The organism is Candidatus Amarolinea dominans (assembly GCF_016704685.1).
In the GTDB taxonomy this organism is placed as follows: Bacteria; Chloroflexota; Anaerolineae; order SSC4; family Amarolineaceae; genus Amarolinea; species Amarolinea dominans.
Window position 1 is genome coordinate 115,343 of sequence record NZ_JADIZS010000001.1, and the last position, 57,671, is coordinate 173,013.

Sequence of the window (57,671 nt, forward strand, 5' to 3'; positions counted from 1 at the left end):
GAGCAGGCAGGTCAGCGCTTCGTCACGAGTCCGGGCCGTGCGCAGGGCCGCGGAGACGGTGTGCAGGGTTTCGAGTTCAACCAGGCGCTGGCGCAGGCGGGGGGGGGGGGGCTTGCTCCGGCGCAGCGCATCTTCCGCCTGCTTGCGCTGAAACTCGACGCCCAACTGCGCGGCCACGGCCGCGATGAGCGCGACCATCTTGTCGTCTTGCGCCTGCGCTTGCGTCAGGAAAAAAGAAATCACGGCCTGCACGGTGTCGTGTGTGAGAATGGGAATGCCCACGGCCGTTTTGATGCCCACGGCGCGGGCCAGGGGCGCGCGTGGAAAATTGGCGTCCAGGGTGACATCGGGAATCCAGACCGGCTTCCTGGACGCCATGACCCGGCCAGGAAGGCCGACGCCGGGGCCGAATTCATAATGCTTGCTCATGCCGCGGAAGCCGAAAACATCCTCCGTGCGACAGTAGTAGGGTGCGCCCAGCACGAGATGCTCACCGTCCGCTGCCGGCACCCATACTTCGCCAAAGTTCCAACCGGCGGTCTCACAAATCAGGCTGAGGGCCAGGGTCAGCGCGGCATCGAAGCTCTCAGCATCGGAGATGACCCGCGTCAGCGCCAGCAGCAGATGGCTTTCCCTTTCGGCCCACCGACATGCGGTCACGTTCTCGTGTGCAATGACCAGGTTGCCGCCGGCGGCAAACCTGGTGACACGGGCATGGAACCAGTGCTGTCCGGTTGGGCTGTGGGAGGGGTACTCCAGTTCGAAATCCTCACTGACGCCGCCCAGCACCGCGCGGATTCCCAGGGCCATGGCCTGCGCACTCGCCTGCTCCGGGCCGCGGACCTGGTCACACAAGGTCAGGTAGTTGACGCCGATCCCATACGCGGGGCGACTTTCAGAGAAAGCGCCGGGCGGCGCGGGCGGGTTGGCATCGCCAAACGCGCGCCATGAGCGGTTGACGGTAACGATCTCGCCGGCGCGGTCGAGGACGGCGATGTGGGCCGGGAGGGCATCCAGCGTGGCCGTGGCGAACTGCTCGCTGGCCTGCAGTTGGCTTTGCAGGCGGCTGCGTTCCGAATTATCCGAAGAAACACCGATGATCCCGATCAACTGGCCGTCGTCATCCAGGATGGGGGTGTCGGTGACCAGGGCGGGAAAGCTGCGGCCGCTGCGGTGGCGCACCGAAAATTCGCCGCTCCAGGTCTGGCCGACGCGCAAGCTGGACATGATCTCCTGCGCCTGCTCGACGCTCTGCTCAGTGGGGGTGATGTCGAGGATGTTGCGCCCCAGGACTTCGGCGGATTCCCAGCCGTAGAGCTGCTCGGCCGCCCGATTCCAGTAGGTGATGGCGCCATGCAGGTCAGTGGCGATCACGGCCTGGCCAATCGAATTCAGTAGGCGCGTCTGTAATTGCAGGCCAGGCTCAGAGGCTGGCAGGGCATTCGTCGCGCCGGGGGTAACGCCTTGTGGGTTTACTTGTGCGGTATTCACCAGGTTGCCTTTCTTCACTGGCGCTGTTGCGCTATTGAGCGGCCGGCAGCAACGGCGCTGCCAGTCCTATGATGTCAGCCGAGAATAGGGGATCTACAAGAAACCGTCAGCACGCGAGGAGCGCGAAGTCCAGGCCCCATTATAGTGGTTTCACGCCAACCAGGCAAAGGATCGGTCACGAAGTCTTGGTGCAGAACGCGGAGCAAGGTAAAAAAGGTAAAAGAAGCGTGCCGGTCGTCGGGTGGACCGGCACGCTGAGTAACGCAAGCCGCTGGCTTGCGTCGTCGGCGCTGCAATCCGGAGGATTGCGTTACAGGGGGCGCTGCTTGCGCCGCCACGCGTAGGCAGCCGCCAGGGCCGCGCCGGCCGCGAGCGGCAGCGCCACGAGCGGGAGGCCTACCGGCATGGGCGCCGGCGACTGAGTCCCATCCAGGCTGCTGAGCGTGAGCGCGGTGGGGGCCTGCACGTCGAGCGTGAGCGGCACGATCACCAAGTTGGTCCCATTGCCGGGGCCGGGATCGGGATCGTTGCTGGAGACGCACAGGTTGCCGGTGTAGGTGCCGACGGCCAGACCCGTCGAGTCGAATGTGACCTGCACAGGGGTTGACGCGCCGGCGACCGTGGTGCCGTTGGACGGGGTCTCGCTGACCCACGGGATGTCGCTGGGCGCATCACAGAGCGGTGGGACGGGAGCAGCCAGGCTCACGTCATCGTAGAAGACCGTGGTCGCGTTGTTGGCGAACAGATCTACAGCGCCGATATTCAGCACACCGCCGACGCTCACTTCGTCCGTCCAGGTGCCGGTGTAGAGGAGCTGGTTATTGTAGTAGAAAGACTGCGTATTGACATCGAGGTTGATCTCGTCGCGCAGTTCAACCCACTGTCCCTTGATCAGCGGCAGCGTGCCGCCGGTGGCGCCTTCGTTCACAACCAGGTTGGTTCCTGCATCGAACTGGACCTGAACCGACCAATTGTTGGTGCCGACGTCCACGTACGTATTGAGCAGAATGAAGTAGGACTGGCCCGTATAGTCGGTGGGCACGTACTGCCAGGCGGTGTAAACCCATGACCCGCTGCTATAGCCGCTGTACTCATGCACCAGATCAGAGGCGCCGAGAATATCAACCGAGTTGGGTGCGCTGCGCGCCTGGATGCTGCTGGTGCGCGCGCCGGCGGCCGGGTCGTTGGCCCAACCCTTCCAACCGCCCTGGCCATGCATTTGGCTGCCAGTCGCGTAGCTGTCGAAGTTGTCGCTCCAATCCACAAGCTCAGGTGAGCCGTTGGCATCCTCAAAGACGGTCCACGTCAAGTCGCTGCTGCCGGCGCTGCTGGTGTTGCCGATAGTCAGTACCTGCTGTGTCTGAGTGTTGGTAGCCTGGGTGCTGGCCAGGCTGAGCGGAGAAACGTTGATATTGGCCGGGCCTCCCGAACTCAACACCACATTGTCGCTGGAGTCGAGCGGGTAGTTGCCCGAGGGCAATCCTGCCGCATGATCCTTGCCATCTGGGCTTTTGGCCGTGACACTGCCCACGGCTGCGAACAGCAGCACGAACAGCACCAGGATACGGACGATGTTCTGACGTTGCATGATCGAAACTCCTTTTCCACTGATCAGAGGGCGCGCACTGCGCACGCTGCGCATACTACGCCCTCTATTTGTCGCTATCCGAAAGAATGACATGCGAATGCGCAAAGTGGGTGTCTGCCTCCTTTCTGGTCAACCCGGAGAAGAAAGTCCATTCGTCGGCCAGGTTCTTGGGTGAGAGAAAACAACTTTCGTCCCAGGTGAACCGGCCACGGAACCTGAGGTGCGGGTATTCTACTGCATGACCTGTTCCGCGTCAAGCAACACAGTTAAAAAATTCTCATTCCTGAACGGCGCAGAATCGGTTTGTGTGGTATACTCGGGGCCAGGAGGCGCCTATGCGTTTTTTCACCACCGAAGGCCCCGTCAACTGCGAGAAGCACTACTGCCTGCCGCCGCTGGCACGGTTCGACCTGGCGGAACTGCTGGCGCTCGTCGGCCAGGAAAAATACTTCCTGCTCCACGCCCCGCGCCAGACGGGCAAGACCTCCTGTCTGCTGGCGCTGGCGAAGCATCTCAACCAGATCGGCCAGTACCATGCCGTGTACGCCAATATCGAAGGGGCACAGGCGCACCGCGAGGATGTGGATAAGGGCATCGCGACCGTCGTCACCGATATTGCAGCCTGGGCGTATGATCTCGTCGGCGATGCGGCAGCAGTGACGCTGGCGGAAGAAACGCTTGCCACGATAACGCCGGCTTCGGCCTTGGGCGTCTTTCTGTCGCGCTGGTGCCAGCAATTGGATAAGCCCCTCGTCCTCATGCTGGATGAGGTGGATGCGTTGGTGGGCGACACGCTGATCTCGCTGTTACGCCAACTGCGCGCCGGCTATCCCAAGCGCCCCCACCAGTTCCCCCACAGCCTGATCCTCTGCGGCGTGCGCGACATCCAGGATTATCGGATCCACTCGGAGGCGCAGAAGACGATCATCACTGGCGGCAGCGCGTTCAACATCAAAGCCAAGTCGTTGCGCCTGGACGATTTCGGCCCGCGCGAGGTGAACACGCTGCTGTTGGAGCATACGGACGAGACTGGCCAGTCCTTCACGCCGGAGGCGCTTGATCTGGTCTGGAGCCTGACCAGCGGCCAGCCGTGGCTGGTCAATGCGCTGGCCTACACCGCCTGCTTCGAGTTGCGCGCCGGCCGCGACCGCACCCAGCCGATCACGGCCGAAATGATCCAGCAGGCCAAAGAGGAGCTGATCCTGGCACGCGTGACGCACCTGGATCAACTGGCCGACAAGCTGCAAGAGCCGCGCGTGCGCCGCGTGGTGGAAACGATCCTGGCCGGCGAACAGACCGCCGAAATCATGCCGCCGGACGACATTACCTACGTGCGCGACCTGGGGCTGATCAAGACCGAGGGCCAACTCACGATCGCCAACCGCATCTACCAGGAAGTCATCCCGCGCGAGTTGACCTTCAGCACGCAACTCACAATTTCGGAACAACCGGCCTGGTACATCGCCGCCGATGGCCGCCTGGACCTGCCAAAGCTGCTGGCCGCATTCCAGCAGTTCTTCCGCGAGAACTCCGAGGTGTGGTTGGAACGCTTCGACTACAAAGAGGCCGGGCCGCAACTGCTCATGCAGGCATTTTTGCAGCGGATCGTCAATGGCGGCGGCCGGGTGGAGCGCGAATATGGTCTGGGACGTCGGCGCACCGATCTGCTCGTGCTTTGGCGCTACCCCGGCGGCGTGCAGCGCGGGGTGATCGAGTTGAAGATCCTGCGCGACTCGGTGGAGAAGACGCTGGCGGCCGGCCTGGCGCAGACCTGGGAGTATGCCGACCGTTGCGCGGCCGACGAGACGCACCTGATCATCTTCGACCGGCGCCCCGACAGACCGTGGGCTGAAAAAATTTGGCGGCGCGGCGAAAGCCATCACGGCCGGCCGATCATGGTGTGGGGAATGTAGCCCCCAACCGGCTGGTGTGGCGCAAACTATAAGGAGGCGTGGTGATGTTAAAGTTTCCCTACGGTATCAGTGATTTCTATACCATCAGAACGGAAGGCTATGTGTACATAGACCGTACCGACCGGATTGCGCTGGTGGAAGAGGCCGGGAAACAACTGGTCTTCCTGCGGCCGCGGCGGTTCGGCAAGAGCCTGTGGCTTTCGACGCTGGAGAACTACTACGATGTGGCGAAGGCCGGCGAGTTTGCGCGGCTGTTCGGCGACCTGGCGATTGGACGCAACCCGACTCCGCGCCACAACAGCTACTTCATCCTGCGCTGGGACTTCTCGCTGGTCAGCGCGCAGGGCGGCGTCGCGGAGATCGGGCAGGCGCTGCACAACCACATCAACACGGCCATTAAGAACTTCGGCTTGCGCTACCAGGCGTGGCTGAATGCGCCGCTTGATCCGCATCCTACCGACGGAATTGCCTCATTTCAAGTCTTGCTGGGGCTGGTGCGCCAAACGCCCTATCCTCTGTATCTGCTGATTGACGAATACGACAACTTCGCCAACGAGGTACTGATGAGCCGCGCCCCTCCTGAGTCCCCCCCTGTAGGGAGGGATATCGGCGGCGGCGGCGCCGACCGCTACAAGGCATTGCTCTACGGCGAAGGGCTGCTCAAGACGGTGTTCAAGGCGGTGAAAGGGGCCGGCAGCGGCCTGGGATTGGATCGCGCCTTCACCACCGGCGTCGCGCCAATTGTGCTCAGCGACTTGAGCAGCGGTTATAACGTGGCGCGGGATGTTTCGTTCAAGATCGGTCTGGAACTGCTGTGCGGGTTCACGGAAGCGGAGATGCAGGGATTGCTGGCGCAGGTCGCGGGGAGTGCGAACTGGCGCCGGCGCACCGCGGCGCAGGACACCATGCGCACCTTCTACAACGGCTATGCGTTTGGCGAGGAGCCGGCGGAACTGGTCTACAATCCCACGCTGGCGTTGTACTTCCTGCAACACCTGGCGGAGACCTGCAGCCCGCCACGCGAGTTACTCGACAGCAATCTGGCGATGGATCGCGGGAAGATTGCGTACATTGCGGGCTTGCCGCACGGCGCGCCGGTGCTGGCCGCGATCCTGAATCCCGACACGCCGCCGACCATCCCACGGCTGGCGCAGCGGTTCGGCGTGGAGGATGTGCTGACCCAGGTGAAAGACGAGACGTTCATGGTCTCGCTGCTCTACTACTTCGGCGTGCTGACACTGGAGCGGATCACCGAGGAAGGCAAACTGGCCTTCCGTATCCCGAATCTGGTGGCGCGCAAGCTGTACGTGGAGCAACTGCGTGACCGCCTGCTGCCGGAGTTCGGCGAGCGGGCCGCGATGCGCGCGGCCGTCGAAGCGGTCTACTATCACGGCGATCTGCAACCGTTGTGCGACTTCATCGAGACGCGCTACTTTCGGGTGCTCGACAACCGCGACTACCGCTGGGCGAATGAGTTGACGGTGAAGATGGCGTTTCTAACGCTGCTGTTCGACGACCTGTTCTATATCACCGACTCGGAGCCGGCGCTGGAACGCAGTTATGCCGATATGACACTGATCGTGCGGCCAGACATGCGCAAGTACACGCTGCAAGATGCGCTGCTGGAGTTCAAGTACATCCCGCTGAGCGACCTGGGCCTGACCGGCGAGGCGGTCAAAGCGACGTCCCGTGAGGAGCTGGCGTCGCGGCCCCTGGTCGCGGCGGCGCTGGCCGAGGCGACGCGCAAGGCGACGGACTACCGCGCCACGCTCCAGGCCGTCTATGGCGCCAAGCTGCGTCTGCACACCTTCGCCATCGTATCGCTCGGCTTCGACCGGCTGGTGTGGCGCAAACTATAAGGAGGCGCGGCGATGTTGAAATTTCCCTACGGCATCAGTGATTTCTATAAAGTGCGGACTGGCGAGTATGTCTACGTGGATCGCACCGACCGGATTGCGCTGGTGGAAGAGGCCGGCGACCAGTTGATCTTCCTGCGGCCGCGGCGGTTCGGCAAGAGCCTGTGGCTCTCCACGCTGGAGAACTACTACGATGTGGCGAAGGCCGGCGAGTTCGTGCAGTTGTTCGGCGACCTGGCGATTGGGCGCAACCCGACCCCGCGCCACAACAGCTACTTCATCCTGCGCTGGGATTTCTCGCTCATCAGCGCGCAGGGCGGCATCGCGGAGATCGGGCAGGCGCTGCACAACCACATCAACATGACCATTAAGAACTTCGGCTTGCGCTACCAGGCGTGGCTGAATGCGCCGCTTGAGCCGCATCCCACCGACGGAATTGCCTCCTTTCAAGCTTTGCTGGGTTTGGTGCGCCAAACGCCCTATCGCCTCTACCTGTTGATTGACGAGTACGACAACTTCGCCAACGAGGTGTTGATGAGTCACGCGGTGGAAGGCGCCGACCGCTACAAGGCGCTGCTCTACGGCGAGGGGCTGCTCAAGACGGTGTTCAAGGCGGTGAAAGGCGCCGGCAGCGGCATGGGGCTGGATCGCGCCTTCACCACCGGCGTCGCGCCGATTGTGCTCAGCGACTTGAGCAGCGGCTATAATGTCGCCGAAGACCTCTCGCTACTCCCGGATTACTATGACCTGTGCGGCTTCCACGAGGCAGAAGTCGCGGCGCTCCTGGAACAAGTGGGCCAGACGTGTGACCTGTCTCCGGCTCGAATCACGGAAGCATTGGCGCTGCTGCGCACGTTCTACAACGGTTATCGCTTTGGCATGCGGGCGACCGCTTTGATCTACAATCCCACGCTGACACTCTACTTCCTCAAGGCATTGCAGCGGGAATGTGAAGCGCCGCGCGAGTTACTCGACAGCAACCTGGCGATGGATCGCGGGAAGATTGCGTACATTGCGGCCTTGCCGCACGGCGCGCCGGTGCTGGCCGCGATCCTGAATCCCGACACGCCGCCGACCATTGCGCGGCTGGCGCAGCGGTTCGGCGTGGAAGATGTGCTGACGCAGGTGAAAGACGAGACGTTCATGGTCTCGCTGCTCTACTACTTCGGCGTGCTGACGCTGGAGCGGATCACCGAGGAAGGCAAACTGGTCTTCCGCATCCCGAATCTGGTGGCGCGCAAGCTGTACGTGGAGCAACTGCGGGACCGCCTGCTGCCGGAGTTCGGCGAGCGGGCCGCGATGCGGGCGGCGGTCGAAGCGGTCTACTATCACGGCGATCTGCAACCGTTGTGCGACTTCATCGAAACGCGCTACTTTCGGGTGCTCGACAACCGCGACTACCGCTGGGCGAATGAGTTGACGGTGAAGATGGCGTTTCTGACGCTGCTGTTCGACGACCTGTTCTATATCACCGATTCGGAGCCGGCGCTGGAACGCAGTTATGCCGATATGACGGCGCTTTCTCCGAAAGTCGCCACGCTGATCGTGCGGCCGGATATGCGCAAGTACACGCTGCAGGACGCGCTGCTGGAGTTCAAGTACATCCCGCTGAGCGATCTGGGCCTGACCGGCGAGGCGGTCAAAGCGACGTCCCGCGAGGAGTTGGCGTCGCGGCCCCTGGTCGCGGCGGCGCTGGCCGAGGCGACGCGCAAGGCCGCGGACTATCGTGCCACGCTCCAGGCCGTCTATGGCGCCAAGCTGCGCCTGCACACCTTCGCCATCGTGGCGCTCGGCTTCGACCGGCTGGTGTGGCGCAAACTATAAGGAGGCGCGGCAATGTTAAAGTTTCCCTACGGTATCAGTGATTTCTATACCATCAGAACGGAAGGCTATGTGTACATAGACCGTACCGACCGGATTGCGCTGGTGGAAGAGGCCGGGAAACACTTGGTCTTCCTGCGGCCGCGGCGGTTCGGCAAGAGCCTGTGGCTTTCGACGCTGGAGAACTACTACGATGTGGCGAAGGCCGGCGAGTTTGCGCAGTTGTTCGGCGACCTGGCGATTGGCCGCAACCCGACCCCGCGCCACAACAGCTACTTCATCCTGCGCTGGGATTTCTCGCTCATCAGCGCGCAGGGCGGCATCGCGGAGATCGGGCAGGCGGTGCATGCTCACATCAACGCGCGTATTCAGGGGTTCGCGGAGACCTATCGTGAGCAGTTGGCTTACCCGATCACCGTTCACCCCACCAATGCTATCGCTTCCTTTGAGTCGTTGCTGACCGCGGTGCGCGCGACGGACTATCGCCTCTATCTGCTGATTGACGAATACGACAACTTCGCCAACGAGGTACTGATGAGCCGCGCCCCCCCTGAGTCCCCCCCTGTAGGAAGGGATATCGGAGGAGGCAGCGCCGACCGCTACAAGGCATTGCTCTACGGCGAAGGGCTGCTCAAGACGGTGTTCAAGGCGGTGAAAGGGGCCGGCAGCGGCATGGGATTGGATCGCGCCTTCACCACTGGCGTCGCGCCAATTGTGCTCAGCGACTTGAGCAGCGGTTATAATGTCGCCGAGGACCTCTCGCTACTCCCTGATTTCTATGACTTGTGCGGCTTCCACGAGGCGGAGGTTGCGGCGCTCCTGGCACAAGTGGGCCAGACGTGCGACCTGTCTCCGGCGCAAACCACGGAAGCATTGACGCTGCTGCGCACGTTCTACAACGGTTATCGCTTTGGCATGCGCGCGACCGCTTTGATCTACAATCCCACGCTGACACTCTACTTCCTCAAGACATTGCAGCGTGAATGTGAAGCGCCACGCGAGTTACTCGACAGCAACCTGGCGATGGATCGCGGGAAGATTGCGTACATTGCGGGCTTGCCGCACGGCGCGCCGGTGCTGGCCGCGATCCTGAATCCCGACACGCCGCCGACCATCCCACGGCTGGCGCAGCGGTTCGGCGTGGAGGATGTGCTGACCCAGGTGAAAGACGAGACGTTCATGGTCTCGCTGCTCTACTACTTCGGCGTGCTGACACTGGAGCGGATCACCGAGGAAGGCAAACTGGCCTTCCGCATCCCGAATCTGGTGGCGCGCAAACTGTACGTGGAGCAACTGCGCGACCGCCTGCTGCCGGAGTTCGGCGAGCGGGCCGCGGTGCGCGAGGCCGTCGAAGCGGTCTACTATCACGGCGACCTGCAACCGTTGTGCGACTTCATCGAGACGCGCTACTTTCGGGTGCTCGACAACCGCGACTACCGCTGGGCGAATGAGTTGACGGTGAAGATGGCGTTTCTGACGCTGCTCTTCGACGACCTGTTCTACATCACCGACTCGGAGCCGGCGCTGGAACGCAGCTATGCCGATATGACCCTGATCGTGCGGCCGGATATGCGCAAGTACACGCTGCAGGACGCGCTGCTGGAGTTCAAGTACATCCCGCTGAGCGATCTGGGCCTGACCGGCGAGGCGGTCAAAGCGACGTCCCGCGAGGAGTTGGCGTCGCGGCCCCTGGTCGCGGCGGCGCTGGCCGAGGCGACGCGCAAGGCCGCGGACTACCGCGCCACGCTCCAGGCCGTCTATGGCGCCAAGCTGCGCCTGCACACCTTCGCCATCGTGGCGCTCGGCTTCGACCGGCTGGTATGGCGCAAACTATAAGGAGGCGCGGCAATGTTAAAGTTTCCCTACGGTATCAGTGATTTCTATACCATCAGAACGGAAGGCTATGTGTACATAGACCGTACCGACCGGATTGCGCTGGTGGAAGAGGCCGGGAAACAACTGGTCTTCCTGCGGCCGCGGCGGTTCGGCAAGAGCCTGTGGCTTTCTACGCTGGAGAACTACTACGATGTGGCGAAGGCCGGCGAGTTCGCGCAGTTGTTCGGCGACCTGGCGATTGGGCGCAACCCGACCCCGGGCCACAACAGCTACTTCATCCTGCGATGGGACTTCTCACTGGTCAGCGCGCAGGGCGGCATCGCTGAGATCGGGCAGGCGGTGCATGCTCACATCAACGCGCGTATTCAGGGGTTCGCGGAGACCTATCGTGAGCAGTTGGCTTACCCGATCACCGTTCACCCCACCAATGCTATCGCTTCCTTTGAGTCGTTGCTGACGGCGGTGCGCGCGACGGACTATCGCCTCTATCTGCTGATTGACGAATACGACAACTTCGCCAACGAGGTACTGATGAGTCGCCCCCCCCCTGAGTCCCCCCCTGTAGGGAGGGATATCGGAGGAGGCGGCGCCGACCGCTACAAGGCATTGCTCTACGGCGAGGGGCTGCTCAAGACGGTGTTCAAGGCGGTGAAAGGGGCCGGCAGCGGCATGGGATTGGATCGCGCCTTCACCACTGGCGTCGCGCCAATTGTGCTCAGCGACTTGAGCAGCGGTTATAACGTGGCGCGGGATGTTTCGTTCAAGATCGGTCTGGAACTGCTGTGCGGGTTCACGGAAGCGGAGATGCAGGGATTGCTGGCGCAGGTCGCGGAGGAGTGCGAACTGGCGCCGGAGGCGCGCACCGCGGCGCAGGACACCATGCGCACCTTCTACAACGGCTATGCGTTTGGCGAGGAGCCGGCGGAACTGGTCTACAATCCCACGCTGGCGTTGTACTTCCTGCAACACCTGGCGGAGACCTGCAGCCCGCCACGCGAGTTACTCGACAGCAACCTGGCGATGGATCGCGGGAAGATCGCGTACATTGCGGGCTTGCCGCACGGCGCGCCGGTGCTGGCCGCGATCCTGAATCCCGACACGCCGCCGACCATCCCACGGCTGGCGCAGCGGTTCGGCGTGGAGGATGTGCTGACCCAGGTGAAGGACGAGACGTTCATGGTCTCGCTGCTCTACTACTTCGGCGTGCTGACACTGGAGCGGATCACCGAGGAAGGCAAACTGGCCTTCCGCATCCCGAATCTGGTGGCGCGCAAACTGTACGTGGAGCAACTGCGCGACCGCCTGCTGCCGGAGTTCGGCGAGCGGGCCGCGGTGCGCGAGGCCGTCGAAGCGGTCTACTATCACGGCGATCTGCAACCGTTGTGCGACTTCATCGAAACGCGCTACTTTCGGGTGCTCGACAACCGCGACTACCGCTGGGCGAATGAGTTGACGGTGAAGATGGCGTTTCTGACGCTGCTGTTCGACGACCTGTTCTATATCACCGATTCGGAGCCGGCGCTGGAACGCAGTTATGCCGATATGACGCTGATCGTGCGGCCGGATATGCGCAAGTACACGCTGCAAGATGCGCTGCTGGAGTTCAAGTACATCCCGCTGAGCGATCTGGGCCTGACCGGTGAGGCGGTCAAAGCGACGTCCCGCGAGGAGTTGGCGTCGCGGCCCCTGGTCGCGGCGGCGCTGGCCGAGGCGACGCGCAAGGCGACGGACTACCGCGCCACGCTCCAGACCGTCTATGGCGCCAAGCTGCGCCTGCACACCTTCGCCATCGTGGCGCTCGGCTTCGACCGGCTGGTGTGGGTGAAATTGTAATCGTGTTCGTATTCGAGAAAAACTTGGGAGGCAACATGGCACAACGCTACACAATCCAGGCAGTGATTTATCCAGGCGATGAATCGGGGTACGTGGCCGAGTGTCTCAACCTGGCTGTGGTCACTCAGGGCCAGACGCTCGATGAAACGGTGCAGAATCTGCGCGAGGCAATTCACCTTCACTTAAAGGGTGAGGATCTGGCAGAGTTAGGACTGGTCGCGCATCCTCCGCTATTGGTTACCATGGAGATGGAGCCGGTATATGCCTAAACTGCGCCGCCTCTCAGGATCCGCGGTCATTCAGATACTGGAAGGCTTTGGTTTCATCGTACACGCGCAGGAAGGCAGTCACGTCAAGTTGCGGCGCATTGGCCCGTATGGCCAGAAACAGATATTGACGATTCCGCGTCATCGGGAACTCGATACCGGTACCTTGCGAGCCATTTTCCGACAGGCAAGCCAATACATACCGGATGAGGAACTGAGACCTCATTTCTATACTGAGTAATTATGACCGACCAACCGGCCCTCGTTGCCCCCTTCATCGCGCGCTGGCGTGCCTCCGGCGCGGCCGAGCGCGCCAACTGCCAGCCTTTCCTCTCCGAGCTGTGCGACGTGCTGGAGGTGGACCGCCCCAATCCAACCACGCCCGACGAGGCTGCCAACGCCTATGTCTTCGAGAAATCGGTGCCGCTGCCCCACGGCGCGACCGGTCGCATTGACCTCTATCGCCGCGGTTGCTTCGTGCTGGAGGCCAAGCAGGGTCGCGATGGCGACGCGGGTACGCCCGCGCTCTCGCTGGCCGGACAGGCGGCGGGCCGGGCGCGCAAACGCGGCACGGCGCTGCGCGGGGCCGCATCCTGGGACACCGCGATGGAACGGGCGCGGCAGCAGGCGCAGTCGTATGCGCGCAATCTGCCCCCCGCCGAGGTCGCGGACGGCGGCCGGCCCCCCTTCCTGATCGTCGCCGACGTGGGCGACAGCCTGGACCTCTACAGCGAATTCACCCGCAGCGGCGGCAACTACGTCCCCTTCCCCGACCCCGCCCATTACCGCATCAGTTTGACCGATTTGGCCGACCCGGACGTGCGCACGCTCCTGCGCCAGCTCTGGCTCGACCCCATGAGTCTGGACCCCAGCCGGCGCAGCGCACGGGTGACGCGCGACATCGCCGACCGCCTGGCGCGGCTGGCGCGGGCGCTGGAGGGACAGCACGATCCCCAGACCGTGGCCCATTTCCTGATGCGCTGTCTCTTCACCATGTTCGCCGAGGATGTGGGGCTGCTGCCGCCCGGTAGTTTTACGCAACTGCTGGCCGATGCCCGCCACAACGTGGCGCACTTTCCGGCCTTCGTGCAAGAGCTGTGGCGCACGATGGCGGCCGGCGGGTTCTCGCTGGCGTTGCGCGTGCCCATCAAGCACTTCGATGGCGGGCTGTTCGCGGACGCGAGCGCGCTGCCGCTGAGCGCGGATCAACTGCAACTGCTGATCGAGGCCGCGCAGGCCGATTGGCGCGACGTGGAGCCGGCCATCTTCGGCACGCTGCTGGAACGGGCGCTGGACCCGGCCGAGCGGCACAAGCTGGGCGCGCACTTCACCCCGCGCGCCTATGTCGAACGCCTGGTGCTGCCGACACTGGTCGAGCCGCTGCGCGGCGAATGGGAAGCGGTGCAAGCCGCGGCCGCGCGCCTGGCCGACGAGGGCGAGATCAAGGGAGCGCTGGCCGAGGTCGAGGCCTTCCAGCGCCGCCTGGCGAGCGTCCGGGTCTTGGATCCCGCGTGCGGGACGGGCAATTTCCTCTACGTCAGCCTGGAACACCTGGTGCGGCTGCAGGCCGAAGTGCTGGAGGTGCGCGGGCAGTTGGGCGGCAGCCAGATGCTGCTCGACGTGGAAAGCGTCACTGTCTCCCCGCGCCAATTCCTGGGCCTGGAAATCTCCCCGCGCGCCGCGGCCATCGCCGAACTGGTGCTGTGGATCGGCTATTTGCAGTGGCGGCTGCGCACCGAGGGAGACCTGGGACACATCGCCGAGCCGATCATCCGCAGCTTCCACAACATCGAGTGCCGCGACGCGGTGCTGGCCTGGGACGCGGTCGAACCGCTGCTGGACGCCGCGGGCCGCCCCGTCACCCGCTGGGACGGCCGCACGACCAGGCGGCACCCCGTCACCGGCGAGCAAGTGCCCGACGAGACCGCGCGCGTGCCGGCCTGGCGCTACCTCAACCCACGGCCGGCCGCATGGCCGCAAGCCGATTTCGTCGTAGGAAATCCGCCGTTCATCGGCACGGGCCGGATGCGCGAGGCGTTGGGCGACGGCTACGCCGAAACGATCCGCCGCGTCTACCCCAACGTGCCCGACTCGGCGGATTACGTGATGTTCTGGTGGGACAAGGCCGCCGAACTGGTGCGCCGCGGCCAATTGCGCCGTTTTGGCTTCATCACTACGAACAGCCTGCGCCAGACCTTCAACCGCCGCGTCTCCAAAATCACCTGGTAGGGGCACCCCTTGCGGGCGCCCAGGGCGGGCAGGCGCAAGGTGGGCAGGCGCAAGACCTGCCCCTACACATCGCGTTTGCCATCCCCGATCATCCGTGGGTGGATTCGGCAGACGGCGCGGCGGTCAGGATTTCGATGACGGTGGCTGCGCCAGGGAATCAGCAGGGGCTTGCCGCGTTGTCAGGGAGGCGGCCACAGATCATGACGAAGATCAACGTGGCTTTCTCGCCCGCGTTCGGAGTGATTCTGCCGACCTGACGGTAGGTGCAGATGTCACTTCGGCAACGCCGTTGGGGGCAAACTCGGAACTCAGCAATCGTGGCGTCAGCCTGTTCGGAGTGGGTTTCATTGTGACGCCGCAGGAAGCGAAGCAACTTGGTCTCGGTGTAGTTACTGGTCTGGAAAAGCACATTCGGCTCTACCGAAACGGCCGCGACTTGACAGCGACATCCAGGAATGTGATGGTCATTGATCTCTACGGCTTGACCGTAGAAGATGTGAGGCGGCGCTTTCCAGAAGTTTACCAGTGGGTGTACGAACGCGTGAAGCCAGAGCGAGATCAGAACAACCGAAAATCACGTCGAGAAAACTGGTGGCTGTTTGGTGAGACCAACCCGAAGCTCAGAGATCAGCTTTCAGGATTGTCTCGCTATATTGCAACAGTTGAGACGTCAAGACACCGCTTCTTCGTGTTTCTCGACAAGACCATCTTGCCCGACAACAAACTCGTCAACATAGCTTTGGAAGATGGCTATTTCCTCGGTGTCCTATCGAGCCGCATCCACACAACTTGGGCTTTGAAGGCGGGCGGGTGGCTGGGCGTCGGCAACGATCCGGTCTACGTCAAGACCGCCTGTTTCGAGAAGTTCTCCTTCCCCGACGCCATCGACGCGCAAAAGGCCCGCATCCGCTCCATCGCCGAAGAGTTGGACAGCCACCGCAAGCGCCAGCAGGCGCTTCACCCCAAGCTGACCCTGACCGACATGTACAACGTGCTGGCGAGGCTGCGCGCCAGCGAGGCGTTGACCGCCAAAGACAAGATCATCCACGCGCAAGGGCTGGTCTCGATCCTCAGGCAACTGCACGACGACCTGGATGCGGCCGTTGCCGAGGCTTACGGCTGGCCGGCGGATTTGCCTGACGAGGAGATTTTGACGCGGCTGGTCGCGCTCAACGCCGGCGCGGGCCGCGGAAGAGGCGGCTGGCGTCATCCGCTGGCTGCGGCCGGACTACCAGGCGCCGGCCGAGTCCGCGCCGCAGGCGCAGCAAGCCGGGTTCGAGATCGAGGAGCCAGAAACCCGGTTTCTCGGAGAAACCGGGTTTCTGAGTGCGCCCTGGCCCGAGGCCATGGCCGCGCAGGCGGCCGCCGTACGCGCCGCTCTGGCCGCGTCCGCCGACCGACCCGTCACCGCGGCCGAAGTCGCGGCCGCGTTCAGCGGGGCCGCGCCTGCCCGTGTGGCCGAATGGCTCGCCACCCTGGTCGCCCTGGGTCAGGCGCGGGCGCTGGAAGATGGGCGCTTCGTGGCGGGGTAGCGTTGCGCCGTTCAATAGCAGCAGTTCCAAATGTAGCCTGGTTTTTTACCACAGAGATCACAAAGAACGCAGAGAAGTTGCCGATCTGCGTCTGATCTGCCGTTTCTTTGTGTTCACCAACCCCCGCATGTGCTCTTTGTGGTTGAATGTGTGCTACATTTGGAACTGCTGGTTCAATAGGCACGCACTTGACAGGTATATCACAATGTGATAGAAAGTCGAGGAGGGATCCGATGAGAAGTAATATCCGCGAGGCCATCGGCGAGACCGTCCAGGGTCTTGTTGACTTGGGCCTTCCCACCACATTCACCAAGATAATTTTCCCGCGCGCGCTGCGCTGCTTGCTGGCTGCGGCCTTTGCCCTTGCCGGCGCAGCCAACTTCACGGTGTCATCTCTGCCGGCGATGGCCGACCTGCCGCCCGCGTCCTCCCATGCCGACCCGTCAACCTTTCGCTGGGTTGCCACGTGGGGCGCAGCAGCCGTCGCCGGCGAACTGACCGCTCCCACCGACATCGCGCTCGACGCCGCAGGCAACGTCTATGTCGCGGACACCGGCAACCATCGCGTCCAGGTCTTCACAGCCGCTGGCGTCTTCCTGCGAACCTTCGGGCGCCTCGGTCGGGGTCAGGGCGAATTCTACAACCCGCGCGGCATCGCCGTGCGCGGCGACCGCGTCTACGTGGCCGACACGAACAACAGCCGGGTGCAGGTCTTCACCCTGCAGGGCGACTTCGTGCGCCAGGTTGGCCGCTGGGCCGCTGGCGACCCTGACGGCCTGTCCGATCCGGTCAGCGTAGATGCTGATGCCGCCGGACGCATCTTCGTCTTGAGTCTTACCGGTCGCGTAACCGGGAATCAAACGTATCAGCGCCTGTCACGCTTCGCATCTGACGGCGCGCCGCAAGGCTCCCGTGAGGTTGATTGCGCCAGCGGCGCCCTGGCCGTGGACACCGATGGCGTCGCCTATTGTTCACCCGCCCTATTCGGCGTCATACGCATCCTGCCCAGTTGGGAAGAAGGGCAGCGGATCGGCGCGGTCAACGGTCAGCCGGGCTTCCTCTACTCGCCGCGCGCGCTGACCCTCGCGCCTGACCACAGTCTCTGGGTCTATGAACTCGATGACAGCGTGGTCAAACATTATGACGCACAAGGCGCCTTCTTGAGCAGCTTTGCTCTGCCAGCCGGCGTTATCGCGCTGGCTGCCACCGACAACCGCCTGCTTGTGCTGACCAACGCGCCCCAGGTTGTCATCTACGACTGGAGCGGCCACCGGCTGGGGGCCTGGGGCACACGTGCCTTCGCCACGCCCGGCAACTTCGAGCACCCCGACCATCTGGCCGCCGCGCCCGATGGTACGTTTTACGTCCTCGAAAAGAACCGTGGGCGCATCCAACACCTGGACGCGAATGGGCGCGTGCTTGGCGAGATTAGCGCCGGTCGTGCGGACCAGGGGAGCCTGGAAAAACTCCAGGCATTGACCGTGGACGCGCTGGGGCGACTCTACGTGCTGGATGCTGTGTCACCCTGGGGCTTGGGACAGAGAATCGTTCGTTTCTCGGCCGGCCGTTTCGAGACAGCCTTCTCTGCCGGCCAAATTCTCTATCCCACGTACACGACAGCTCCATTCATCGCGCTGGCGGCCAAAGGCAATACCCTGCTGGCCATGAACCTGACAGGTCAGGTCATGCGCATGGATCTCGATGGCGTCCGCATGGGCGAGTGGAACACCCTCGATTACCAAACCTGGTATGCGAGCCTGGCAATCACGGCGACCGGTCGCGCCTACCGGGTGCAACAGGCTCCTGCGCCATCGGTCAAGGTCACGACGTTGTTGGGCCAGACGCTCTTCGCCTGGGGTAGCGCTGGCGGCGTTGACCTCGCTCCCGGAACTTTTGTCGTACCGAGCGCCGTCGCCACCGACCTGCGCGGCCGGGTGTTCGTGCTGGATACCGATAATCGCAGCCGGCCGCTTGTGTCCCCCATCTTCAGCAGCCGGGTGCAAAGCTTCGACGAAGATGGGCACTACCTGGCTTCCTGGGGAAGTTTCGGCCGGGGCAACGGCCAGTTCGCCGACGCCCAGGCCATCGCGGCCCTGCCCGATGGCCGCATCGTCGTCGCCGACAGCGGCAACAATCGCTTGCAGGTCTTCGCGCCTGACGGCCCCCTGCCGCCATACAACCCGCTGCCAGGGCCAACGCCTTTCGACGTCTCGCTTCCACCCCAGGCCGTGGCTTGGGAAGATTACGGCCCGGTGGGCGGCAGCGCACCTGAGCGCCTGGCGCTTCCGAGCAGCCTGGGCCCGGAATCTCCACTTATCGCCTCGACACGAGCGGGACAAGCGGCTGGCTCCACCGACGGAAGCCAATGGATGCGACGCACCGCGTGGCAGCCGCCGTTCGTGTTCTACGCCGGCAGCCGCACCCTCATCGGCACCGACCGCGCGAATGTCTGGCGCAGCGTTGACGGCGGTCAGAACTGGACAGGGCTGTCCGGTGCGTTCCATCCCGGCTACCGCAATATCGTCGCTTCGCCAGCCTACGACGCCAATGGGGTCTTGTTCGATGCCTCCTACGGCAGCGGCTTTTGGCGCTCCACCGACCGAGGTGACACCTGGGAACTGCGCAGTCTGGCCGGCGCCAAACTCGAATACCCGGCGGTGGCGCGAAACGCCGACGGCACACATACGATCCTGATCAGCCAATCCACGAGAGCGACCCCAGGAAAGCACTGGCGCTCAACCGACGACGGTCTGACCTGGCAGGCCACCGGCTTGGGTGAAAGCCACATCATCTTTTCGCCCAACTTCGCCGCCGATGGCACGGTCTTTGCCCTGCACTGGTGGAATACGGGCGAGGCGGGCATCCGGCGCAGCACCGACGGCGGCGTGACGTGGGCACAGATCGGCGTTGCCAGTTTGCCCGGCGCTGTGGCCTGGAGCGGGTTGGCCATTTCGCCCAACTATGCGACCGATCACACGCTGGCAGCCTGGACTCGTCGGGGAGACGATCAAGGGACATACCTCTCCACCGATGCCGGCCAAACCTGGGTTGGCATCGCACCCCGTGAGTATGAGCAGTATTTTGTTGCGTTCTCACCCAACTACGCCCAGGATCACCGTCTGTGGCGGAGTAAAGCGGGTTCCGGTGCGCACTTCCTGGTGACCACCGACAACGGCCAATCCTGGCAGGCGGCGGGCAATATGCCAGGTGCGACTGTCCATAACCTGATCGGCGCCGGGCTACAGAGCGATTCTCCTCTGTGGTCGCTCACGCCTTATGGTCTCTTGTCCACCAGCCCGAGCGGCGCCGCCCCGACCTGGCTGCTTGATTACAGCAGCGCATCTCGAAGACCCAAAGCGCCGTCGGTGCTGGCCGCCTCGCCTGTCTTCGCCGCAGATGGAACGGCGGTCGCGTTCGATTCGATCACGACGGATGGCGGCGAGTCATGGCAGGCGCTGAGCTTTAGCGCAGAACTGCGCGAGGCGCGCACCAGCGCGGCCGCGTTTGCGCCAGACTTCGCCCGCAGTCATACCATGGCCGTCGCATGGGGAGTCTACGATCGCGGGCAATTCGGCTATTTCGCGGTGTCAACCGATGGCGGGGCATCTTGGCAACAACACACACACGCCGTGGCCGCGCCCATCGTCATCGCCTTCGACGCAGCCTGGCCGGCTGCACAGACTATCTGTATCGGCGGTGAGTTGGGATTGGTCTGTACATCTGATCTGGGAATGACCTGGCGGCGGGCCGGCGATCCGGTGGGCTGGCTCAACGTGACCGGCCTGGTGAGCCGCATGGAGGGCGCCACAAGCGCGCTCTACGCAGCCACCAACACTCACGGCGTCTGGCGTAGCGCGGACGGTGGGCAGACATGGACAGCCTTCAATAGTCGGCTTCCCAACGGTCACGCCTGCGCCATCGCCCACAGTGCTGACCTTCTCGCCGTCGGCCTGTGCGATGGCAGCATCTACCTATGGCAACGCCAGCTAACCGCCTGGCAACGCCTGGGCGGCCCAACGCCAGGCGGCGTCAACGCCCTGGTTTTGCGCGACGATGGCATTGTTTGGGTCGGCGCCAGCAGCGGCATCTTCCGCAGCGCCCGCTTGGCGCCGCAACAGCAGTTTCCGCTGATCATGGCAAAGTAGCTAACGCGCTTATCGTTTGTGAGCAGGGCAAATGGTGTGGTATCTGAACGTGCCGTGGGATCGTGTCGTAATCGGCGTGGTGCTGATCCTCTACGCGGCGTACATGCTTTGGGAACACCTGGTGGCCTACGAACGCATCTATTCGCCCTCGCGGGCGCTGAGCCAGGCCATGCTGAAGACCGCCTATTGGACCGCCGGCTACGGCCTCACGTTCGGCGCGGTGTTCTGGGCCGTGTCGCAGTTTCTGCCCGCGGGGAGAAACCGGTACATGGTCGGGGTCGCGGTCTGGTGGGTCGTATCCAACGTCCTGAGTGCGCTGGTCTGGCAGCCGCTGAGCCGCATGATTGATAACCTGTTGGATTGATGTGGGTCAGGCGCGGGCGCTGGACGACGGGCAGCTTGCTTCTACTCCCAGCGGAATGTCTTCGCCGAGACGATGATCCCCAGCACGCCATCGCGGGGGGGGGGGGGGGGGGGGGGGGGGGGGGGGGGGGGCGCATCTTCGTGGTCTCCTCCGGGGCGGGGCGGGGGGGGCGGGGGGGGGGGGGGGGGGGGGGGGGGCGGGGGGGGGGGATGGAATTGTTTACCATCATGATATACCCTCCAACTTGATGGACATATTGTATGACTGGCACCCATCACTTGTCAATCCCCCTTAGGGAATTTGTCGCGACCTAGGCCGCCAACACCCCCTCGATGCGGGCTACATACGCCTGGCTGGCCTCGTCACCGGTGACAAAGCGGATCTTGGACGGCCTTGACGTGTTTGTGAAAATCAGCCGGCATGCAAATTGATGTAGCCGAGGGGCGCGCGCGTGATCTGCTCGACCGGCATCACGTCAATCAGCTCATAGGTGCGCGAGCCCAGGCCCAGCTTCTCGCCGTACTCGACGACCTTGTACGGATCCTTGAGCGGGCCGTGCAGGTGCTGGAAGGGATGGCCCTCGGTGTACCAGGGTTCCATCGAGAGCGGCACATTTTCCTCGATCAAGCGGCTGTGCGCGATCATGTCGAGGGACGCCTGGTCAATCGCGACGATGTCGTCCGAGCCGAAGATGCCGACGTCAGGCAGGATCGGCAGGCCGGTGAAGCCGAAGCAGTCGCAGACGGGCGTCATATGCGTGCCAATGTTGATGAAGGTGGTCTTGCCCGGCGCAAAGGTGGAGAGGGTCAGGCTGGCCGAAATCGCGCACGCCTCCTGAAACGCGTGGAAGTTCACCGGGTCAATCTTCAAGGAGCCGGCCGGCGCCACCTGCAGACAGCGGCCGCACTGGTTGCAGTTCTCGATGTGCAGGTGCAGGCTGTCCGGGTTGTGCTTGTCTTGCACCACGGCGCCATGCGGGCAGGCGGCGATGATGGCCTCGCGCACCAGGGGGTCGGGGCAGAGCTCGGGGAACCAGTACGGATCGAAATGACAGGCATCGTGCATGGCGCCGCGGGTCGGTTGCATCATGCAGCCCAGGGCCAGGTTCTTGAAGGCTCCGCCGAAGCCGCACGAAGGATGCCCCTTGAGGTGCGAGAGGTCAATCAGGAATGTCGCATCCTGGATGCCGCCGCCCAGCATCCACTCGGTCAGGTTCTTGAACGGGTGCGTGTGCCGGTAGTAGTAATGCTCGTCCATGCCGCCGATGGGGAAGATCGAGCAGCCCAGGGTTTCGGCCGTGTAGCCGCGGCCGGCCGCGTCGCCGGCGGACCAATTCAGATCCACGATGAAAGGCCGGCCGCCGCCGTCCTTGACCGCCTGCACCACACGCCGCACGAACACCGGGTGCAAGGTCGAGTAGCCGACGTTACCGCCCAGGTGCATCTTGATCGCGACATTCTCGCCCTTGACCCGGTCGCGGATCCCCAGCTTGTCCACGATCAGGTCCAATTTGATCGGCAGCGTTTCGTTGGCTTCCAGCCGCGTTTGGCGGGGCGAAGCATAATACACAGTGCTTGGCACGGTGCTTGGCATGGTATATCTCCTTCGATGTGGTAAAATAAGCGCTGCAGGCTAAGGCCGTCATCGGCCCGCAGCAAGTGACGAATTACGCAAAGTATCTCGCGCAGAGGAGAGTTTGTCAAATGGACAACTGTTTGTCAGTTTGACAACTGCATCATCATGAAGTCAATCCCTTGACCCAGGAGAAGCTATGAAAACGCATTGGTACAAACTAGCGGCCGCGGATGCACTCAAGCAGCTCGGCAGCGATCCGGCGCCAGGTCTGACGGGCGCGGAGGCACAGACGCGCCTGGCCACGGTCGGCGCGAACGAGTTGGTCGCGCGCGGCGGCCGCACGAGCTGGGAGATCATCGTCGAACAGATCACCGGCGTGCTGACGATCCTCCTCTTCATCGCCGCGCTGGTCTCGGCCGTGCTGGGCGACTGGATCGAGGCCATCGTGATCCTGGTCATCGTCGTGCTCAACGCCGTCCTGGGCTACACCCAGGAGGTCAAGGCCGAGCAATCCATGGAGGCCCTCAAGCGCATGGCCGTACCCAAAGTGCGCGTGCGCCGCGACGGCCAGACCCAGGACATCTCGGCCCGCGAGCTGGTGCCCGGCGATGTGGTGATTCTTGAAACCGGCAACATCGTGCCCGCCGACGGTCGCGTCCTCCAGAGCGTCAACCTGCGCGTCGAGGAGGCCGCGCTGACCGGCGAGTCCGAGCCGGTGGAAAAGGACCCGACCCTGGTCTTCGAGACCGACAAGGCCCTGGGCGACCGGCGCAACATGCTCTACAGCGGCACGATCGTCAACTACGGTCGCGGCGAGTTCGTGGTGACCGAGACCGGCATGGGGACCGAACTGGGCCACATCGCGACCCTGATCCAGGATGTGGTGCAGGAGCAAACGCCGCTGCAGCAGCGCCTGGATAAGCTGGGCAAGTGGCTGGCCGGCGCCGCGTTGATCCTGGTCGTCGTGATCTTCATCCTGGGGCTGTTGCGGGGCCAGAGCGACATCAAAGAGCTGCTGCTCACCGCGGTCAGCCTGGCGGTGGCGGCCGTGCCCGAGGCGCTGACTGCGGTGGTCACGATTGCGCTCTCGCTCGGCGCCCAGCGCATGCTCAAGCGCCAGGCGCTGATCCGCAAGCTGCCGGCCGTGGAAACGCTCGGCTCGGTCACGGTGATCTGCTCGGACAAGACCGGCACGTTGACGCTGAACCGCATGACGGTCACCGCGCTTGACATCGCCAACCATGCCTTCGAACTGACGCAGGCGCAGGGCGAAACGGAGTTCGAGCTGGTGCCGACGGGCAGCATCCCCACGCCCGGCGCGCAGCCAACCCTGGACCTGCTGCTGATCGCGGGCGCGCTGGACAACGACGCCGTGCTGTCGTCCGACGAGAAGCAGCCCGGCCGCTATCACGCGGTCGGCGATCCCACAGAAGGCGCGCTGGTGGTGGCCGCGGCCTACGCCGGTATCAGAAAGGATGACCTCGAAGCCGCGTTCCCGCGCGTGGCCGAGGTGCCGTTCGACTCGGTGCGCAAGCGCATGACCACGGTGCATCGCACCCCGCAGTCCATCGCTGAACTGCCCGCCAGCCTTGCGCCCATCTGGGAGCGCCGCGTCAACCAGACCGTGATGCCGCCGTTCGTCGCCTTCACCAAGGGCGCCATTGACGGCATGTTGAACATCTGCGGCCAGGTGTGGGTGGAGGGCGAGCTGCACCCGCTGGATGATGCCTGGCGGACGCGCACCATGGCTGCGCACGATCAGATGGCGGCCAAGGGCATGCGCGTGTTGGGCGTGGGCCTGCGCATCCTGGATCGCCCGCCGGACGAGACGACCGACAAGGCGTTGGAGCACGATTTGATCCTGGTGGGGATGTTTGGGATGATTGACCCGCCGCGGCCGGAGGTGCGGGCCGCGGTGCTGGAATGTCGCAGCGCGGGCATCCGGCCGGTGATGATCACCGGCGATCACCCGCTGACCGCGCGCCACATCGCGCAGCAGGTCAGCATCAGCGACAACGACCGCTTCCTGACCGGCCAGGAGCTGGACCGCCTGTCGGTGGAAGAGCTGGCCGAGGCGACGCGTGACGTCTCAGTCTTCGCCCGCGTCTCGCCGGAGCACAAGCTGAAGCTCATTGATGCGTTCCAGCGGCAGGGAAACATCGTCTCGATGACCGGCGACGGCGTCAACGATGCGCCGGCGCTGAAGAAGGCCGACATCGGTGTGGCGATGGGCATCACCGGCACCGACGTGGCCAAGGGCGCGGCCGACATGGTGCTGCTGGATGACAACTTCGCCACGATCGTGGCCGCGGTGGCGGAGGGCCGGGTCATCTACGACAACATCCGGCGCTTCATCAAATACCTGCTGACCTGCAACGCCAGCGAGATCGCGGTCATGCTGATCGGCCCCATCCTGGGCATGCCGCTGCCGCTGCTGCCGCTGCAGATCCTGTGGATGAACTTGGTCACCGATGGCCTGCCGGCGCTGGCCCTGGGCGTCGAGCCGCCGGAGAAGGACGTTATGCGACGGCCGCCCTACACCGCCAGCGAGAGCATATTCGGTCGCGGCATGGTGCAGTTCATCATCGGCATCGGCGCCATCATGAGCGTGCTGGCGATCGGCGCGGCCTGGGGCCTCTGGCACGCGGGCGACCCGCGCTGGCAGACGGTGCTATTCACAACCCTGGTGCTGTCGCAGTTGGCGGTCGCGGTGGCGACGCGCTCCGAGGAGCACCCGATCTGGAGCATTGGCCCGTTCACCAACCGGGGCATGGTGCTGGCCGTGATCCTGACCGTTGCCCTGCAATTGGCCGTGATCTATCTGCCCGTAGCCAACCGGATCTTCCGCACACAGCCGCTGCTGCCGATTGAGCTGGCCCTCAGCTTCGGCCTGGCCCTGCTCACGTTGCTCATCGTGGAGATCTGGAAGGCCGTGGCCCACAGGCGGCACCGCGCGCGATAGCATCTTATCAGTGAAATTCTGGTACAGCGAGCAAGAAATTCTAACGCAAAGACGCCAAGCCGCAAAGCGTTTTCTTAGCGTCTTCGCACCTTGGCGCCTTTGCATTGAAGCATTTGGCTCCGGGTTAGGGTTTGTCTACGTATCACACGAAATTGTTAGCGGCGGGGAGTCACTTTGATCTCACCGGCCTGCTTTTGCCGCCGCAGATGTTTGCGCTCCCCCTTCGACAGCCGCTTGCGCTCGGACCCGGTCCCAGCGCGAGCCGGCTGGGCCGCGGCCACGCCGAGGGCCGCGGCCGCCGGTGGGGTGATCTCCTTGATGTGAGCAGCCAGTTCTTCGGTCTTAATCTCGTCTACCATTGTCTGAACTCCTTGTACGATCATTGACCCCATGGGTCGCGTTGTCACGAGTGAAAGTATAGCCGAACGGCACGCCCCCGTCGTCAGCACAAACGATGGTGGTCTGTGTGACAAACAAGCGGCCTGTCAAGCCGGCTCCTTCACGTTTGTTGTACGCCATTTAGTGTACGCGCCGGGCGACCAGTTCCAGCCTGCGCAGGCAGGCTTCGCAACGGTTGCCGCGGTTTCAACCGCCGGGCGACGTACGGCCTAGCAGCCGACCAACCAGCGATTCGCCACAAACTGAATATCCGACACGTTTACCGCTCCGTCCTTGTTGAAATCGTAGGCCGGCACATTCAGGCCAAAGGCGCTGGTCACCAGTTGCACGTCGATGATGTCCACACCGCCGCTGGCGTTGACGTCAATCACGCAGCGCACCTGGACCTGATAAGGCGTGTTGTCGCCAGCGGTTCCGCTGAACTTGATCCAGCCGAGGTTCTCGCTCCAGGCGTGGCCCCTGAAGTTGCCCGCACCATCCACCGTGACCCCGTAGTTGGCATCGAGCGCCACGTCGTCCAGGAAGAAGATCGTGATACCGCCGAAGACCTCCGACTTGAACTCCAGCAGGTGCGCGGCGTCGTCGGCATAGGCGCTGACGTCCACCGTGACCTGGCGGTAGCCGGCGCCGCAACTCGGGTCGGCAGCCGTCGTCACCCACAGCGGGGCGCCGTCCAGGTTGACCTTGAGGTAGTCGTAGTCATAGCCGGAGCAGTAAACGTTGCTCACCCAGAAGCTCAAGGTAGCCGGCTGACCGTAGGGGATGATCACACTCTGTGACACGCTGCCGGCTTCGTAGGGTCCAGCCCCGCCGAACCACACAAACCAGAGGCCGGTGTGCGAATTGCTGCTGCAGCCAGGGCCGCACAGCGGGGTGCCGAAGTTGGTTGACGCCTCAGTCCAGAAGGGGTTGGGCGTGCCCAACTCGAAGCTGCCGTCCCGCACCACGTTGCCGGAGGGCGCCTCGCGCAGAGCGCGCAGCTCCTGGGCGCTGCGCTGGACCGGGCTGGGCGGACCCAGGCGGGTGGGGCTGCCGGTGACTTGGGCCGTTGCCTCGGCGTTGTTCGCCCGCGCCACGGACGCGCCTTCCGTGTTCGCGATGCCCAGGGTCAGCCAGGTCGGGTCGAACTTGATCCAGCCCGAGGTGCTGCTCCAGGCGTAGCCGGAGAGCGCGCCGCCGGTCGGGTTACGGTTCACGCCGTAGTCGGCGGCCGAGCTGTTGGCGTAGGTCCATGCCCCGCCGCTCGTGTGCGTGCCCAGGCGGATCCAGCCGGCGTTCTCGGCCCAGGCGTAGCCCTCCAGGTGGTCGGGATAGACCGCGACGCCGTCGGTGAACGCGCCGTTCGGGGCGGTCGGCGCAAAGTTGATCCAGCCGGCGTTGGTGCTCCAGGCCCATTTTTTGGGCGGGACGCCCAATACCACGTTGTCGCTGAAGTCGAGCTGGTAGGCGCCCGTATCGCCGACGCCGTAGGTCGTGATGACCGCCCAATAGGTTTTGCCTGGCGTCAGCGTCACGTTATCGGCCAGGGTAATGGCGCTCAGGTAGCCCGCGCCATCGTCGTCGTCGGTGATCACGCCGTTGACGGTGGGGGCCGCCGCATTGAAAGGCTGGCACGATACGCTCAGGAAGGTGTCGCCGATGGTCGTGCCCGCGGCGTTGACTTCGATCTGGATGGGACTGTTGTTGGTGACGTGGAAGGCGTGGGCTTCGTAGTAGAAGCCGCCACCGAACGGGTTCGGAGTCCATGTCGAAGCACAGTTGACCGTGACAGCCGCACTCAAATCGGGACGGGTGAAGGTGGGGTCGCTGCCGTCCAGGGTTCCATTCACCGTCGGTCCCACCAGGGGGCCAACGATTTGAGAGGGCATCCCGGCTGCAGGACCTTTTTCACCTGGGCCTTGGGCTGCGACGTTTCCCACCGCGGTCGCCAGCAACACCAGCAGCACCAGGTAAGCGGACAGAAAGATAGATAGTCGTTTTTTGTCGTTCATGGCATAACCTCATTCGTTAGAGATGAATACGGTCCTACTATTCTCAGTCGAAGCCTCATTGTCCGCCACGCACTGGCCACACGTAGTAGGTGCCCGACTTGCCGTCGCTGCCCACCCAGCCATTGTTCAGGATCACGAGCCAGGCGGACGACGGGTTGACGTCGCGGGTGGTACTCGTCCAGTAGAAGTAGGACTGGACGCCGGTGAAGGGGTGGCCTGCGGGCAAGGCAGGATTGAACTGTGTCAGATCGATCAAACTGTGCAGCTCATTCACATTCGGCAGCCGCCAGTTGCCGGCGACGGAACCGTCGCTGAGGCCGCAGGAACCGCTGGCCAGCGTGTTGGCGTCGCTCAGGGCCGTCGCCCAATTTCTAGTCCCATAGCAATTAGCGTTCTTCAGCCAAATCAACGCCGTCAGGTTGTCCGTCACCGTCCCATCGCCATTGTCCGTAAACCGCACCCCCGTCCACGCCGGTGTGTTATACGCATTCGTGAATGCACAGCACGTCGGCGCAACCACAGGATCGATCCCCGCCTGGTATTGCCCGTCCTGGCCCGTGCCGGCACACGAGATCACGGTGCCAGCGCTGTCGTAGCACGTCGTCTGTCCCGTCTTGGCCACGCGCTTCGCCAGCGCCCGTGGCTGCGCCTGCGCCATGATCTGGTCCAGCGTGTGCATCGTCCCCGTCCCCGGCCCGCTCGCCGGCTCCGTGAACCCGCTCTGCTGCGCAAAGTAGTTGCCCGTCGTCAGCCGCTGGTAGATCTGCTCCAACGTGTACGAGCTCGTCGTTCCCGGCGGGTTCGGCGGATCCACCGGCCCGTTCCCGGCCGCATTCAGCAGGCCCACGCCCGCCACGGCCAGCACGACCACCACCATCAAAATCGCCATCAGTCTGCTGCGCATGAGAATTCCTCCTATCGCGGAACACGAACCTTGTTGGTCGCTTCGCCGTTCCATCGTCATCAGCCATCAGCTGCCGCCGACCTGCCGCGCCGAAGCCTCATGGTCCGCCACGCACCGGCCACACGTAGTTGGCGTCCGTCTTGGTGCAGGCGGCGGCGAAGATGCCGTAAACGAAGCCGACTTGCAGGCCCACACACCAGGCCAACGTCGGCCCGGCGGTGATGGTGGTGCTCGTCCAGTAGATGTTCGACTGGACGTTGCTGAAGGGGTAGCCGCTTGGCAGCGCAGGGGAGAACCGTTCGTAGTCAACGAGGCTCTGCATCTCGCGCACGTTAGGCAGCCGCCACGCGCCGGCGGCGGAACCGTCAGTGAGACCGCAGGACCCGCTGGCCAGCGTGTTGGCAGCGGTTAAGGCATTTGCCCAGGTTTGTGTCGAAAAGCAGTTTGCATTCTTCACCCAGATCAGGCCGGTCAGGTTATCCGTCACCGTGCCGTTGCTATGATCGGTAAAGCGCGGGCTCGGCCAGGCCACGCCTTTCTGCAGGGCGCCATCGTCGCCGGCGGCGAAGGATGTGGTTTGCCCAGTCTTGGGAACTCCCGCCTGATACGTGTTACCGAAGCTGGCCGTGCCGGTTCGCAGGCCCCACTGCCCGCTGGTCAAACCCCAGAAGGTCTTGCCGTTGGCCACGGTGGCAGCCGTCGCGCCGTTGGCGACGTCCAACGCCGGCGCAGCCGCCATGATCTCGTTCAGCGTGTGCATCGTCCCTGAGGTCGGCCCGCTGGCCGGCTCGGTGAAAGTGCTCTGTGCCCCGGCCGCGCCGGCGTTCAGCCGGGTCCAAATGTCGTTGAGCGTGTACGAACTCGTCGTTCCCGGCGGGTTCGGCGGATCCACCGGCCCGTTCCCGGCCGCATTCAGCAGGCCCACGCCCGCCACGGCCAGCACGACTATCATCATAAAAATTGTCATCCATCTGTTACGCATGAGGGTTCCCCCTATCGTGGAATAGTTCCCACAATCCCCTTCACTGGCCTCCCCCCCGTCTGTCCGTAGCTGACTGGACGCGGCAATTGTAAGGCCGAAGGGGGGAAACCACCAACCCGCGCCGGGGGGCGGGGGGAGCGCCGGGAAAAAAGGGCCGGGGCCCTCCGGGGCCGGCCGGGGGGCGGGGGGGGGGGGGGGGGGGGGGGGGGGGGGGCGGGGCGGCGGGGGGGGGGGGGGGGGGGTCTGTCAAACGCTTTTACCACTCTTCCCCAGTCCACTGCGATTTGCGTTGTCGAAACAGGGCGCCGCCGCGCCGGCTGAATAGGCACCCGTTTGTCCCCAATGGCCGGCTGCAAGTTGAATGTCGAAAATGTCCACGTCACCGTCGATCAACCACAGGGGAGTTACCGCCTGTGACAGGCAGCAGGGCGCCCATCAGCGGCAACTGCCGGTTGGCCTGCTCGCGTGTGGGCCCACGGCAGGAGAATTCAACGGCTCATTCCCAGCCGCATACAGCACGCCTGCACCCGCTATGGATATCACCACCACCATTAAAATCGTCATCAGTCTGCCACGCATAAGAGTTCCTCCTATCATTGAACACGAACCTGTTTGGCGCTTGCGCCTGTTTCCGCACACCGCCCTCACGCCACGCCTTCCGCTTGCCGCACGCCGTGGCTCGACCCGACCTCTCAGTGGGCTGGTGCTGAGATGCTCGAATGTCTCAGTTTTCGTTCTGGTACCCGTTCAGTTCTATTCAGGGACGGGGGGGGTGCCGGTACCCCGGGGATTGTCCGCGCCCCGCCGGGTAGATGTACTTGCCCTGCTCGTTGACGCCTGTCCGCCACGATGTTGGCCGGCGTAGGGTCGGCGGAGCGGGATCTGCCGCTTTCAGCCCGCCGCCGGCAATCACGAACTGGTTGGCGCATCTCTGGGAGTGCAGGTGGGCCAGCGCCAGGCCGTCAGTTGGTACGAAGTCCTTGTTCACGCCTCAAACAGGGGGCAGCGTGGGCCGGGGGGGGGCGGGGCGGCGTTCTTGTATAGCGTGCCAGCCACCCAGGTCGTGCCGTGGACCACGGCGGCCTGCCGTGCTCGGCGGTCGTCCCGGTCCCGGCCCCGGGCCGGCGGGGGCGGCGAGGGCCGGGGGGGCTGCGGCCCCACAATTGGTACTGCTCCTGAAGTCCCGGTCGAATAGCCCGCGTGGAGCCGGTTGGGGCCCGGGAGCGCCGGGGCGGCGGCACGTTGCGTGTGCACAGATTTTTGTGCGTCCACGTGGCGTAGTCAAAGCCATAGATGTACCCCTGCTCGCCGGTAAACCCGATAGCAATTCCCTTGCCCGCAGCCGCGGGCAGCGGGGTGCTGTCGCCCTGGAACCAACTGGTGCCGACAACGTTGAACCTGGCCCCGGGCGCGCGGGTGCCGATGCCGACGTTGCCGCCTACCGGCTGCATGACCAGCGGCTGGCCGTCGGTAGTGCCGATGAAGTTGGTCGTCGGGTTGGTGCCGGCGTTGCCGGTGAGCAGCCAGCCGTCGCCGCCGCCCGTCCACGTGCCGGTTTGATTCCAGTGGCCGGCAGTGAGCTGGATGTCGAAGACGTCAATGTCGCCGTCCTGATCCACGTCGCAGGCCGGATCGTAGGCCGCGCCAAACGCGCAGGGCGCGGCTGCGGCAGGCAAGACAGCCGCGATCGACAGGACGAGGACTAAAAGAAACACACTGAGTTTGTGATGCATGAAGCACCTCCTTAGCTGAATACGAACCATGAATCTCATCTCGCTTCGGCATACACGTCGGTGCTCAAGTACCGCAGCCCCGAGTCAACGATGATGGTCGCGACCATCGCGCCTGGGCCTAGTTGCCTGGCGATGCGGATCGCCGCGACCACGTTCGCGCCGGATGATGCGCCCGCGAAGATTCCCTCCTCGCGCGCCAATCGCCGCGCCATCGCCTTGGCCTCCTCACTGGTCACCGTCTCAATCGCATTGACGAGTTCAGGTTGCCATAGCGGCGGCAGGAAGCCAATGCCGATGCCCTCGATCTTGTGGGAGCCTGATGGCCTCCCGGACAGCACCGCGGACTCCGCAGGTTCGACGGCGACGGTCAGGATGCGGTCGTTGTGCTTGCGCAGGGATTTCGTGACGCCATGAATCGAATGCGCCGTGCTGACCGCATGCACGAAGGCATCAATCTGCCCGCCGGTCTGCTGCCAGAGTTCGTCGCCCAGCGGCAGATAGCCTTCGATGCCATCATGATTGTTGAGTTGGTCGCAATACCAATGGCCGGGCCGCAAACTGATCTCCTCGGCGGTGCTCATCAAGGTTTTGATTAGCTTTTCGTTGATATTCTTGTTGTCGCTCAACACATCGGTGATATGCGCACCAAACGCCTGCATCGTCCGCCGCTTCTCCAGACTGAATGCGTCGGAAAACACGATCTCCAGGGCGTAACCTTTCGCCGCGCACACAAGCGCCAGCGAGATGCCTGTGGTGCCCGCGGTGTATTCCACCACCGTGCCGCCCGGCCGCAAGCGCCCGTCGGCTTCGGCGCGCTCGATAACCGCTTTGGCCATTCGATCCTTCATACTCCCGGTCGGATTCGCCCATTCCAGCTTGGCCACAATGCGCGCCAGGCCGGGCGGAACGACTTTCCGCAGTTCGACGAGCGGCGTGTTGCCAATCGCGTCCAGTATACTGTGCGTGGCGGTGATCATAATCGGTCCTTTCTGGATTATCCGTGGCGCGTTACATCGCCGCCGGCCTCACGGAGCAGGCCGGCGGCAACTTCATCATTCAGTGGTTGAAGATGGATACCCGTTACTGGCCTGGCGCTCGGTAGTTGGGGGATTTCTTTGCGGCAATATCCACTTCTTCGGGTGTCATCAGCACGACCGTCTTTGTAACAACGGCGCCGCTGGCGCAAACCGTCAAGGCCACGGCCGCGGCGGTGGCGTTGTCTGGCAAGTCAGCGATCACATAACAATCGTGTTCGCCGAAGGAGAAGTAGTAGGCCTCAATTTGGCCGCCCATTGATTGAACCATCTTCTCAGTTGCGGCGTGACGACTCGAGCCACCTTCTTTTAGCAGCCCCTTCACACCTTCACCGACATAGTTAACTTGGAACAGATACTTTGACATGTGCCTCCTGTTATTAGAACGAAGTCAGAATATGCTTCTCGCAAGAGAAAGCACAACCATTTTATCCCCATCCCCTGCGTGACGATAGACATAAACTAATCTACTTTTGGGGCAGTTTCGCTACAATAATTTGTAAGTGGTAACTGCTCAGCCAGGCAGTGAGAATGGTCTCGATAGCGCCCGGAGTGCCCCCCTGCCCCCCAATCCTGGGGGGAAAAGCATTCGGCTCCCCCAGGGTTGGGGGGCAGGGGGGCCGCCGGCTCAGTGAGGGAGGTGGAAGAGGTTGAGCAGGCTGGTCAGCCTGGGCAGGTTTTTGCCGTCGGGAGAGGGGTAAGGACCGCGCACAGCAGCCGCCCACACCTGCTCGGCCACATCGTACGCCGCACGGGGACGCCCCAGCCGGCGCGCGTGGCGGGCGCGCTCAGCCAGCAGCTCGCCGTCGTTGTCGAGCCAGCGGCGCATGATCTCCAGGGCTTCCGCTGGACTGCCGGCCAATTCGCTGGCGCCGCCCGCGATGATATACTCGGCATTGCCGGTCTCTTGGCCTTCGATCACGCTGATCAATAAGATCGGCAGCCCGCACGCCAGCGCCTCGGAGACGATCAGCCCACCGGCCTTACAGATGATGCCATCGGCCGCCCGCAGCAGGCTGGGCATATCCTCCGTCAAGTCATAAACATGGGTCGGGGTATGCCAATCTGTGTCGCACAACTGCCGATACACCCCGTCGTCGCCACCGCTGACAACCACCGTTTGCAGTGGCAATCCGGCTTGATCCAGGGTGTGGAGCGTCTCGACCAGGTGCAAGACGCGCGTGCCGCCAACGGCCAGGATGGTCGTCAAGTCAGGACGCCAGCCCAGGGCCACGCGGATGGCTGCCGGCGTGCGTGCGTCGCTTGACAACTTGGGATTGACTGGGATACCGGTGATCTTGACCTTGTCCGCCGCAAGACCGGACCCGACGGCCAGATCATACGCGTCCTGCGTTGCCACCAGACAGAGATCACTGCTGTCGTTGAACCACATGCGGTGTACCGTCACCAGGTCCGTGACCACCGTGATGAGGGGCACGTGCTGCCCGGCCAGGGTGAACACCGCGCCCAGCGGCGCGAGATAATCCGGGTAGACGGTCACAATGGCATCCGGCCGGCGGCTGCGGACCAGATCGCGCATGACGTCAAACAAGGCGACTGTCAGCCCGCTCTCGATGACGGCCGTGGGCAAGGGCGCGTCGCTGAGGTCATAGCCGAGCTTGTACAGCTCCGGCATGCGCTGCACGATCTGGTCATAGGCCGTCTGGCTGTCGCGCAAGAAGCCCGGCGTGCGGGCATCGTCCAACGGATTGACGATTTCCACCAGGCATTGTGCGCCGTACAGTTCCCGTAAGGCTGCTGCAATCGCCTCGGCTGCGCTGCGGTGACCGGAACCCGCCTCAGCCATCAAGACAAGGATACGCTTCGCGTCGTCCACCGTCCGTGACTCCCTATCTACCCATCACCCGTGAGCGACAGGCATCATCTGGTCCGGCTCTACAAGCGGCAGAGCCACTGGCTCTGCCGCTTGTAGACTTGTAGAATGGTCTTTCATCGTAGAAGAACAGCTATCTCGTGGCCGCCCTTCAGTGTTTCGCGTTGTGAACGGCATCCTTGACGTCGTTTCTCACGTTGCGAGCGCCATCCCTGACGTCGTTTCTCACGTCCTGAGCGGCATCCTTGACGTCGTTCTTCACGTCGTGTGCGGCATCCTTGACGTCGTGCTTGGCGCCCTCGACCTTGTCCTTCATGTCCTGAGCGGCATCCTTGACGTCGTTCTTCACGTCGTGTGCGGCATCCTTGACGTCGTGCTTGGCGCCCTCGACCTTGTCCTTCACGTCCTGAGCGGCATCCGTGGCCTTGTCCTTCATGTCGTGAGCGGCATCCGTGACGTTGGTCTTGGCGTCGTGAGCGGCATCCTCGACCTTGTCTTTCACGTCGTGCATGGCATCCGTGGCGTCGTGCTTGGCGTCCGTGGCGTCGTGCTTGGCGTCATGAGTGACACCCTGGACCTTGTCCTTCACGTCCTGAACAACATCCTCGACCTTGTCCTTCACGTCCTGAACAACGTCCTCGACCTTGTCCTTCACGTCATGAACAACATCCTCGACTTTGTCCTTCACGTCGTGAGCGGCATTCTTAATGTGGGTAAACATACATCCCTCCAGATGGGTGAAATGGCGAGCTGCAATCAGACAGATCTGCCTGACAAAGGCATCATCTGTACTGGTTCTATAAGCGGCAGAGTCAGTGACTCTGCCGCCTACAGAACGATCTTTCATGGTAGATGGACAGCCCAGGGCCGCCCCTCAGCTCTTCGCGTCGTTAGCCGCATCCTTGGCGTCGTTCTTCGCGTCGTGAGCCGCATCCTTGACGTCGTTCTTCACGTCGTGAGCGGCATCCTTGACCTTGTTCTTCGCGTCGTGAGCCGCATCCTTGACGTCGTGAGCGACATCTTCGACCTTGTCCTTCACGTCGTGTGCGACATCCTTGATCTTGTCCTTCACATCGTGAGCGACATCCTTGATCTTGTCCTTCACATCGTGAGCGGCATCCTTGACATCGTGCTTCACGTCCTTAACGGCATCCTTAACTTTCTGTGTGTTGGTTGACATACATCCCTCCAGATGGGTGAAATCGTGAACTACCTTATCAAACAGATCTATCTGACACGCGTGTCAATTTGGCTTGATGTCGTGCGCACGCCACGCCGCGTGTCGCCTATCACCAGCCCTATCGCTTTAACGAGCACCCACGCGATCAGTGCATAGACGAGGATCGCCACCAGTGGATTCACCTCGAACACGCTGCTCCCAAAGCGCGTCGTTCCAAACAATCCCACGAACGGGGCGAGGAACGGTTTCGTGACGCTGTAGATGAACTGCGCAAAGCCTGCGGCCGGGTTGGCGCCCAGTAGAGGCAAGACGAAGCGGATAGCGAGCAGCCCCTCCAGAATTCCGAACAGCAGATAAATGCCATTCTGGACTCGGAGTGTCCCCTCCCGCCGCACGGCGTACGGGTCGCTGGTAAAGGTCTCCGTCTGCTGCGCCGTTGTGCGGGCAGAACCGCTCGTGCTTACATTCAGGGGCCTAACATCGGCGGCCTGCTCGTCACGTCGTTCGATTATCATCGTGTACCCTCCAATTGGAGAAGGCTATCTCCGCCAACAACCTGGCGGATCGCTCTTCCTGCTATTCATAGCATACCAGAAGGGGGCGACCCTGTCGTCAGCGCAAACGCCAGGTTTTTCGTAGCAAAAACATTGCCCCCAAGGGCAGCCCTTGATACGTTTGATGTACGGTGTTTGGCGTACAGGTTCCACGAAGAACCTTGTCTGCAACTACGCCTCGGCCCTCATCCCCGCGTCCGTCAACCCTTCCCGCACCGCATAGAGCGCGGCCTGGGTGCGGCTGGCCAGATGCAGTTTGGCGAGGATGCGGCTCACATGGGCACGTACGGTGGACTCACTGATTGCGACTCGATCGGCAATCTCCTGGTTGCTCAACCCCTGGGCAATCAACTGAAGCACCATCACTTCGCGCGCCGTGAGCGCTTCGGGCGTGGGCTGCAGCTCGGCGGGGCGCGCGATCTCTTGCAACAACTTGCGGGCAATGGTCGGATGGAGCGATGGCTCGCCGTGATGCACCTGGAGGATGGCCCGTATGAGTTCGCTGGGAGAGGAGTCTTTGAGCAGGTACCCCAAGGCCCCCGCTTTGATCGCGGGGAAAACCTTGTTGTCGGCCGCAAAGCTGGTCAGCACGAGGATGCGCGTCTGTGGCTGACGGCTGATGATTTGACGCGTCGCCTCGATGCCGTCCATGCCAGGCATCAGCAGGTCCATCAGGATGACGTCAGGCTGGCTCTCCTGCGCACGCAGCACGGCGGCCTGGCCATTGTCCGCTTCAGCCACCACCTCGAAGCCACCGGCTTCAGAGAGCAGGGCGCGGATGCCCTTGCGCACGATGGCATGGTCATCAACAATCAAGACGCGAACGCTTGATTCTTCTATCAATTGAACGGTTTTTTTTGCCATCGTATCATCTTCTTTACTCGCCTGCCCTGGCACGGCGCGCTTGCATACGTCCGTCTGCGCTCAGGCGACCGGCAGGTTCACGAGGTCTGCCGCCCCCTGCAAGCGCTTCACCGAGTCGGCGGCGACAACGAGCACATCTTCCCCGATGGAGAGCATCTTATCGCCTGGGATCGTCAGAATCTCGCCAACGACGTTCATGCCTGGCGGGACAGAGATGGAGGTCAAGGCGAAAGTCACCGGGTCGAATTCATAATCACGCACTTCGCCCAAGCGCTCCCCGTTCTCAGTCATCACTTCGTTGCCAATGACCCCGCGCTTGGCTTTGACCAAAGCGAGGGCTTCGGGCGCGTCGGCGGGAGTTCGGGCGTCGGCTTCTGTATTGATCGTAATGGCATCATCACCTACGCCATGCACGGCGTCGGCCGATACCCACAGCCGCTCGCCACCCAGCATCCCCATCCCACCGCTGCGAATGCGCAGCCATCTCACCGCCTTGCGCTCAGCGTCAACGACCAGGTCGTCAACCTTACCAACTTGTTTGCCCTCTGCCATCGTGATGACAGGCAAACCCTTCACGAATTCGTAGCGCGCCATGTTTCAACCTCCCCAGTTCAATCCGAATGTTAAACTTAGAAACGAGAACTAAATAAGTGTCTGAACATAGCCACCCCGTGGGCCGTTAAACCAGACAATTAAAAATTCTCGTTCCTTAAAACAGCCTGCGGCGACCTGAAAAGGCCCGCAGGATGGCGATCACGATCATCGCGCCGATGAAGGCCACGAGAATGCTGGTGACGTTGATGCCGTTCACGGCATCCGGCATCTTGAGCAGCGTCGAGGCCAGGAGGCCGCCCAATAGGGCGCCCACGACACCCAGGACCAGATCGCCGACCAAGCCGGAGCCGCGACCCTTCATCACTCTGCTGGCCAACCAGCCAGCGATCAACCCAACGACGATCCATGCGAGAATACCCATGGTTCTACCCTTCCTTTCCTCGAAAGACGGCTATCGCCGTCAACAACTGAAAGACGGCTTTCTCCGTCAACAACCTGGAAGAACGATCTTCCTTCCGTCATAGCATAGCAGAGGGGCGCCGCCCTGTCATCAGCGCAAACGCCACGTTTTTCGTAGCAAAAGGGTCGCCTCGAAGGGCGGCTCGCGCGACTTTTGATGTACGATATTCGGCCTATTACAGTTAGGCGTAAGTGATCCGCTGGTTCGTAGTGGCGACTTCAGTCGCTCTGTGGCCGCAGAAACGGCTAAAGCCATCTAGTGACCGGAAAATAGACATGGTTGATCCGGGGGACCAGAGTGAGTTGGATGACCGGGAAATAGGCGTTGTGGGTCCAGGGGACGAGAGTCAGGTTCAGGTTCGTGGCTGGGTCGCCCAGCAGGGTGAAGGTGTCCACCAGGTCAAGCGCGCCGGACCCGCTCGCCACCAAATTCAGCTTGCCAGCGAGTGTTCCCGCGCCGATGGTCCCTTCATGGCGTTGAAAGGTTGAGGCCAGGAAACCTTGTGCTAATGGCTGGTGGCCGGTGGCGACGCCCAAACCGGTCGCCCCCCAGACAGCAACCGCGCCGCCCGCCGCCGCGCGCAGCAGGGTTTCATCCAGCGTCGTGCCGCTTGGCTCGTGAAACAGTCCGGTGAAACAGGTCATTTCCAGGACGACGGGCAATTGGCTGGCGTTGTGCAGCGCGGCGACATCGTCGCGGTGAAAAAGGCGCTCGGCGGCCCACTGGCGCACCGACGAGTGGCCGCTGTACAAGATCAGCCCCGCGCCCGCGTTCCAACGCGTGAGGATGGCCTGACGCGTGTCGGTAACGGTCGTGGTTGGCGGCGCATAGTAAATCGGGCGGGGGGTGAATGGCGCTTGAATGAAGGCCGCGGCCAACCGATCGGCATCGGCGGCAAAGTCCCCGGCGTCGTCCGCGTCGTCAGCGACGAAGACGACGTTGCTGTTCCATGCGCCGGGGAATGGAGAGGTTTCGTAACGCACGATCTTGTCCACGACGATGTGTGTCTCCGCAATCGTGTTGACCGGCAGACGGCCCACGAGCAGATCAGGCAGAATGTCGCCGCCGCCTTGCGCGCCGCCATCGAGCAGTGCATACCGATTGTCGGCCGCGGTCTCGCCCATCCACGGATCCACGTCGGCCAGGTAAGGCGGCAGGAACGACTCTTTTGAATCGGTGCGGTAAAGTTTGGGGTCGTACGATCCGTCGCCCACCAGCAAAACGTACGCCGGCCGCGGATTCCACGTCATGTAGGCGTTTTGCAGGTAGGCGTGAATCGCCTGAGGCGTGGGGCGGCCGTCGAACGCGTCGTAAATCGCCTGCAGGTTTTCGACGGCCACTAGCAAACCCTGGCTCTGCCGCAGCGCGATCAAATCGGTCAATGCCGGTATGAAGGGGGAGGGGGAAAGGATCAGGGTGTCGGCCCCGCTCAGCGGCTGCAATTCTGTGGCGAGGCGCATGTCTGCGGGCGGTTGAATCACGACGGCCGAGGTCAGCAGGTAGCGATGGGCGCCGCCGCTGACGGGATCGGTCACTGTGATGCGAGCAGGGACGATCCCGACGAGGCTGATAGGATTGTTCGGGACCGTCACATCGTAGCCGCGCAGGCCGACGGTCGAGGTCAGGCCCAGGCTGTACGTGTGCGGCTCGCCATCCCCCGTGAAGAGAACCGATGATCCGGCGGGGACATTGCCCCGTGCGTAGCGCAGCGCAAACCCATCGAGCCACATTCCTTCGACGACGCTGCCCACCCCGGGCAGATGCAGGCTGAGGACATTGTTGGCCGCGACCAGCACGCCCGGCGCCACAGGAAGAGTGGCCGTGATGGCTTGCCGACCATCCCATTCGATGCGGCCCAAGCCGAACCCGTTGAGAGAAACATCGACGCGGTGATCGGGTGCGAGGTTGGGGAGGTCGGTGTAACTAATGAGCCAGAGTGTGACGGTCGCGGGCTGAGTTGCATCCAGGGCGGGGAACGCGCCGAAGGAATAGGCGGGGTGTGCGCGATCCGGCTGGCGCACATCGTCCCAGGTCCAGCGATCGCCGTCGCGCCCCGGCGGCAGGCGCCCGCAATAACAGGTCGGAGTATAGAGGGCGTTGATTTCGACCGTCCCCGTGAGCCAGGCGGTTCCGGCGGGTTGAGGCGCGGGATTGGCCGGGCGGCTCGTCATGCGCAGGCCAGGTTGATCGCCGACGGTGAGGTAGTACACATCGGTGTTCGTCCACCGGCTGAAGCGGGGGTCAGCATAGAACAGCAGGCGTTCACCCGCTTGGAACGAGGGGGCAGCCGAATTCCCATTGCCGTCCCATTGCATCGCGATTTCGGTCCCGGCGCGGGTGAGGTGTAGAAACTGCGGGTCAAGGCCGGCGAGGGGAAAACCGATCGCGGCCAGGCTGGCGTAGGAAATGGCGACGAGTCCGGGCTGTGCCACGGTAAGGGTGGCACGTGGCGACCCGGTTTGCCGTGGGGTCAGGGCAGGGGCGGAAGGTAATGGGGAAGGCTGGACTTGCTCTGGATTGATCACCAGGCGTTTCAAGACCGTCAGGAGCGGATCCACCGGCGCGGGGCCGGAAGGGTGCGGCCACGACGTCTCGCCGGCATTGAATCTCAGCACAACGTGAATGTGCGTGGTGACGCGCAGTTGGTTAGCCATGGGGCGCACCGGAAGGAACGAGAGCCGGGCGAGAGACACGCCGCGCAACGTTCCAAGCAGGGTCAGCGTCACAGGCGGATCAAATTTCTCCGGGCATCCTATCGCTGCGAGACAAGGGGTATCTGTGCTTGCGGCAAAAGCACCGCCGATGACATGGCCTTCCGCATCGCGTTGAACGCCTGCCGGACGCGGCGCAAGCGCCAAGGGGCCGGGCAGAAGCAGATCGGTTGCTTCTACCCGGCCGATTTCTAACGTGGGGTGCGCGCCCGGCGGCAGGGCCACCAGTGCAGACGTCAACGGCAACAGCGGCACGCCGGGCGTATCGGTTTGGGCATAACCGGGGATGTTGACGGCCACGGTCCCGTCGGCGCGGCGGCTGAGGTCAGGCAGCGCCGCGCGCCATTCCAGGCTCAGTCCGTCCGCCAGGGCGCCCACCACGGGGGAGGCGTGCGGGGGATGGAGAGAAGGCGGCAAGGCGCTTGCCAAGCCATCCGCCCCTCCAGACGCCAGTACGAAAACCAGCAGGGTGACGACCCACCGGCGGATGCGGAACATGCCTGGTGCGATCCTATCGCCGCGTGGGGCGGTGCGCTCGATTGTTCAAGCCAAATGCCACGACGCCGAGGCTGCCGACGGCCAAAGCCATCAACACCAGGATCCAGGGAGAAGCTCCGCCCTGGGGAGCAGCCGCGCCGGTGATCGGCAAACCAACGAATACCGTCGGCGTGGCCGTTGGCGCAGTGATGGGCGTGCCCGTCGGCGCTGGGGTGATTGGCGTGTTCGTCGGCGCTGGGGTGATCGGCGTATTCGTCGGCGTCGGTGTGTTCGTCGGCGTCGGCGTGTTTGTTGGCGCCAGTGTCGGCGTGTTTGTTGGCGCCAGAGTTGGCGTGTTCGTCGGCGCCAGAGTTGGCGTGTTCGTCGGCGCCAGCGTTGGCGTGTTCGTCGGCGCCAGCGTTGGCGTGTTCGTCGGCGTGATCGGCGTGTTCGTTGGCGTAAAGGTTTCGGTCAGGCCGACAGGCGCCATCGAGGTGTCGGCTATGGCGAGCGGCAGGGTGCCGAAGACCAGCGAAACTGTTGTCAGGCCAACGAACAGGCTAATGAAAAGGTAGATAAACGTATGGCGGTTCATGGAATCCTCCTTCAGGCGAAACATGGCTGGCTAACGTTTCCCCATCCATGGTAGATAGATCTGGGTCTGGAACTGCACGGCGATGGCGACGGATGGATTGTAGACCGTCTGGATGCCCTGGGTATCAATGTCGGCCAGCCAGTACCACCATGTGCCTTGAACCGGAGGCATGTCGAGATAACGATAGGTCGCGCCGGAACCAGTACCGCCCTGGATGGCCGACGGCTCGAAGTGGATCAACTGGGCCAGCGAGAAGTCGTCTACTGGCGCGCGGTACAGGTTGAAGCCATAGTTGTCAATTTCTTCTGCTGTCGCCCAATTCAGCAAAACAGTCTGTCCATTCCAGCTTGCCATGAAATAGAGCAGTTCCACCGCCGTCGGTGGCGGTGTGTTGGTCGGGGTTGGGGTGCTCGTAGAAGTTGCCGTCGCTGTTGGCGTAGGCGTGGGCGTGCGGGTCGCCGTTGCGGTGGGCGTGCGGGTCGCCGTTGCGGTGGGCGTGCGGGTCGCCGTTGCGGTGGGCGTGCGGGTCGCCGTTGCGGTGGGCGTGCGGGTCTCCGTCGCGGTCGCCGTGGGCGTATCCGTAGAAGTCGCCGTGGGCGTACCCGTAGATGTCGCGGTTGCGGTTGGGGCGACGGGGCAACTCAGGTAGACGTTGTTGGTATCCAACGTCACGGCGCCATTTTGCGCCAGGGCTCGACCGTTCAAGTTTGCGCCGCTCGTCAGCGTGATGGACGCGAAGGCGAGGATATTTCCTCTGAACTCAGAGGCCGTACCAAGCGTGGCGGAACTGCCGACCCTCCACCACACGTTACATGGGTCGCCGCCGGTAACAGATGAACCGGACGATGTAATAAGCGTTGAATCAGATTTGAAAATCCAGACGCCAGATGACCCCGTGAGGGTTAGATTTCCAGTCAGCGCGAAGGAGCCGATGGCGCAGTAGACACCCGGTACGAGAGGAGAGAGTGGCGTTAGGTCCTGCCCGTCCGGGTAGGTGAAATCGCAAGGCTGGTCGAGAAAGCCGAATGCAGCGCTGTTGTCAATCTGAGCCGCAGCCGCGTGCCCATCAGCGGCGTGGAGCACGCCGGGAGGGCCGACGATTCCCGGAGGGAAGCCAGTGACTGCGGAGCCTGGATAGACACCCAGGTCTCCGGTCACAGTGGTCGGGCCAGTACTGGTTACTGTCGAGTAACCCAGAACTGAGTAACTTTCCGCCTCAACGAGTATCGGAGAGGTACCCGACGGCGCGAAGCCAGCCATCTGAGACAAGGGGCTGCCCGTTGCCGTCAGAAGCGCTATCCCCATGAACAGGACCGCTGCCAAACGAATGGGCTTAAGCATGATTGATACCTCCTCGGTAAAACGAACGATTATTCGTCATCATTTCTTCCATACATAGCATAGCACCAGGGCGCCGTCTTGTCATCAGCGCAAACGCCAGGTTTTTTACAGCAAACGTGTTACGCTTTGGGGTAGGCCCTACTGCTTTTGTCGTATGCTGTTTGGTGAACCGTTGCGCCGCAGAATAGGGTCGTGGCTCGTGTCAGCGGTCTGTACAGCAGCAGCTTCCGCCAGCATGGCCGTCACTTCGCTGCCATTCACCGTTTCGTGCTCGCACAAGCGCTCTGCCAGCCGGTCGAGGGTCGCCCGGCGCCCACGCAACAAGGCCGAAAGCCTGCCACCCGGTCAATTGACCGGGTGGCAGGTTTTCGGGTGGCCCAGCAAGATCGGGACGCTATCAACTGCGCCAGACCTTGTGATATTTCTCCCTAGATCACCTTTAGCAGTGTCAGGATGACCAGAATCACGGCGATGACGAGCAGCGTATGGATGAGGTTGCCCGTCCGGGGGATGCTGGAGCTGAGGCTTGGCCCGAAAAATCCAAGCAGCCATAGCACAATCAGAATCACGATAATGGTTGTAAGCATGGGAATTCTCCTTTGTCAGTGTCTATCTGTTGTAGGTCGGTTTTGCAACGCACGATTTTATCTACAACGATTTGCGTCTCCGTGAATGAACAGACTAATGAACTAGCGTTTCCCCATCCATGGCAGATAGATCTGGGTCTGGAACTGCACGGCGATGGCGACAGATGGATTGTAGACCGTCTGGATGCCCTGGGTATCAATGTCGGCCAGCCAGTACCACCATGTGCCTTGAACCGGAGGCATGTCGAGATAACGATAGGTCGCGCCGGAACCAGTGCCGCCCTGGATGGCCGACGGCTCGAAGTGGATCAATTGGGCCAGCGAGAAGTCGTCTACCCGCGCGCGGTACAGGTTGAAGCCATAGTTGTCAATTTCCTCTGCTGTCGCCCAATTCAGCAAAACAGTCTGTCCATTCCAGGTTACCATGAAGTAGAGCAGTTCGACCGCTGTCGGCGGCGGCGTGTTGGTCGGGGTGGGGTGCTCGTAGAAGTTGCCGTCGCAGTTGTCGTGGGCGTGGGCGTGCGGGTCGCCGTCGCGGTCGCGGTGGGCGTGCCCGTGGGCGTGCCCGTGGGCGTGCCCGTCTGGGCCGATGTCGCTGTGGGCGTGACCGTGGGCGTACGGGTCGCCGTCGCTGTGGGCGTGGGCGTGAGCGTGCGGGTCGCCGTCGCCGTCGCTGTGGGCGTGACCGTGGGCGTGCCCGTTTGGGCCGATGTCGCCGTGGGCGTGCCCGTCTGGGCCGATGTCGCTGTGGGCGTGACCGTGACCGTGCGGGTCGCCGTCGCGGTCGCCGTCGGCGTCTCCGTAGAAGTCGCCGTGGGCGTACCCGTAGAAGTCGCCGTGGGCGTACCCGTAGAAGTCGCCGTGGGCGTACCCGTAGATGTCGCCGTGGGCGTACCCGTAGATGTCGCCGTGGGCGTACCCGTAGATGTCGCCGTCTCGGTCGGGGCGACGGGGCAACTCAGGTAGGCGTTGTTGGTATCCAACGTCACGGCGCCATTTTGCGCCAGGGCTCGACCGTTCAAGTTTGCGCCGCTCGTCAGCGTGATGGACGCGAACGCGAGGATATTTCCTCTGAACTCAGTGGCCGTACCGAGAGTGGCGGAACTGCCGACCCTCCACCACACGTTACACGGGTCGCCGCCGATAACAGATGAACCGGACGCTGTCGTGAGCGTTGAATCAGATTTGAAAATCCAGACGCCAGATGACCCTGTAAGGGTTAGATTTCCAATCAGTACGAAGGAGCCGAGAGCGCAGTAGACTCCCGGCGCGAGAGGCGAGAGACCGGCCAGGTTCTGCCCGCTCGAGTAGGTGAAATCGCAAGGCTGGTCGAGGGTGCTGAATGCAGCGCTGTTATCAATCTGAGCCGCAGCCGCGTGCCCATCAGCGGCATGGATCAGGCCGGGAGGGCCAACGGTTCCCGGAGGGAAGCCAGTGACTGCGGAGCCTGGATAGACACCCAGGTCTCCGACCACAGCGGTCGGGCCAGTATTGGTTACTGTCGAGTAACCCAGAACCGAGTAACTTTCCGCCGCAACGAGTATCGGGGAGGTACCAGACGGACGCGAAGCCGTGGCCTTCTGAGACAAGGGACTGCCCGTTGCCGTCAGAAGCGCGATCCCCATGAACAGGACCGCTGCCAAACGAATGGGCTTAAGCACGATTGATACCTCCTCGATGATCATGAAACAAACAGCCGTTTTCTGGCTGGCTTATTTGAGCGCGACTTCAGTGCTATCTTTTCCGGCTGAGCGTGTCCACATGCCGAAGCCAAGTACCGAGGCTCCCAACGCCAGCAAAAGCAGCGCCAGAGATTGTCCCCAAACATTCTGCAGGATGTTCACGCCCGTGGGCGGCAAGTCGAGGGGCGCCTTCGTTGAATCCAGATGCGCGATCGTGGTCTGCTCGTTCGTGCCGCTGGCCGGCTTGAAGACCATGCCGTCCAAGGGGATAAAGGTGACGTTCTGGCTCGACGTATTCTGAACCACGAGGTCGGCTGTCCCACTGTAGGGCAACAGTTCTGGGTGAGCAGCATCGCTGACCGCCTTGAGGTTTTCGATCGTGACCTTGAGGCTGCCCTGGGAGACCGCTAGTTCCAGGGTGTTGGTAGGCACTGGCGAAACGCTGAGCTTGAGCGAGTCGCTATAGATCTGTTCAGCCAAGACGTGGCCGGCGCCGGCGACATCGTGGAAAGCCCCATCAGTGGCTCGCCAGATGGCTAATTGAGTCTGATAGGAATCCGATTCGGTCGCCCCACGTGCGAGCGCGGCTTGCAGCGCCAGCAGCGCGGCGTCCGATGGGCGAGTGATCGTGCCATCAATGGCGGCGGGGAAGGGTTTGTCGAAGTCAAGACACCACAATCGGATGGGAATGCGTACCGTTGCATCCGGTGCGAGGGTGATGCTCACCTCCGTGGCGGCGGCTGTGTTGTTGTCCGCGCTGAATCCAACCAGCGCGACCAAGACCATGACACACAAAATCAAACTACGCTTCATTTTCTCTACTCCTAATCCATGTTGATGGATCGGTGAGCCGTCGGCTCACCGATCCCCTGATAGTCCGGCTTCAGACTGTGCTAACGCGCCTTTTCCCCGGCGAGTATCGCCTGACCGCGCTGCTCCAGTTCTACAGCCTGCTTGCGCACGTCGTGCGTGATCTGGCGGGCGGCGCCGCGGGCCTGGTCCACCGCGTCCTCCACGGTATCGGCCGCCTGCTCGCGCAGCTCATTGCTTTGCTTCTGCAGCTTAGCCCGTGTCCTCTTCCCCGATTGCGGCGCCAGCAACAGCATGGCCGTCGCGCCCGCCAGGCCACCGATCAGTGATCCAGCCAGCATACCGCTCCAAAAGCCCACCGGCTCCTGGACGTTGTTCTCATGTTCGACATTTTGGTTATGGTTTTCCATTGTGCTTCTCCTGTGTGATCATTCGTCATCATCTCTTCCATACATAGCATAGCACTAGCGCGCCGTCTTGTCATCAGCGCAAACGCCAGGTTTTTTGTAGCAAAAAGGCCGTTCTTTTGAGCGGCCCTATGCCTTTTGTTGTATGATGTTCGTTGTATCTCCTGCCTCACAAGGCATACCCACCGATGATCCCCCCCAGCAGACCCCAGGCGCTGCCCAGGATGGCTCCCGCCAGCACGTCCCGTGGGTAGTGCGCCCCCACGTACATGCGCGTGATGCCCACCAGCAACGCGCTCGCGTAGAGCAGGCACACCGCCCAAACGCCCGCGTGGAGGTACCCGGCCACGAGCGTCGCTATGAAAAAGGCCTGGCTGGTATGCCCGCTCGGAAAGGAACGGCCACCGGCCCGCTGGCCGACAATACGCGCCTGGGACAGCCGGATGAAAGGTCGTCTCCGGCGCACCAGCAGTTTCACCAGTTCGACCACCAACCACAACGTCAACGTGCCCAAGATAAGCTCGTAAGCCAGCAGACGATCCCCGGCAAAGTACAGGACCAAGGCAAGCGCCGTGGCGACCATGCCGTTGCCGATCTGGGTGAAGCTCCACATCAACGTATCGAGCCAGGGCGGGTGGCGCCCACGCACATTGAAGAACAGGAAAGTCCAGGCGTCCATACGCTGGCCGGTGGACCACAGCAGCGAGAGTGTCAGCAAGCTAAAGCCCACGGTCATACTTGCCAGGATGGGCTGGGCCTGCAGGCGGTGCCAAAAAAACATCCGCACGTAGGGAGGTAGCCATGCCAGGAACAGCAACAGGCCGGCCGTGAGGGCGACCAGCCAGGCAAGCGGGCGATTGAGACCCACCCAAAGGGTCAGACGCCGCCAGGCGCCAGGGTTCTGATCTCCAGGTAAGCGCATGTCATCCAGCGGCTGCATGCGTCTGTGCCTCACTCTCGCTGGGGCCGGGCGCCGGCTGGCCGACCATCACAGCCAGAACGCGTCGCCGCACTTCGATCCGCACCCGCCCTTCTCCTAGCGCGTTCCCATCCGCCATGATCGGCATGGCAGGCTGGGTGTCAATATCCACCCGGCGCACGTGGTAGTGCTCGATGCGTGGGTCTTCCGGCTTACCGGCGCCCACCCCCTGGAAAGCATAGCTCAGCAGGTCCAGCTTGGATAGGTCGGCAAAGAAGAGCACATCCAACAAGCCGTCATTGAACGAGGCTGCAGAGCCAACCTGATAATGGAGGCCGATAAAAGGCATGTTGGAGACCAGGACCACGTGGCCCAGATTGCGGACTTCTTGCTTGTTGTCCAGCACCAGGCGTATCTCGGCTGGCGGGGAACTGACCAGTGTGGTCAGGAAATCGCGGGCCCGCGCCAGATTGCCGTGTTGGACATCGTCGGCCGAGGGGAAGAGCGTCGAAACCAGCCCCACCGAACAAACTTCCAGGAAAGGCGTGTTCATGTTGCCGCACGCGGCCATGCCAACGTCCACTTTGATGCGGCGGCCCGTGCGCAGGATGGCGATGGCGGCCGGTAGATCGGTCGGGATGCCCAGGCTGAGGGCTGTGTTGTTTTGCGTGCCGCTGGGGATGATCCCCAGGGCGCCGCGTGTACCGGCCAGGGTTCTGGCCGCGGCGGAAATGGTGCCATCACCGCCGCAGACCACGAAGAGGCGGATCCCCCGACCGAGGGCATCCTGAATCGCTCCTGGCAGGTCGCAGCCGGCTTCGACCAGGAAGGTATCCGGCACGAGCTTCCAGGTCTGCATCTCGTGGATTACATCCACGAGCTCGATAGGCGATCCTCGGGTTGCCCCCGCACTGGGATTGAAGATCAGCATGACCCTCATGCGGCGTTTACCCGTGGAGCGAGGTCTCTGGTCATGAACTTCTTTCATGTTGTTGCTGCCTCCGCTGGTAATAGGAGACGCTCAAGTAAGCGCCAAAGAGAAAGATAACGCCGCTCAGGTAGGCCCACGTCAGGATCGCGACAATGGCTGCCACCGAACCATAAACCAGGTTCGAAACGGAGATGTAGGTGGAAACAAAGAACAAGAAGGTTTTCTTGGCCAGTTCCCAGAGCAGGCCGGCCCCGATCGCGCCGGGTAAAATCTCGCGCCAGGTCGAAGCTGCATGCGGGAGCATGATGTAGAGCACCATGAATAAGGCCACATCGAGCGAGATAGCCAATACCAAACTGATACTGCCACCGATCGGAATGATGGAGTCAGGCAACCAGGCGCGGAAGTTGGCAAGCAGGCTGCTGGCAAACGAAGCCAGGAAGAGAGCCGGGCCAACGAAGGCGAGGACAAACAGGATGGCCAGACCGCGCCGCTTCCAAATAGGCCGACTTTGTTTATTGCCCCAAATTCCATTCAAGGTTTGGGTAAGCGTGTAAAAAACGGTCGAGGCAGACCAGATCAAGCCAACGAGCGCGACGCTGGTCACTGGCCCGCGCGCCCGAACGATCTCGTCAATATTGGGGCCTACCAACTGGCCGAGGGCAGGTGTAATGAACTCGAGTTTTTGTACGACGAGATGCTGGTCCATCAACGGGCCCAGGGTGAAGCTGGCAATAGAAATGCTCAGGAGGGTGAGGGGAAACAGGGAGAAAAGGGCAAAGTAGGCAATCGCCGCGGCCGTAACCGCCGAGTCAGGCTTCAAGGCTTCCCCGGCTGCGCCCGCCAACATCCCTAACCAGCCGTTCGTCCGCTGATCAAACTGGTGCGCGCGGCGGATGACCCGCTGCCAAAGCAGTGTGAATTCTCTGGGCATTTTGAGTGCGGCCATTTTACGCTCCCTGTTCGGGCTGAGGCGCAACGGGTAATAACAGCTTGGACGGTTCAGCCGGCAGAGCCGCTTGCAGAATCGGTTCGGCTTTCACCATCAGTTGGGTAAGCCGCTCCATGCTGCTGGTCACCAAGGGCAGAGACGGCCCTTCCATGGCCCTTATCGTAGCCCACAGGCGTTCTTGCCGCTCTTTGAGGTCTGAAACCTGGGCCGCCGCCCCAGAAACCGCGCGGCGGCTGACCAGGCGGCTCCACAAGATTTGGCAGACCACGGATAATGGGGGCGCGACGATGATGCCGACAAGGCCGAAAGCGTCTGCCAGGGCAATGAGCAGAACAACGGTTAAAATGGGATTATCCCATCGGTGGTTGAAAAGCCGCGGCTTGACCCATGCGCCCAGGGCAGTCAAGACGACGAGCGCATAGAGAGCCGTAAACAGACTGAGCTGCACACTGGTCAACAGCCCGACCAAAAGTACCGTGATGACCGCCAGGGTTACTCCAACCACGGGTATCAGGCAGACCAGAGCGCCAGCCAGCGCCAAGAGCACTGGGTATGGGGATCCGAGCAGCCAGAAACCAAAGGCTAACAGCAGTCCCGCCAGGAGACTCTGGACGACCTCGCCGCGCAGGTAAGCGCCGATGTCAGGCTCGATGGTCCGCCAAACACCACGCGCCTCTTTGCGCTGGCCAGACGGCAGCAACGAGAGCCAGAGTCGTTCAAAATGAATCTGATTGATCATCCAATAGATGCTCAAGAACAGAATGACGAGTACGCCGCTTACGATGCCGCCAATGCCCTGCGTGAAGCCAAACAGGGCCGGCAGCACGAGCTGCCCCTGGCTGCCGGTCACCGCTTCGAAGAGCGTACTTGGCGGTGGCAACTGCCCCGCCAGCGCCAGTTGGAACGAGCTGCCCTCCAGCCAGACCGGCAGCTTCCACTCATCCTGCACCGACACCGTACGAGCCAACAGTTGAATCTCATTGATCGCGGCCTCACCGGTCAGGAAGAGCAAGAAGCCGAAACTGCCCAGGGCCACCAGGACCAGTAGAATCCAGGCCACGCGCACCACAAAGCCTCGTCCGACCAGGCGCTGAACCAATGGGCGCGCCGCGGCCGCAAGCGTTAGCGAGATCAACACGTAAACGACGACAATACGGAACTGCCACAGCACCACCAGCGCCAGCAGGGTCGTCATAACGGCCGCGCCGAATCCTACCACTTGTTTCGTCATGATGCACCTGAAGGTCGGACCTGCGCCAGCAGCGCGTCAAGGTCGGTCGTAATGGTCTCGATCTCATCCATCACCTGGTCAATCTGCTTGACCCTGAGGTCCGAGCCTCTTTTCTTGAGCCGCGCCTGCTTGCGCAGGTCTTGGGCCAGGTCTTGCGCTTCATAGCGCAGCCGGCTGGCATAATCGCGGCCAGGAGAGACCTCCGGCTCCATCGCTGCTGAATGGAAGACGAAACGCTCGAGTAAGAGCTGCAGAATGGCGGCCATGGGAATCGCCATGAGCGCGCCGGCAATGCCGAGTAGCGAGCTAAAGGCAAAGAACGCCAGCAAGGAGACGAATGGATTAACTCCCACTGCCCTGCGCATGACGCGCGGCACCAGCACGCTGTTTTCAAGCTGCTGAATAATCATCGTGGCGACGATCACCCAGATCAACTTGGAAGGCGAGATGGATAGGGCAATGACGGCCGCAGGAATGGCGCCAAGCAGCGGCCCAACCATCGGTACGGCCTCCAGCACGCCCGCCGCCAGCGCCAGCACCAGGGCATTGGGCAAGCCGATGAGCAGATAGGCAACCAGCGCCATGATGCCAATGACCAGGCAAAGGACGCCTTGTCCGGCCATGAAGAAACCAACCTTAGTTTCCATGGCCGAGATCAGTTCGCTAGTGCTCTTGCGTTGGCCCTTTGGAACCAGCAGCAACAAGGACTGAATGGTTCGCGGCCCATCGAGCGTCCAGTGAAAGGCCAACAGCAGAATGACGATGGCGGTAAAAATGGCTTTGGCCGCCGATGCCACATAACCGAACGCTTGCCCTGCCGAAGCCAGCATTTGCTGTCCCGTTTGTTGTGTCGGCGCCAGGCTTGGTAGGGTCGCCGGCAGGAACTCACTGAGGCGCACGATCAATTGATTCGGATAATGAACCATCCACTCACGCAGGCTTTGGTAGTAACCCGGCACCGCGGCGGCAATCGTTGTCCCTTGCTCGACAATCACCGGGAATAACAGCAGCATGAAGCTGATGACCAAGGCGAGCAGCAGCAGGTAGACAAGAATGACCCCCACCATCCGGGGGAGTCCCCGCCGGTGCAACCAGGTTACAAGCGGCCTGATTACCGTGCCTATCACGATGGCGACAAACAAGATAAAAATGACCTGGTTGAACCGATAGAGAAGCCAGAAGCCAAGCGCGACAAAAACGAGAACAAGAGTCGCCCACATGACGCGGCGAAATGTCCATTGATACGGTTGTGAAGACGGATAGAGTGCCATGCTTTCCCTACCTTTTGTGAATGTCTGAGATACGCCTGGACTTATCAGGCAATTGCATTTTTCGACCGAAACAAGAGTGTCAACGCACGGCGTGCGACAAATCCGCCGATGTGCGCCATGTAAGCCACGCCGCCCGTATCTGCCGTATTAGAAATAGAACCGATGCCGCTAAAAAACTGCAGCACGATCCACAGCCCAATGACGATCAGCGCGGGCATTGGCATCACGCGATTGCCCATCAACACCCTCACTTTTCCCTGCGGGAAGAGGATGAGATAAGCGCCGAGCACGCCCGCAATCGCTCCCGAGGCGCCCAAATTCGGCACGTTTGATCCGGCGCTAAACGCCAATTGGGCAAACGTTGCCGCAAGCCCACAGAGCAGGTAGAAAATGATGAACTTGAGGTGCCCGAAGCGGTCTTCGACATTATCGCCGAAGATCCACAAGTAAAGCATGTTGCCTGCCAGGTGAACCCACCCGGCGTGCATGAACATGGCCGTGAAGAAGGTCAGGAGACCGGCGCCGGGATCGGCAAGGAAGCGAGCCGGTACGAAAGCCCACTTCTCGATAAAGGGATCGCCCCCGCTCAGCTCCACGAAGAAGAACAGGACGTTCAGGGCGATCAAAACGTAAGTGACCACCGGAAAAGTCCTGCGAGCGCTATTATCATCACCGATCGGGAACATAAGATTTTCCTCCGTTTACTCTACTTGGACAAAGGACATAAGGAACAACCCTCAGAATTGAGCGGCAGCCCAGCGCACCGCTTCCGCCATCGTCGGATACGGCAGCATCGCCTCAGCGAGCATCTTAACCGTCAGGCCGAAGCGCATCGCGTAGACTACGGGCGCAATCAGATCGCCCGCGTTCGCGCCGAGAATATGCCCGCCGAGCAGCTTGCCATCCGCATCCGCCAGGAGTTTCACGCTGCCGAAGGTCTGATTGTTGGCGATCGCGCGATCGAGTTTGTTGAATTGCACGCGCCCCACGCGGTATTCGATCTTGGCCTCTACCAAGTCTGCCTCCGAGGCGCCGACCCGGGCGAGTTCGGGATCGGTGAATGTCACCCAGGGGATGACGCGATCGTCGAACGCTTGCGGCTCCTGGGCAAACACGTTGTGCGCGACCAGTTCGCCTTGATCGGACGCGACATGGGTGAATTGATAACGGCTGGTAATATCACCGGCGGCCCAGATGTGCGGTACATTCGTGCGCAAGGTCGCGTCGGTCGGAATGCCCCCTGCGGTAGTTTGGACACCGGCCGCCGCAAGATTGAGCGCGTCCAAAGCGGGTTGCCGCCCCACCGCCACCAATAGCTGATCGGCCATCAGATCCTCTTCTTTGCCCCCTTCACCGTGGATGTGGATACATTTGCCGTGCTCGCCGATTTCGCCGCAGCGCATCTCGGCGCCAAATTCCAGCCGGATACCCTCGGCGGTAAGCTGCGCACAAAGCGCCATCGCCAACTCGGGATCTTCGCGTGGCAAGGGTTGCTTTTCACGCTCGATCACCACCACCTGCACGCCGAAGCGGCTGAACATCTGCGCGAACTCCAGGCCGATGGGGCCACCGCCGATCACTACCAGGCGCTTCGGCAGTTCGGGCAATGACACGGCTTCCACGTTGGTCATGTAGCCGGCCTCTGCCAGCCCCTCGATATCCGGAACAAAGGCGGTTGTGCCTGTCGCGATGACGAAGCGCTCCCCGCGTACGATCTCGCCGTTTACGCGGATTTCATGCGGTGACGTGAACATCGCTTCGCCCATGAACAGGTCAACGCCTTGCGCCGTGATGCCCGCGCGGGCCTGTTCGGGTGTGCCGCCGCGAATGGTTTCCTGCACCTGCCGCACATGCGCCTGTACCGCTGCCCAATCGGCTTCGGCTTTCGGGATGCGTAAACCCAGCACGGCGGCGTGCCGTGCGTGGTACAGCGTGTGCGCAGTGTGCAACAGCGTTTTGGTTGGATCGCAGCCATAATTCAGACACGTGCCGCCAAGCTTATCGCGTTCGATCAACGCGACGCGCTTGCCCAACCCTGCTGCGGTCGTGGCCGCAGTGCTGCCCGCGCCGCCTGAGCCGATGACGATCAAGTCATATGCGTTTTTAGGCATGGATTTCTCTATTCCGGCGCTGAAGTGTTCGCTCGTCCTTCCCCGCCCGGGGGGGGGGGCGGGGGGGGGGTTGGGGGGGGGGGTTGGGGGTTTTTTGGGGGGGGGGGCCCGGGGGGGGGGGGGGCGCCCAAACTATCCTCCCAGCGTGACATCCTGCGACTCATACCACCGCAATGCATCGAAGAAGTGCTCCGGTTTGAAGTCCGGCCAGAGGTCATCTATGATGTAGAAATCCGCGTATACCGCCTGCACGGGCAACAGACCGCTCAACCGCCTGCGGCCTCCCCAGCGCACCACAAGGTCAATTCTTGATACTTCCGCCGAACCGATGCATTCCGTAAATGACTTTCGCTTGCCGCCGGTGGCGCCGCTCATTTTTGTCGCAGCCTCGCTCAGATCCCAGCGCCAATCGTAGTTCACCAGGAAATTGACCTTTAGCGTGCCGTCGCCGAGTCCCTGCCGGGTCCTGTAGGGCTTCAGCTCGGGAGGGAAGAGCGGCGAGTCATCATTTCCCACTACCAGTAGCGAAGCGTCCAGCTTAGAAAGCCCGGCTACAGCATCCACGCACGCCTGCCGAAACGCAGCCGTCTGTTCGGGAGGCCGCTTTGTGTTGTCGCTTGTGAATCCGTAGACGGTCAACTCCTCGATTCCGAGGGCTCGGCAAATGTCATAGAGCTGGAACCCTGGCGCCAGACCGGAGGCGTAACCCTCTTCTTTGCGCAACCCTCTGTTTTGTGCCCATCTGCGGTTGCCATCGGGTATGAACGCCACATGTCTCGGAATACGTCTGAATGTCGGCAAATCCACGAGCGCTACCTCCCTTTCACAGCCAACTCTGCACCCCCAACAAGGGGCCCACACTTCATCATCAACGTCTTGATGAACCGACTTTCCTGAAATCAATAAAGCCGCGCTCAACGTCCACATCAACCAATTGCACGCGAATCCGGTCGCCGACATCCACGCCCTCGAACCCGCTCATCACCTTTCCTTCGACAGGGACGGTGAGCAGCCTGACCCAGGTGCCCTTGTCGGAAGCGCCTGTGGCAATCGCATTGAACTGTTCGCCGATCCTCGATTCGAGGAGGAGCGCCGCGGCGGATTTGCCGACCTGCCGTTCGACCTTGTTAGCGGCGTCCTCTTCTGCGGTGAAATGTTTGGCCAGGACGTCCAGTTCAGCATAGCTATAGGGCGCCGCTCGGCCCGCGATGGCGGCCTTCAACAGGCGCTGCGTGATCAGATCGGGATAGCGGCGATTCGGGGCGGTGGAATGGGCGTAGTCCTTAACCGCGAGACCAAAGTGCCCTGGGGCCGTGTCGCCGGGTCGTTCGGCGACATATTCGCCCGCGCCCAGCAGTTTGATCACCGCGAGGGAGAGGTCAGGGAAGCCTTGTGGATCGGCAGCTCGCTCCGTGACGAGGAATTTATCCAGCGCTGCCGAATCCGGGGTGTCGGGCAGCTTGGCTCCTTGTTCGCGGGCCAGCTCGACAATCCGATCCCAACGTTTGGGCGTGCGCACCACGCGGCGGATCGAAGGGAATTTCTTGGCCGCGAGATAGCGGGCGGTCACGCCGTTGGCTGCGATCATGAAATCCTCGATGAGCTCCTTGGCGCGGTTCTTCTCGTCTACTTCAAGGTCACGGATACGGTCGCCATCGAAGACCGGTTTCGCCTCGATGGTTTCCAGGCTCAGCGCCCCATGGACATGCCGCAGATTCTTCAGGCTCTGGGCGATCCGATCCTGCACGCGCAAGTTCTCCGCCAGGCCCTTGACGGCCGCAATCCCATCGGGGAGAGCGCCGTTCCCCTCCAGCCAGGCCGCCACGCTGTGGTAGGCCAGCTTCGCGTGATTGCGGACGCGCGCCCGATAGATATCCGATCCCAGCAGAGCGCCGTCCGCGCCGACCACCATCTCCACGACCACGGCCAGGCGCTCCTCAGCGAAATTCAGGGAGGTGAGGTCGGTAGAAAGCGCCTCAGGCAGCATCGGGAAAATCTCGGCCGCCGTATAAACCGAGGTCGTGTTGTGCGCGCGTGTTCGTCAATGGCCGAACCGTCCTTCACCAGCGCGTCCACGTCAGCCACGGCCACACGAATCTTGACGTTGCCTCCGGGGAGAGTCTCAGCGACAGTGAGCTGATCCAGGTCGCGCGAGTCGTCGTTGTCAATGGAGGCCCACAGGAGATCGGTCAGGTCACGAATTGACTCAGCGTTCGTTGCCCCTGCGGCCGCTTGAATCTTGTCCAGTTCGGCCAGCGCCGCGGCCGAAAAGTCGGGAAGTAACCCGCGTTCGATCATTGCCCTGTGGGCAATACTCTGCAGAAGAGTACGGTGCTGTTGGTCATTGCTGTGCATCGAATCAATCTCCTATCACTAATGCAGTCCTTCATTCCTTCATTCCTTCATTCATTCATTCCTTCATTCCTTCATTCCTTCATTCCTTCATTCCTTCATCCCTTCATTCATTGCGAGAAGATCAGCACACTGTAGGGGCCAACCGAAAGCGCCGCGTGGCAGGGAAAACCGTCGTACTCGCCCGGTTCGGCAACCACATCGGCGCTTGAATGATCTCCGAAGGCTTCGCTGTAGCCTCGCCAGTCGCTGTTGAAACGCAGCTTCCAGATCCCTGCGGCCGGGAAGCCGATGACGTAGCCATCCTGTGGCTCGCGGAAAAAGTTGGCGACGATCACGACGTCATCCGCCGGGCCGCCCTTATCCCAACGGTGGAAGGCGATGACTTTGCGTTCGTCGTGCAAGTGAAAGACCCGGATAGACTGCCCGCAAAGGCCGCGCGTGAAACCGTCGCGGTTGAGTCGCAGCCCGATCAGGTCGCGATAGAGCCGAACGATGCCGCGGAACTCGTCGCTCTGGTCCCAGTCAAGCGGAACCGTGTCGCGGAACCACCCGCCTTCGAGGAATTCCTGACCCTGAAAGAGCATGGGAATGCCGGGGGCCGTAAAGACCAGCGCGGCGGCCAGCGTCGAACGTTTCTGCGCGTACCAGCCTTCGGGGTCGTCCGGATTGATCTCTTGCGGCACGCGCGCCTGGCCGCTTGCCACCTCGTCGTGCGATTCGCTGTAGATGACCCTGTCAGATGCGTCATCGTTGTAGCGATAACAGATCGCATCGCGAATAGCGGCCAGCGAGCGTTGCTCATCCTGGGGGGTGATCACCGCCTGGCGGATGGGGTGGACGAAGTTGGCATCCCATTGCGAGCCGAACCCGGCGCCGCCGGCATCAACGTCCTTGGTGAGCCATTTGTTATTCTGCAAGTCCTCGGCGATGGTGATCCGGCCGGGGTATTTCTGCTCGACCAGGGTGTTGATCGCCTGGAGCAGACTCCAGCCATCGGGCAGATCCGCACTGCCGGGGCCATGCGGGGTGCGAATGTAGACCGTGCCATCGAAACGGAGGCCGTCCACGTGGTATTCGTCGAGCCACATGCTGGCGTTATCGAGGATAAATTGGCGCACCTCGCCGCGTCCGTAATCGGGCCGGGTATCGCCCCAGGGTGTGCGCGCCCGGTCATCGTTGTAAAAGTAGATGCCGCCGCGACCATTCTCGGACCAGCCGTCGAACTGCCAAAGGTCGAGGTCGCTTGGGCCAAAGTGGTTGTAAACGACGTCGAGGATCACCGCAATGCCGTTCTCGTGGGCGCGCTTGATGAACCGCTTGAACCCCAGGGGGCCGCCGTAATCGGTCTCCACCGAAAAGATGTGCGAAGGGTTGTAACCCCACGACCGTT

At 62.4% G+C, this 57,671-nt stretch carries 47 protein-coding genes (2 of these 47 running past the window's edge); 12 read left to right on the forward strand and 35 right to left on the reverse strand.

Annotation, left to right across the window (positions count from 1 at the left end):
- A protein-coding gene (locus IPF85_RS00435) for a PAS domain S-box protein (protein ID WP_343406087.1) crosses the window boundary here: on the reverse strand, positions 1-1,491 show its beginning. It extends 1,893 nt beyond the left edge of the window; 1,491 of the gene's 3,384 nt are visible here — the first part of the coding sequence; it begins with the start codon at positions 1,489-1,491; the stop codon falls past the left edge of the window.
- Positions 1,492-1,801: 310 nt separating this feature from the next.
- Positions 1,802-3,079, reverse strand: coding sequence for a hypothetical protein (locus IPF85_RS00440; protein WP_343406088.1), 1,278 nt, complete (start codon positions 3,077-3,079; stop codon positions 1,802-1,804).
- 335 nt (positions 3,080-3,414) lie between these two features.
- On the opposite strand from IPF85_RS00440, the gene IPF85_RS00445 reads away from it, so the two are divergent.
- The 11 genes from IPF85_RS00445 to IPF85_RS00495 all read left to right on the forward strand — a co-directional run bounded on the left by IPF85_RS00445 (position 3,415) and on the right by IPF85_RS00495 (position 20,874).
- Positions 3,415-4,992, forward strand: coding sequence for an AAA-like domain-containing protein (locus IPF85_RS00445; RefSeq protein WP_343406089.1), 1,578 nt, complete (start codon positions 3,415-3,417; stop codon positions 4,990-4,992).
- A 44-nt stretch (positions 4,993-5,036) separates the two neighbouring features.
- On the forward strand, positions 5,037-6,851 hold the full coding sequence (locus IPF85_RS00450; RefSeq protein WP_343406090.1) for an AAA family ATPase: 1,815 nt from the start codon (positions 5,037-5,039) through the stop codon (positions 6,849-6,851).
- A gap of 12 nt (positions 6,852-6,863) precedes the next feature.
- Positions 6,864-8,672, forward strand: a complete 1,809-nt coding sequence (locus IPF85_RS00455) for an AAA family ATPase (RefSeq protein ID WP_343406091.1) — start codon at positions 6,864-6,866, stop codon at positions 8,670-8,672.
- Between the two features lie 12 nt (positions 8,673-8,684).
- Positions 8,685-10,505 carry an AAA family ATPase gene (locus IPF85_RS00460; protein ID WP_343406092.1) on the forward strand — a complete coding sequence of 607 codons (1,821 nt, stop codon included), beginning with the start codon at positions 8,685-8,687 and terminating at the stop codon, positions 10,503-10,505.
- Positions 10,506-10,517: 12 nt separating this feature from the next.
- A complete protein-coding gene (locus IPF85_RS00465; protein WP_343406093.1) occupies positions 10,518-12,338 on the forward strand; it encodes an AAA family ATPase in 1,821 nt (606 codons plus the stop codon).
- A 35-nt stretch (positions 12,339-12,373) separates the two neighbouring features.
- Positions 12,374-12,607, forward strand: a complete 234-nt coding sequence (locus IPF85_RS00470; protein ID WP_343406094.1) for a type II toxin-antitoxin system HicB family antitoxin — start codon at positions 12,374-12,376, stop codon at positions 12,605-12,607.
- Positions 12,600-12,845, forward strand: a complete 246-nt coding sequence (locus tag IPF85_RS00475) for a type II toxin-antitoxin system HicA family toxin (protein WP_343406095.1) — start codon at positions 12,600-12,602, stop codon at positions 12,843-12,845. Before IPF85_RS00470 ends, IPF85_RS00475 begins: the two co-directional genes overlap by 8 nt.
- Positions 12,846-12,847: 2 nt before the next feature.
- Positions 12,848-14,833, forward strand: a complete 1,986-nt coding sequence (locus IPF85_RS00480) for a DNA methyltransferase (RefSeq protein WP_343406096.1) — start codon at positions 12,848-12,850, stop codon at positions 14,831-14,833.
- Positions 14,834-15,182: 349 nt separating this feature from the next.
- On the forward strand, positions 15,183-16,460 hold the full coding sequence (locus tag IPF85_RS00485) for a hypothetical protein (RefSeq protein ID WP_343406097.1): 1,278 nt from the start codon (positions 15,183-15,185) through the stop codon (positions 16,458-16,460).
- A 138-nt stretch (positions 16,461-16,598) separates the two neighbouring features.
- Positions 16,599-20,510, forward strand: coding sequence for a hypothetical protein (locus IPF85_RS00490; protein ID WP_343406098.1), 3,912 nt, complete (start codon positions 16,599-16,601; stop codon positions 20,508-20,510).
- Positions 20,511-20,541: 31 nt separating this feature from the next.
- Entirely contained in the window at positions 20,542-20,874 is a 333-nt protein-coding gene (locus IPF85_RS00495; protein ID WP_343406099.1) for a hypothetical protein, read from the forward strand.
- A 411-nt stretch (positions 20,875-21,285) separates the two neighbouring features.
- Here IPF85_RS00495 and IPF85_RS00500 read toward each other — a convergent pair whose 3' ends face one another.
- Positions 21,286-22,467 (reverse strand): DUF362 domain-containing protein, encoded by a 1,182-nt coding sequence (locus IPF85_RS00500; protein WP_343406100.1) that lies wholly within the window; start codon positions 22,465-22,467, stop codon positions 21,286-21,288.
- Between the two features lie 178 nt (positions 22,468-22,645).
- Between IPF85_RS00500 and IPF85_RS00505 the strand changes: the two genes are divergently transcribed.
- Entirely contained in the window at positions 22,646-25,411 is a 2,766-nt protein-coding gene (locus tag IPF85_RS00505) for a cation-translocating P-type ATPase (RefSeq protein ID WP_343406101.1), read from the forward strand.
- A gap of 155 nt (positions 25,412-25,566) precedes the next feature.
- Here IPF85_RS00505 and IPF85_RS00510 read toward each other — a convergent pair whose 3' ends face one another.
- The 32 genes from IPF85_RS00510 to IPF85_RS00665 all read right to left on the reverse strand — a co-directional run.
- Positions 25,567-25,770, reverse strand: a complete 204-nt coding sequence (locus IPF85_RS00510) for a hypothetical protein (RefSeq protein WP_343406102.1) — start codon at positions 25,768-25,770, stop codon at positions 25,567-25,569.
- 249 nt (positions 25,771-26,019) lie between these two features.
- Positions 26,020-27,801, reverse strand: a complete 1,782-nt coding sequence (locus tag IPF85_RS00515; protein WP_343406103.1) for a dockerin type I domain-containing protein — start codon at positions 27,799-27,801, stop codon at positions 26,020-26,022.
- Positions 27,802-27,856: 55 nt separating this feature from the next.
- The gene (locus IPF85_RS00520; RefSeq protein ID WP_343406104.1) at positions 27,857-28,705 is read right to left on the reverse strand and encodes a DUF1566 domain-containing protein; all 849 of its coding nucleotides are present in this window, start codon (positions 28,703-28,705) and stop codon (positions 27,857-27,859) included.
- 97 nt (positions 28,706-28,802) lie between these two features.
- Complete coding sequence (locus IPF85_RS00525; RefSeq protein WP_343406105.1) at positions 28,803-29,660, reverse strand: DUF1566 domain-containing protein; 858 nt, start codon at positions 29,658-29,660, stop codon at positions 28,803-28,805.
- Positions 29,661-30,649: 989 nt separating this feature from the next.
- Positions 30,650-31,363, reverse strand: coding sequence for a hypothetical protein (locus IPF85_RS00530; RefSeq protein ID WP_343406106.1), 714 nt, complete (start codon positions 31,361-31,363; stop codon positions 30,650-30,652).
- Between the two features lie 92 nt (positions 31,364-31,455).
- Positions 31,456-32,397: a cysteine synthase family protein gene (locus IPF85_RS00535; protein WP_343406107.1), complete on the reverse strand. Its 942-nt coding sequence runs from the start codon at positions 32,395-32,397 to the stop codon at positions 31,456-31,458.
- Positions 32,398-32,500: 103 nt separating this feature from the next.
- The gene (locus IPF85_RS00540; RefSeq protein ID WP_343406108.1) at positions 32,501-32,821 is read right to left on the reverse strand and encodes a GYD domain-containing protein; all 321 of its coding nucleotides are present in this window, start codon (positions 32,819-32,821) and stop codon (positions 32,501-32,503) included.
- Between the two features lie 261 nt (positions 32,822-33,082).
- Positions 33,083-34,291 (reverse strand): glycosyltransferase, encoded by a 1,209-nt coding sequence (locus tag IPF85_RS00545; protein ID WP_343406109.1) that lies wholly within the window; start codon positions 34,289-34,291, stop codon positions 33,083-33,085.
- A gap of 148 nt (positions 34,292-34,439) precedes the next feature.
- Positions 34,440-35,009: a YtxH domain-containing protein gene (locus IPF85_RS00550; RefSeq protein WP_343406110.1), complete on the reverse strand. Its 570-nt coding sequence runs from the start codon at positions 35,007-35,009 to the stop codon at positions 34,440-34,442.
- A 153-nt stretch (positions 35,010-35,162) separates the two neighbouring features.
- Positions 35,163-35,468 (reverse strand): YtxH domain-containing protein, encoded by a 306-nt coding sequence (locus tag IPF85_RS00555; RefSeq protein WP_343406111.1) that lies wholly within the window; start codon positions 35,466-35,468, stop codon positions 35,163-35,165.
- A gap of 47 nt (positions 35,469-35,515) precedes the next feature.
- Complete coding sequence (locus IPF85_RS00560; protein WP_343406112.1) at positions 35,516-35,983, reverse strand: YggT family protein; 468 nt, start codon at positions 35,981-35,983, stop codon at positions 35,516-35,518.
- A gap of 210 nt (positions 35,984-36,193) precedes the next feature.
- Positions 36,194-36,919 (reverse strand): response regulator transcription factor, encoded by a 726-nt coding sequence (locus tag IPF85_RS00565; protein ID WP_343406113.1) that lies wholly within the window; start codon positions 36,917-36,919, stop codon positions 36,194-36,196.
- Positions 36,920-36,946: 27 nt separating this feature from the next.
- Positions 36,947-37,480, reverse strand: a complete 534-nt coding sequence (locus IPF85_RS00570; protein WP_343406114.1) for a PRC-barrel domain-containing protein — start codon at positions 37,478-37,480, stop codon at positions 36,947-36,949.
- Positions 37,481-37,595: 115 nt separating this feature from the next.
- Entirely contained in the window at positions 37,596-37,862 is a 267-nt protein-coding gene (locus tag IPF85_RS00575; RefSeq protein ID WP_343406115.1) for a GlsB/YeaQ/YmgE family stress response membrane protein, read from the reverse strand.
- 284 nt (positions 37,863-38,146) lie between these two features.
- Positions 38,147-41,110, reverse strand: a complete 2,964-nt coding sequence (locus IPF85_RS00580; RefSeq protein ID WP_343406116.1) for a C25 family cysteine peptidase — start codon at positions 41,108-41,110, stop codon at positions 38,147-38,149.
- Positions 41,111-41,123: 13 nt separating this feature from the next.
- Positions 41,124-41,684 (reverse strand): hypothetical protein, encoded by a 561-nt coding sequence (locus IPF85_RS00585; RefSeq protein WP_343406117.1) that lies wholly within the window; start codon positions 41,682-41,684, stop codon positions 41,124-41,126.
- 30 nt (positions 41,685-41,714) lie between these two features.
- Positions 41,715-43,025, reverse strand: coding sequence for an ice-binding family protein (locus IPF85_RS00590; RefSeq protein ID WP_343406118.1), 1,311 nt, complete (start codon positions 43,023-43,025; stop codon positions 41,715-41,717).
- Between the two features lie 428 nt (positions 43,026-43,453).
- A complete protein-coding gene (locus tag IPF85_RS00595; protein ID WP_343390029.1) occupies positions 43,454-43,612 on the reverse strand; it encodes a lmo0937 family membrane protein in 159 nt (52 codons plus the stop codon).
- Positions 43,613-43,714: 102 nt separating this feature from the next.
- Positions 43,715-44,569, reverse strand: a complete 855-nt coding sequence (locus tag IPF85_RS00600; protein ID WP_343406119.1) for a hypothetical protein — start codon at positions 44,567-44,569, stop codon at positions 43,715-43,717.
- Positions 44,570-45,324: 755 nt separating this feature from the next.
- Positions 45,325-46,074 (reverse strand): hypothetical protein, encoded by a 750-nt coding sequence (locus IPF85_RS00605; protein WP_343406120.1) that lies wholly within the window; start codon positions 46,072-46,074, stop codon positions 45,325-45,327.
- 113 nt (positions 46,075-46,187) lie between these two features.
- A complete protein-coding gene (locus tag IPF85_RS00610; RefSeq protein WP_343390032.1) occupies positions 46,188-46,514 on the reverse strand; it encodes a YtxH domain-containing protein in 327 nt (108 codons plus the stop codon).
- A gap of 166 nt (positions 46,515-46,680) precedes the next feature.
- On the reverse strand, positions 46,681-47,451 hold the full coding sequence (locus IPF85_RS00615) for a phosphatase PAP2 family protein (RefSeq protein WP_343406121.1): 771 nt from the start codon (positions 47,449-47,451) through the stop codon (positions 46,681-46,683).
- Positions 47,435-48,361: a diacylglycerol kinase family protein gene (locus IPF85_RS00620; RefSeq protein ID WP_343406122.1), complete on the reverse strand. Its 927-nt coding sequence runs from the start codon at positions 48,359-48,361 to the stop codon at positions 47,435-47,437. Before IPF85_RS00620 ends, IPF85_RS00615 begins: the two co-directional genes overlap by 17 nt.
- Positions 48,362-48,401: 40 nt before the next feature.
- Positions 48,402-49,310, reverse strand: coding sequence for a YihY/virulence factor BrkB family protein (locus IPF85_RS00625; protein ID WP_343406123.1), 909 nt, complete (start codon positions 49,308-49,310; stop codon positions 48,402-48,404).
- A gap of 1 nt (position 49,311) precedes the next feature.
- The gene (locus IPF85_RS00630) at positions 49,312-50,544 is read right to left on the reverse strand and encodes an AI-2E family transporter (protein ID WP_343406124.1); all 1,233 of its coding nucleotides are present in this window, start codon (positions 50,542-50,544) and stop codon (positions 49,312-49,314) included.
- Complete coding sequence (locus IPF85_RS00635) at positions 50,541-51,815, reverse strand: AI-2E family transporter (RefSeq protein ID WP_343406125.1); 1,275 nt, start codon at positions 51,813-51,815, stop codon at positions 50,541-50,543. Before IPF85_RS00635 ends, IPF85_RS00630 begins: the two co-directional genes overlap by 4 nt.
- Before the next feature lie 44 nt (positions 51,816-51,859).
- On the reverse strand, positions 51,860-52,501 hold the full coding sequence (locus tag IPF85_RS00640; protein WP_343406126.1) for a rhomboid family intramembrane serine protease: 642 nt from the start codon (positions 52,499-52,501) through the stop codon (positions 51,860-51,862).
- A gap of 51 nt (positions 52,502-52,552) precedes the next feature.
- The gene (locus tag IPF85_RS00645) at positions 52,553-53,926 is read right to left on the reverse strand and encodes an FAD-dependent oxidoreductase (RefSeq protein WP_343406127.1); all 1,374 of its coding nucleotides are present in this window, start codon (positions 53,924-53,926) and stop codon (positions 52,553-52,555) included.
- A gap of 132 nt (positions 53,927-54,058) precedes the next feature.
- On the reverse strand, positions 54,059-54,733 hold the full coding sequence (locus IPF85_RS00650; RefSeq protein WP_343406128.1) for an undecaprenyl diphosphate synthase family protein: 675 nt from the start codon (positions 54,731-54,733) through the stop codon (positions 54,059-54,061).
- Between the two features lie 61 nt (positions 54,734-54,794).
- Entirely contained in the window at positions 54,795-55,913 is a 1,119-nt protein-coding gene (locus tag IPF85_RS00655) for an RNB domain-containing ribonuclease (protein ID WP_343406129.1), read from the reverse strand.
- Entirely contained in the window at positions 55,874-56,281 is a 408-nt protein-coding gene (locus tag IPF85_RS00660) for an RNB domain-containing ribonuclease (protein WP_343406130.1), read from the reverse strand. Before IPF85_RS00660 ends, IPF85_RS00655 begins: the two co-directional genes overlap by 40 nt.
- Positions 56,282-56,388: 107 nt before the next feature.
- On the reverse strand, positions 56,389-57,671 hold the 3' portion of the coding sequence (locus IPF85_RS00665; protein ID WP_343406131.1) for an alpha-amylase family glycosyl hydrolase. 502 nt of this gene lie beyond the right edge of the window; the window shows 1,283 of its 1,785 coding nt (coding positions 503-1,785); its start codon lies off the right edge, out of view; it ends in the stop codon at positions 56,389-56,391.

Coding starts and splice junctions, on each gene's coding strand:
- IPF85_RS00440 (WP_343406088.1), bottom strand. CDS start 3,079: ATGCAACGTCAGAACATCGTCCGTATCCTGGTGCTGTTCGTGCTGCTG.
- IPF85_RS00445 (WP_343406089.1), top strand. CDS start 3,415: ATGCGTTTTTTCACCACCGAAGGCCCCGTCAACTGCGAGAAGCACTAC.
- IPF85_RS00450 (WP_343406090.1), top strand. CDS start 5,037: ATGTTAAAGTTTCCCTACGGTATCAGTGATTTCTATACCATCAGAACG.
- IPF85_RS00455 (WP_343406091.1), top strand. CDS start 6,864: ATGTTGAAATTTCCCTACGGCATCAGTGATTTCTATAAAGTGCGGACT.
- IPF85_RS00460 (WP_343406092.1), top strand. CDS start 8,685: ATGTTAAAGTTTCCCTACGGTATCAGTGATTTCTATACCATCAGAACG.
- IPF85_RS00465 (WP_343406093.1), top strand. CDS start 10,518: ATGTTAAAGTTTCCCTACGGTATCAGTGATTTCTATACCATCAGAACG.
- IPF85_RS00470 (WP_343406094.1), top strand. CDS start 12,374: ATGGCACAACGCTACACAATCCAGGCAGTGATTTATCCAGGCGATGAA.
- IPF85_RS00475 (WP_343406095.1), top strand. CDS start 12,600: ATGCCTAAACTGCGCCGCCTCTCAGGATCCGCGGTCATTCAGATACTG.
- IPF85_RS00480 (WP_343406096.1), top strand. CDS start 12,848: ATGACCGACCAACCGGCCCTCGTTGCCCCCTTCATCGCGCGCTGGCGT.
- IPF85_RS00490 (WP_343406098.1), top strand. CDS start 16,599: ATGAGAAGTAATATCCGCGAGGCCATCGGCGAGACCGTCCAGGGTCTT.
- IPF85_RS00495 (WP_343406099.1), top strand. CDS start 20,542: ATGGTGTGGTATCTGAACGTGCCGTGGGATCGTGTCGTAATCGGCGTG.
- IPF85_RS00500 (WP_343406100.1), bottom strand. CDS start 22,467: ATGCCAAGCACCGTGCCAAGCACTGTGTATTATGCTTCGCCCCGCCAA.
- IPF85_RS00505 (WP_343406101.1), top strand. CDS start 22,646: ATGAAAACGCATTGGTACAAACTAGCGGCCGCGGATGCACTCAAGCAG.
- IPF85_RS00510 (WP_343406102.1), bottom strand. CDS start 25,770: ATGGTAGACGAGATTAAGACCGAAGAACTGGCTGCTCACATCAAGGAG.
- IPF85_RS00515 (WP_343406103.1), bottom strand. CDS start 27,801: ATGAACGACAAAAAACGACTATCTATCTTTCTGTCCGCTTACCTGGTG.
- IPF85_RS00520 (WP_343406104.1), bottom strand. CDS start 28,705: ATGCGCAGCAGACTGATGGCGATTTTGATGGTGGTGGTCGTGCTGGCC.
- IPF85_RS00525 (WP_343406105.1), bottom strand. CDS start 29,660: ATGATGATAGTCGTGCTGGCCGTGGCGGGCGTGGGCCTGCTGAATGCG.
- IPF85_RS00535 (WP_343406107.1), bottom strand. CDS start 32,397: ATGATCACCGCCACGCACAGTATACTGGACGCGATTGGCAACACGCCG.
- IPF85_RS00540 (WP_343406108.1), bottom strand. CDS start 32,821: ATGTCAAAGTATCTGTTCCAAGTTAACTATGTCGGTGAAGGTGTGAAG.
- IPF85_RS00550 (WP_343406110.1), bottom strand. CDS start 35,009: ATGTTTACCCACATTAAGAATGCCGCTCACGACGTGAAGGACAAAGTC.
- IPF85_RS00555 (WP_343406111.1), bottom strand. CDS start 35,468: ATGTCAACCAACACACAGAAAGTTAAGGATGCCGTTAAGGACGTGAAG.
- IPF85_RS00560 (WP_343406112.1), bottom strand. CDS start 35,983: ATGATAATCGAACGACGTGACGAGCAGGCCGCCGATGTTAGGCCCCTG.
- IPF85_RS00570 (WP_343406114.1), bottom strand. CDS start 37,480: ATGGCGCGCTACGAATTCGTGAAGGGTTTGCCTGTCATCACGATGGCA.
- IPF85_RS00575 (WP_343406115.1), bottom strand. CDS start 37,862: ATGGGTATTCTCGCATGGATCGTCGTTGGGTTGATCGCTGGCTGGTTG.
- IPF85_RS00580 (WP_343406116.1), bottom strand. CDS start 41,110: ATGTTCCGCATCCGCCGGTGGGTCGTCACCCTGCTGGTTTTCGTACTG.
- IPF85_RS00585 (WP_343406117.1), bottom strand. CDS start 41,684: ATGAACCGCCATACGTTTATCTACCTTTTCATTAGCCTGTTCGTTGGC.
- IPF85_RS00590 (WP_343406118.1), bottom strand. CDS start 43,025: ATGCTTAAGCCCATTCGTTTGGCAGCGGTCCTGTTCATGGGGATAGCG.
- IPF85_RS00595 (WP_343390029.1), bottom strand. CDS start 43,612: ATGCTTACAACCATTATCGTGATTCTGATTGTGCTATGGCTGCTTGGA.
- IPF85_RS00610 (WP_343390032.1), bottom strand. CDS start 46,514: ATGGAAAACCATAACCAAAATGTCGAACATGAGAACAACGTCCAGGAG.
- IPF85_RS00615 (WP_343406121.1), bottom strand. CDS start 47,451: ATGCAGCCGCTGGATGACATGCGCTTACCTGGAGATCAGAACCCTGGC.
- IPF85_RS00620 (WP_343406122.1), bottom strand. CDS start 48,361: ATGCTGATCTTCAATCCCAGTGCGGGGGCAACCCGAGGATCGCCTATC.
- IPF85_RS00625 (WP_343406123.1), bottom strand. CDS start 49,310: ATGGCCGCACTCAAAATGCCCAGAGAATTCACACTGCTTTGGCAGCGG.
- IPF85_RS00630 (WP_343406124.1), bottom strand. CDS start 50,544: ATGACGAAACAAGTGGTAGGATTCGGCGCGGCCGTTATGACGACCCTG.
- IPF85_RS00635 (WP_343406125.1), bottom strand. CDS start 51,815: ATGGCACTCTATCCGTCTTCACAACCGTATCAATGGACATTTCGCCGC.
- IPF85_RS00640 (WP_343406126.1), bottom strand. CDS start 52,501: ATGTTCCCGATCGGTGATGATAATAGCGCTCGCAGGACTTTTCCGGTG.
- IPF85_RS00645 (WP_343406127.1), bottom strand. CDS start 53,926: ATGCCTAAAAACGCATATGACTTGATCGTCATCGGCTCAGGCGGCGCG.
- IPF85_RS00655 (WP_343406129.1), bottom strand. CDS start 55,913: ATGCTGCCTGAGGCGCTTTCTACCGACCTCACCTCCCTGAATTTCGCT.
- IPF85_RS00660 (WP_343406130.1), bottom strand. CDS start 56,281: ATGCACAGCAATGACCAACAGCACCGTACTCTTCTGCAGAGTATTGCC.